48 protein-coding genes, 1 pseudogene and 1 riboswitch (1 of these 50 running past the window's edge) are annotated in these 57077 nt (G+C 72.5%); of the genes and pseudogenes, 15 read left to right on the forward strand and 34 right to left on the reverse strand.

Annotated features, from left to right (window positions below; genetic code table 11):
- The 5 genes and pseudogenes from PV342_RS32125 to PV342_RS32145 form a co-directional block, all read right to left on the reverse strand.
- Window positions 1–180, reverse strand: a pseudogene (locus tag PV342_RS32125) (ketol-acid reductoisomerase); the annotation flags it as partial.
- Window positions 181–256: 76 nt separating this feature from the next.
- Complete coding sequence (ilvN, locus tag PV342_RS32130; RefSeq protein WP_400802304.1) at window positions 257–784, reverse strand: acetolactate synthase small subunit; 528 nt, start codon at window positions 782–784, stop codon at window positions 257–259.
- A 32-nt stretch (window positions 785–816) separates the two neighbouring features.
- A complete protein-coding gene (locus PV342_RS32135; RefSeq protein WP_400802302.1) occupies window positions 817–2694 on the reverse strand; it encodes an acetolactate synthase large subunit in 1878 nt (625 codons plus the stop codon).
- Window positions 2695–2906: 212 nt separating this feature from the next.
- On the reverse strand, window positions 2907–5759 hold the full coding sequence (locus PV342_RS32140; RefSeq protein ID WP_500319749.1) for a putative bifunctional diguanylate cyclase/phosphodiesterase: 2853 nt from the start codon (window positions 5757–5759) through the stop codon (window positions 2907–2909).
- A gap of 272 nt (window positions 5760–6031) precedes the next feature.
- Window positions 6032–6985 carry a 2-hydroxyacid dehydrogenase gene (locus tag PV342_RS32145; RefSeq protein ID WP_500319750.1) on the reverse strand — a complete coding sequence of 318 codons (954 nt, stop codon included), beginning with the start codon at window positions 6983–6985 and terminating at the stop codon, window positions 6032–6034.
- 56 nt (window positions 6986–7041) lie between these two features.
- Here PV342_RS32145 and PV342_RS32150 point away from each other — a divergent pair, with 56 nt between their 5' ends.
- From PV342_RS32150 to PV342_RS32160, 3 genes are all read left to right on the forward strand, one after another.
- Window positions 7042–8034, forward strand: coding sequence for an aldo/keto reductase (locus tag PV342_RS32150; RefSeq protein WP_026251790.1), 993 nt, complete (start codon window positions 7042–7044; stop codon window positions 8032–8034).
- Window positions 8035–8192: 158 nt separating this feature from the next.
- Window positions 8193–9341, forward strand: coding sequence for a PQQ-dependent sugar dehydrogenase (locus PV342_RS32155; protein WP_400802504.1), 1149 nt, complete (start codon window positions 8193–8195; stop codon window positions 9339–9341).
- Window positions 9342–9364: 23 nt separating this feature from the next.
- On the forward strand, window positions 9365–9532 hold the full coding sequence (locus PV342_RS32160; RefSeq protein WP_018563403.1) for a DUF6191 domain-containing protein: 168 nt from the start codon (window positions 9365–9367) through the stop codon (window positions 9530–9532).
- Window positions 9533–9562: 30 nt separating this feature from the next.
- Here the strand turns inward: PV342_RS32160 and PV342_RS32165 are convergent, their stop codons facing one another.
- From PV342_RS32165 to PV342_RS32265, 21 genes are all read right to left on the reverse strand, one after another.
- On the reverse strand, window positions 9563–12640 hold the full coding sequence (locus tag PV342_RS32165) for a helix-turn-helix transcriptional regulator (protein ID WP_400802297.1): 3078 nt from the start codon (window positions 12638–12640) through the stop codon (window positions 9563–9565).
- A gap of 50 nt (window positions 12641–12690) precedes the next feature.
- Window positions 12691–12891, reverse strand: coding sequence for a hypothetical protein (locus tag PV342_RS32170; protein WP_361000333.1), 201 nt, complete (start codon window positions 12889–12891; stop codon window positions 12691–12693).
- Between the two features lie 179 nt (window positions 12892–13070).
- Complete coding sequence (locus tag PV342_RS32175) at window positions 13071–13709, reverse strand: hypothetical protein (protein ID WP_400802295.1); 639 nt, start codon at window positions 13707–13709, stop codon at window positions 13071–13073.
- A gap of 17 nt (window positions 13710–13726) precedes the next feature.
- A complete protein-coding gene (locus PV342_RS32180) occupies window positions 13727–15925 on the reverse strand; it encodes an MMPL family transporter (RefSeq protein WP_400802293.1) in 2199 nt (732 codons plus the stop codon).
- Window positions 15926–16169: 244 nt separating this feature from the next.
- Window positions 16170–17678, reverse strand: a complete 1509-nt coding sequence (gatB, locus tag PV342_RS32185; protein WP_329185584.1) for an Asp-tRNA(Asn)/Glu-tRNA(Gln) amidotransferase subunit GatB — start codon at window positions 17676–17678, stop codon at window positions 16170–16172.
- Between the two features lie 25 nt (window positions 17679–17703).
- On the reverse strand, window positions 17704–17943 hold the full coding sequence (locus PV342_RS32190) for a hypothetical protein (RefSeq protein WP_018563409.1): 240 nt from the start codon (window positions 17941–17943) through the stop codon (window positions 17704–17706).
- A complete protein-coding gene (gene gatA / locus PV342_RS32195; RefSeq protein WP_400802290.1) occupies window positions 17940–19433 on the reverse strand; it encodes an Asp-tRNA(Asn)/Glu-tRNA(Gln) amidotransferase subunit GatA in 1494 nt (497 codons plus the stop codon). Before gatA ends, PV342_RS32190 begins: the two co-directional genes overlap by 4 nt.
- A gap of 5 nt (window positions 19434–19438) precedes the next feature.
- On the reverse strand, window positions 19439–19735 hold the full coding sequence (gatC, locus tag PV342_RS32200) for an Asp-tRNA(Asn)/Glu-tRNA(Gln) amidotransferase subunit GatC (protein WP_018563411.1): 297 nt from the start codon (window positions 19733–19735) through the stop codon (window positions 19439–19441).
- 211 nt (window positions 19736–19946) lie between these two features.
- On the reverse strand, window positions 19947–22055 hold the full coding sequence (locus PV342_RS32205) for a putative bifunctional diguanylate cyclase/phosphodiesterase (protein WP_361000320.1): 2109 nt from the start codon (window positions 22053–22055) through the stop codon (window positions 19947–19949).
- A 216-nt stretch (window positions 22056–22271) separates the two neighbouring features.
- Entirely contained in the window at window positions 22272–24500 is a 2229-nt protein-coding gene (ligA, locus tag PV342_RS32210; protein ID WP_400802288.1) for an NAD-dependent DNA ligase LigA, read from the reverse strand.
- Between the two features lie 7 nt (window positions 24501–24507).
- Window positions 24508–25473, reverse strand: coding sequence for a methionine synthase (locus PV342_RS32215; protein ID WP_400802502.1), 966 nt, complete (start codon window positions 25471–25473; stop codon window positions 24508–24510).
- 92 nt (window positions 25474–25565) lie between these two features.
- Window positions 25566–26255, reverse strand: a complete 690-nt coding sequence (locus PV342_RS32220; RefSeq protein ID WP_018563415.1) for an SDR family oxidoreductase — start codon at window positions 26253–26255, stop codon at window positions 25566–25568.
- A 27-nt stretch (window positions 26256–26282) separates the two neighbouring features.
- Window positions 26283–26822: an LOG family protein gene (locus PV342_RS32225; protein ID WP_018563416.1), complete on the reverse strand. Its 540-nt coding sequence runs from the start codon at window positions 26820–26822 to the stop codon at window positions 26283–26285.
- 77 nt (window positions 26823–26899) lie between these two features.
- The gene (gene mnmA, locus PV342_RS32230; RefSeq protein WP_329185596.1) at window positions 26900–28063 is read right to left on the reverse strand and encodes a tRNA 2-thiouridine(34) synthase MnmA; all 1164 of its coding nucleotides are present in this window, start codon (window positions 28061–28063) and stop codon (window positions 26900–26902) included.
- 198 nt (window positions 28064–28261) lie between these two features.
- Window positions 28262–29431, reverse strand: coding sequence for a cysteine desulfurase family protein (locus PV342_RS32235; protein WP_400802281.1), 1170 nt, complete (start codon window positions 29429–29431; stop codon window positions 28262–28264).
- 71 nt (window positions 29432–29502) lie between these two features.
- Complete coding sequence (locus PV342_RS32240) at window positions 29503–30168, reverse strand: trimeric intracellular cation channel family protein (protein ID WP_086020780.1); 666 nt, start codon at window positions 30166–30168, stop codon at window positions 29503–29505.
- 26 nt (window positions 30169–30194) lie between these two features.
- A complete protein-coding gene (locus PV342_RS32245; RefSeq protein WP_433424091.1) occupies window positions 30195–31286 on the reverse strand; it encodes an ABC transporter ATP-binding protein in 1092 nt (363 codons plus the stop codon).
- Window positions 31287–31297: 11 nt separating this feature from the next.
- A complete protein-coding gene (locus PV342_RS32250; protein WP_018563421.1) occupies window positions 31298–32410 on the reverse strand; it encodes an ABC transporter ATP-binding protein in 1113 nt (370 codons plus the stop codon).
- Window positions 32407–33405, reverse strand: a complete 999-nt coding sequence (locus tag PV342_RS32255; RefSeq protein WP_018563422.1) for an ABC transporter permease — start codon at window positions 33403–33405, stop codon at window positions 32407–32409. The genes PV342_RS32250 and PV342_RS32255 overlap by 4 nt, the downstream gene beginning before the upstream one ends.
- A 106-nt stretch (window positions 33406–33511) precedes the next feature.
- Window positions 33512–35284: an ABC transporter substrate-binding protein gene (locus PV342_RS32260; protein WP_386995157.1), complete on the reverse strand. Its 1773-nt coding sequence runs from the start codon at window positions 35282–35284 to the stop codon at window positions 33512–33514.
- Window positions 35285–35388: 104 nt separating this feature from the next.
- The gene (locus PV342_RS32265; protein ID WP_329185606.1) at window positions 35389–36381 is read right to left on the reverse strand and encodes an ABC transporter permease; all 993 of its coding nucleotides are present in this window, start codon (window positions 36379–36381) and stop codon (window positions 35389–35391) included.
- 323 nt (window positions 36382–36704) lie between these two features.
- Between PV342_RS32265 and PV342_RS32270 the strand changes: the two genes are divergently transcribed.
- The gene (locus PV342_RS32270) at window positions 36705–38216 is read left to right on the forward strand and encodes a DUF885 family protein (protein ID WP_400802275.1); all 1512 of its coding nucleotides are present in this window, start codon (window positions 36705–36707) and stop codon (window positions 38214–38216) included.
- Between the two features lie 283 nt (window positions 38217–38499).
- Here PV342_RS32270 and PV342_RS32275 read toward each other — a convergent pair whose 3' ends face one another.
- Window positions 38500–39285 carry an enhanced serine sensitivity protein SseB C-terminal domain-containing protein gene (locus PV342_RS32275; protein ID WP_018563426.1) on the reverse strand — a complete coding sequence of 262 codons (786 nt, stop codon included), beginning with the start codon at window positions 39283–39285 and terminating at the stop codon, window positions 38500–38502.
- 77 nt (window positions 39286–39362) lie between these two features.
- Window positions 39363–40145 carry an enhanced serine sensitivity protein SseB gene (locus tag PV342_RS32280; protein WP_400802273.1) on the reverse strand — a complete coding sequence of 261 codons (783 nt, stop codon included), beginning with the start codon at window positions 40143–40145 and terminating at the stop codon, window positions 39363–39365.
- Window positions 40146–40328: 183 nt separating this feature from the next.
- Here PV342_RS32280 and PV342_RS32285 point away from each other — a divergent pair, with 183 nt between their 5' ends.
- On the forward strand, window positions 40329–41072 hold the full coding sequence (locus tag PV342_RS32285) for a hypothetical protein (protein ID WP_386995151.1): 744 nt from the start codon (window positions 40329–40331) through the stop codon (window positions 41070–41072).
- Window positions 41073–41106: 34 nt separating this feature from the next.
- On the opposite strand, the gene PV342_RS32290 is transcribed toward PV342_RS32285, so the two are convergent.
- A complete protein-coding gene (locus PV342_RS32290) occupies window positions 41107–41784 on the reverse strand; it encodes an AAA family ATPase (protein WP_400802271.1) in 678 nt (225 codons plus the stop codon).
- Between the two features lie 173 nt (window positions 41785–41957).
- Window positions 41958–42058: riboswitch (glycine riboswitch) on the forward strand.
- A 179-nt stretch (window positions 42059–42237) separates the two neighbouring features.
- On the opposite strand from PV342_RS32290, the gene gcvT reads away from it, so the two are divergent.
- The 4 genes from gcvT to PV342_RS32310 all read left to right on the forward strand — a co-directional run bounded on the left by gcvT (window position 42238) and on the right by PV342_RS32310 (window position 46686).
- Window positions 42238–43350 (forward strand): glycine cleavage system aminomethyltransferase GcvT, encoded by a 1113-nt coding sequence (gene gcvT, locus PV342_RS32295; RefSeq protein ID WP_018563430.1) that lies wholly within the window; start codon window positions 42238–42240, stop codon window positions 43348–43350.
- A gap of 85 nt (window positions 43351–43435) precedes the next feature.
- Complete coding sequence (gene gcvH, locus PV342_RS32300) at window positions 43436–43816, forward strand: glycine cleavage system protein GcvH (protein WP_018563431.1); 381 nt, start codon at window positions 43436–43438, stop codon at window positions 43814–43816.
- Window positions 43817–43877: 61 nt separating this feature from the next.
- A complete protein-coding gene (gene glyA / locus PV342_RS32305; protein WP_018563432.1) occupies window positions 43878–45149 on the forward strand; it encodes a serine hydroxymethyltransferase in 1272 nt (423 codons plus the stop codon).
- A 154-nt stretch (window positions 45150–45303) separates the two neighbouring features.
- Window positions 45304–46686: an L-serine ammonia-lyase gene (locus PV342_RS32310; RefSeq protein ID WP_018563433.1), complete on the forward strand. Its 1383-nt coding sequence runs from the start codon at window positions 45304–45306 to the stop codon at window positions 46684–46686.
- A gap of 33 nt (window positions 46687–46719) precedes the next feature.
- On the opposite strand, the gene PV342_RS32315 is transcribed toward PV342_RS32310, so the two are convergent.
- The gene (locus PV342_RS32315) at window positions 46720–47505 is read right to left on the reverse strand and encodes a hypothetical protein (RefSeq protein ID WP_400802269.1); all 786 of its coding nucleotides are present in this window, start codon (window positions 47503–47505) and stop codon (window positions 46720–46722) included.
- 85 nt (window positions 47506–47590) lie between these two features.
- A complete protein-coding gene (locus tag PV342_RS32320; RefSeq protein ID WP_391578690.1) occupies window positions 47591–48679 on the reverse strand; it encodes a YhgE/Pip domain-containing protein in 1089 nt (362 codons plus the stop codon).
- A gap of 67 nt (window positions 48680–48746) precedes the next feature.
- On the opposite strand from PV342_RS32320, the gene PV342_RS32325 reads away from it, so the two are divergent.
- The 6 genes from PV342_RS32325 to PV342_RS32350 all read left to right on the forward strand — a co-directional run bounded on the left by PV342_RS32325 (window position 48747) and on the right by PV342_RS32350 (window position 53489).
- Complete coding sequence (locus tag PV342_RS32325) at window positions 48747–49199, forward strand: MarR family winged helix-turn-helix transcriptional regulator (protein WP_018563436.1); 453 nt, start codon at window positions 48747–48749, stop codon at window positions 49197–49199.
- A gap of 120 nt (window positions 49200–49319) precedes the next feature.
- Entirely contained in the window at window positions 49320–49943 is a 624-nt protein-coding gene (locus PV342_RS32330; protein ID WP_400802266.1) for an FMN-dependent NADH-azoreductase, read from the forward strand.
- Window positions 49944–50208: 265 nt separating this feature from the next.
- Window positions 50209–50475 (forward strand): hypothetical protein, encoded by a 267-nt coding sequence (locus PV342_RS32335; protein WP_500319760.1) that lies wholly within the window; start codon window positions 50209–50211, stop codon window positions 50473–50475.
- Between the two features lie 5 nt (window positions 50476–50480).
- Window positions 50481–51254 (forward strand): hypothetical protein, encoded by a 774-nt coding sequence (locus PV342_RS32340; RefSeq protein WP_500319761.1) that lies wholly within the window; start codon window positions 50481–50483, stop codon window positions 51252–51254.
- Between the two features lie 91 nt (window positions 51255–51345).
- Window positions 51346–52416: a right-handed parallel beta-helix repeat-containing protein gene (locus PV342_RS32345; protein WP_400802261.1), complete on the forward strand. Its 1071-nt coding sequence runs from the start codon at window positions 51346–51348 to the stop codon at window positions 52414–52416.
- Window positions 52413–53489 (forward strand): methyltransferase, encoded by a 1077-nt coding sequence (locus PV342_RS32350; protein ID WP_329185624.1) that lies wholly within the window; start codon window positions 52413–52415, stop codon window positions 53487–53489. Before PV342_RS32345 ends, PV342_RS32350 begins: the two co-directional genes overlap by 4 nt.
- 4 nt (window positions 53490–53493) lie before the next feature.
- On the opposite strand, the gene PV342_RS32355 is transcribed toward PV342_RS32350, so the two are convergent.
- The 3 genes in view from PV342_RS32355 to accD are tightly spaced (at most 6 nt apart) and all read right to left on the reverse strand, a layout consistent with a single transcriptional unit that may run on beyond the window.
- A complete protein-coding gene (locus PV342_RS32355; protein ID WP_400802259.1) occupies window positions 53494–54840 on the reverse strand; it encodes an acetyl-CoA carboxylase biotin carboxylase subunit in 1347 nt (448 codons plus the stop codon).
- A gap of 6 nt (window positions 54841–54846) precedes the next feature.
- Complete coding sequence (locus PV342_RS32360) at window positions 54847–55467, reverse strand: acetyl-CoA carboxylase biotin carboxyl carrier protein (RefSeq protein ID WP_400802257.1); 621 nt, start codon at window positions 55465–55467, stop codon at window positions 54847–54849.
- Window positions 55464–57077, reverse strand: partial view of an acetyl-CoA carboxylase, carboxyltransferase subunit beta gene (gene accD / locus PV342_RS32365; RefSeq protein ID WP_500319764.1) — the 3' portion only. Its footprint extends 117 nt past the window's final position; 1614 of the gene's 1731 nt are visible here — the last part of the coding sequence; the start codon falls outside the window, past its right edge; it ends in the stop codon at window positions 55464–55466. Before accD ends, PV342_RS32360 begins: the two co-directional genes overlap by 4 nt.

Genomic DNA, 57077 nt, shown 5'->3' on the forward strand with positions numbered 1-57077 from the left:
CTGCTCCTCGGCCTTCGCCTTGGACTTGGAGCCCTCGTGCAGGCCGACGCGCACATCGACCCCCGAGTCGCGCAGCGACAGCGCGTGCGCGTGGCCCTGGCTCCCGTAGCCGATGACCGCGACCTTGCGGCCCTGGATGATGGACAGGTCGGCGTCGTCGTCGTAGAACAGCTCGGCCACTTCGGGTCTCTCCTTGGTGATCTGGGGGGTTGCCCACACACTACGTCCGCGGGCCGGGATCAAGTCTGGTGTCTCGCTATGCGGTCCGGTCGAGGGCGCGCAGAGAGCGGTCGGTGATCGAGCGTGCTCCCCGCCCGATCGCGATCGTGCCGGACTGGACGAGTTCCTTGATGCCGAAGGGCTCCAGCATCTTCAGCATGGCCTCGAGCTTGTCGGCGCCGCCGGTGGCCTCGATGGTGACCGCCTCGGGCGAGACGTCCACGGTCTTGGCGCGGAACAGCTGGACGATCTCCACGATCTGGGACCGGGACTCGTTGTCGGCGCGCACCTTCACCAGGACCAGCTCGCGCTGGACGGCGGCGGACGGCTCCAGCTCGACGATCTTCAGGACGTTCACCAGCTTGTTGAGCTGCTTGGTGACCTGCTCCAGCGGGAGTTCCTCGATCACGTTCACCACGATGGTGATGCGGGAGATGTCGGCGTGCTCGGTGGTGCCCACGGCGAGGGAGTCGATGTTGAAGCCGCGGCGGGAGAACAGGGCGGTGATCCTGGCCAGGACACCGGGCTTGTTCTCCACCAGGACGGAGAGCGTGTGCTTGGACATGTCGCGTCGTTCCTCTGCTTCTCTCTCGGTCCTCAGTCGTCCGCGGCGTCGCCGAAGTCGGGGCGGACGTCGCGGGCGGCCATGATCTCGTCGTTGGAGGTGCCGGCGGCGACCATCGGCCACACCATGGCGTCCTCGTGGACGATGAAGTCCACGACGACCGGGCGGTCGTTGATGGCGTTGGCCTTCTCGATGACCTCGTCCAGCTCGTCGGGGGACTCGCAGCGCAGGCCCACGCAGCCCATGGCCTCCGACAGCTTCACGAAGTCCGGGACGCGGGTGCCGACCGGCGGAGTCTCGCTGACGCCCTGGTGGGAACCGCGGCCCGCGTTGGTCTCACCGGCGTGCAGGACGGTGTTGGAGTAGCGCTCGTTGTAGAAGAGCGACTGCCACTGCCGGACCATGCCGAGGGCGCCGTTGTTGATGATGGCGACCTTGATCGGGATGTTGTTCAGCGCGCAGGTGACCAGCTCCTGGTTGGTCATCTGGAAGCAGCCGTCGCCGTCGATCGCCCACACGGTCGTACCGGGCCGGCCGGCCTTGGCGCCCATGGCGGCGGGGACGGCGTAGCCCATCGTCCCGGCGCCGCCGGAGTTGAACCAGGTGTTGGGCCGCTCGAAGGAGATGAACTGCGAGGCCCACATCTGGTGCTGCCCGACGCCCGCCGCGAAGAGGGTGCCCTCCGGGGCCAGCTCACCGATCCGCTGGATGACCTGCTGCGGGGACAGGCTGCCGTCCGCGGGCAGGTCGTAGCCGAGCGGGTAGGTGTCGCGCAGGCCGCCCAGCAGCTTCCACCAGTCGGTGTAGTCGCCGCGCCGGCCCGCGTCGTGGTCGGCCTGGACGGCGACGATCAGGTCGGCGATCACCTCACGGGCGTCGCCGACGATCGGCACGTCCGCCACGCGGTTCTTGGAGATCTCGGCCGGGTCGATGTCGGCGTGCACGATCTTGGCGAACGGGGCGAAGGAGTCGAGCTTGCCGGTGACGCGGTCGTCGAAGCGGGCGCCGAGGGCGACGATCAGGTCGGCCTTCTGCAGGGCCGCGACGGCGGAGACCGAGCCGTGCATGCCGGGCATGCCGACGTGCTGGGAGTGGCTGTCGGGGAAGGCGCCCAGCGCCATCAGGGTGGTGGTGACCGGGGCGCCCGTCAGCTCGGCCAGGATGCGCAGTTCCCCGGTGGCGCGGGCCTTGAGGACACCGCCGCCGACGTACAGCACGGGGCGCTTGGCCTCGTTGATCAGCCGGGCGGCCTCGCGGATCTGCTTGGCGTGCGGCTTGGTGACCGGGCGGTAGCCGGGCAGGTCGGTCGCGGGCGGCCAGGAGAACGTGGTCTGCGCCTGCAGGGCGTCCTTGGCGATGTCGACCAGGACCGGGCCGGGGCGGCCGGTGGACGCGATGTGGAAGGCCTCGGCGATGGTGCGGGGGATCTCGTCCGCGTCGGTGACGAGGAAGTTGTGCTTGGTGATCGGCATCGTGATGCCGCAGATGTCCGCCTCCTGGAAGGCGTCGGTGCCGATCGCCTTGGAGGCCACCTGACCGGTGATGGCGACGATGGGGACCGAGTCCATGTGGGCGTCGGCGATCGGGGTGACCAGGTTGGTCGCACCCGGGCCCGAGGTCGCCATGCAGACGCCGACCTTGCCCGTGGCCTGCGCGTAGCCGGTGGCGGCGTGACCGGCGCCCTGCTCGTGCCGGACCAGGACGTGGCGCACCTTGGAGGAGTCCATGAGCGGGTCGTACGCGGGGAGGATGGCACCACCCGGGATACCGAACACGGTGTCGGCCCCGACCGCCTCGAGAGAGCGGATGAGGGACTGGGCGCCCGTGACGCGCTCGGCGGGAGTGGGCTGCGGCGCGGCGCCGCGGGCCCGCGGCTGCGGGTGGTGGGCCCCGGTGGCCTGCTCGGTCATCTGGTTCTCATCTCTCAGGAGTTTGAGGGTGGAGAGGGCGGTATGTCTGGATCCCAGGCAACAAAAAACCCCTCGTGCCGGCAGGCAAGCGAGGGGAGCGCGTCGGTGCGTTCCACGAGGCGGTCAGGGGCCCCGGGTCAGCCGACGCGCTTTCCAAGTACGAGAATTCGGGTGCGCATGGGACTGACCTTCCTCCTCGCGAGCGGGGAGTGTCAAGCGGGTGGGACGGGCGTCTCATTATTTGAGCGTAGCTCGTCCGCCTTCCATGTGCCGCGTACGGAGATCCTGGGGCTGTCCGGCGGGACCGCCCCACCGGGCACGGGATAACTGCCGCGGGTCAGCGAGGAGCGCAGCCGGTGCTCGTCCAGCGGCCCGGAGAACGCCATGCCCTGGCCGTGGGTGCAGTTCATCTCGCGCAGGGCCAGCACCTGCTCGGGGCGGTCCACGCCCTCGGCCACCGAGCGGATCCCGAGGTCCTCGGCGATACGCAGCAGCCCCGCGGTGATCTTCCGCAGCCGCGGGGACTCCGCGACGCCCTCGGTGAGCCCCCGGTCCAGTTTGAGCACGTCGACGGGGAGCCGCCGCAGCGTGTCCATGGGCGCGTAACCGCTGCCGAAGCCCTCCAGGGCGATGCGCACCCCGAGCCGGCTCAGCGCGGTCAGCCGCCGCTCCAGTTCGTCCAGGGAGATCCGCGGGTCCTGGTCGGCGACCTGCAGGACGAGGGAGTCCGGCGGCAACCCGTGCCGTTCGAGCAGGGCCTCCACGTCCTTGGTGGGCAGCTCGCGGTGCATCAGGCGCCGGGTGGACAGCCGTACGGCGACGGGCACCGGACTGCCCGCGGCGTGGCGCAGCGCGGCCTGGCCGACCGCCTCCTCCAGCAGCCAGCGGGCCAGCTGCGCGGTCCGGTCGGTGTCCTCGGCCACCCGCAGGAACTCGGCGGGCGTGAAGAGGATGCCCTGGGCGGACCGCCAGCGGGCCTGCGCCTCGACCGCCGTCACCTCGCCGGTGCCGAGGTCGACCACCGGCTGGTGGAGCAGGGCGAACTCGCCGTCCCGCAGGGCCGTGCGCAGCCGTCCCGCGAGCTCGGCGCGGCGTACGACCTCGGCCTGCATGGCGGGCGCGTACATCTCGACCCGGCCCTTGCCCGCCTGCTTGGCCCGGTACATCGCCAGGTCGGCGTTGCGCAGGAGCTCGCCGGGGCTGACCCCGGGGTCGGCGAAGGCCACGCCGATGCTGGCGGCCACCCGGACCTCGGTGCCGTCCACCCGGTAGGGCTCGGAGAGGGCGGCGCGGAGCCGGTCGGCGACCTCGTGGACCTGGTACTCGCGCAGATGGGGATCGGCGCTGGTGCCGCAGATGAGGGCGGCGAACTCGTCGCCGCCCAGGCGTGCGGTGGTGTCGCCGGCACGCACCGAGTCCTGCAGGCGCCGCGCGGCCTGGACGAGCAGCTCGTCGCCGGCCTGGTGGCCCACGGTGTCGTTGACCGCCTTGAAGCCGTCCAGGTCGATGAAGAGCACCGCCGTGGTGCCGGTGTCGCCGTCGCCGGCCCGGCGGCCGCCGATCGCCTGGCGGATCCGTTCGGTGAACAGGGCCCGGTTGGGCAGGTCGGTGAGCGGGTCGTGCGAGGCGTTGTGCTGCAGCTGCGCTTGGAGCCGCACCCGCTCGGTGACGTCGCGGCTGTTGAAGATCAGGCCGCCCTGGTGGCGGTTGACACTGGACTCGACGTTGAGCCAGCTGCCGTCCCCGTGCCGTATGCGGCACTCGATGCGGGTGGCGGGTTCCTCGGCCGCGTGCGCGGCCAGGAAGCGCCGCACCTCGTGCACCACCCGTCCCAGGTCCTCGGGATGGATGTGGGTGGCGAACTCGGTGCCGACCCACTCCTCGGGGTCGCAGCCGTAGACGCCCTTGGCGGCGGGGCTGACGTAGCGCAGCGCGCCGGTCGGCGAGGCGATCATGATGACGTCGCTGGAGCCCTGCACGAGCGACCGGAAGTGGTTCTCCTTCTGGGCCAGCTCCTGGGTGAGGGCCATGTTGTCCAGCAGCATGATCCCCTGGCGCACCACCAGGGCGAGCACGACGGTGCAGCCGGTCAGGAGGACCACCCGGTCGCTCTTGCGGCCGTCGATGACGTTGTAGAGGATGCCGAGCACGCAGACCGCGGCGGCCAGGTACGGGGTCAGGGCCGCCAGCGACCCGCTCATGCGGCGGCCCTGCTCCTGCTCCCGTTCGGCGGTCCCCCGCTCGGCCGCGACCCGCTCGGCGGTGCCACGCTCGCCGACCCACGGGGCGTAGGCGAGCAGCATGCTGCCCGCGAACCATCCGGCGTCCAGGATCTGGCCGGAGTTGTAGTGCTCGCGCAGCAGGGGCGAGGTGAACAGCGCGTCGCACAGCACGGTGAGGGCCAGCGAGGCGATGGCGGTGTTCACCGCCGCCCGGTTGGCCGAGGACCGCCGGAAGTGCAGCGCCAGCACCATGCTCACCAGCATGATGTCCAGCAGCGGGTACGCCAGGGACAGGGCGATGCGCGCTGTGCTGTGGCCCTCCCACAGGGCCGTCTGGGCCAGGGCGAGGGTCCAGGAGAGGGTCAGCAGGGAGCCGCCGATGAGCCAGGCGTCCAGTCCGAGGCAGACCCAGCCGGCCCGGGTGACCGGCCGCTTGGCGAGCACGAGCAGCCCGATGATGGCGGGAGGGGCGAAGAGCAGGAAGCAGAAGTCGGCGACCGAGGTGCGCGGCACGTCGCCCCTCAGCACGACCTCGTACCAGCCCCAGATGCCGTTGCCGAGCGCCACCATGGCGGAGGAGACGGCGAACAGCGCCCAGGCGGGGCGGTACCGGTCGGTGGTGGCCCTGCGGACGTAGACCAGGCAGGAGACGGCGGCGGCCAGCGCCGCCACGGAGAGCCCGAAGTCGCCCATGACCAGGGCCAGCCCGGTGGAACCGCCCCACCCGAAGGCCGACCCGACGGCGTACCCGCCGCAGAGTACGGCCAGCAGCATCTGGGGCAGCAGGCCCGTCCGGTTGCCCGGCGCGGAGGCCTGCGAGAGGACCGCACCGGGCGCGCTCACGGTGTCGTCCCCTGGGACCGTGAACGTCCCCGGCACGGTGTGCCGTGGTCCAGCGTCGGATGCTTTCTCCATTGGCCGTGCATCGCCCGTCGCCCCCCATCAAGTCCTGAGTCGTCCCACGCCCGTTCGCGGCTCGCCGAGCCACGCCGGTCGTGTTCCCCCAGTGCGGGACGATACACCAGTTCAGTCACTCAGGGACATAGTTCCTCTACACAGCGTGACCACGCGTAGCGTCCTGCCCCACGCGTGCGGCACCAGGTGCCATGGCGTTCTCAGGTGGTCAGGACGACGTTGGCGAGGTCCTCGCCGGCCGCGAAACGGCGCAGTTGCTCGCGGAGCAGCCGCTTCGCCCTGGGCAGGAAGGCAGAGGTGCTGCCTCCGACGTGCGGGCTGATCAGGACGCCCGGCGCGTGCCACAGCGGGTGCCCCGGCGGCAGCGGCTCCGGATCGGTGACATCGAGTGCCGCCAGCAGCCGCCCGGCCTCCAGTTCCTCGAGGAGCGCCTTGGTGTCGACCACGGGTCCGCGCGCGACGTTCACCAGCAGGGCCCCGTCCTTCATCCCGGCCAGGAACCCGGCGTCGGCCAGATGGCGGGTGTCCGGGGTGAGCGGGGTCGACAGCACGACCACGTCCGCCTGCGGCAGGAGCGCGGGCAGGTCCTTCAGGGCGTGCACGGGGCCGCGCGGGGATCGCCGGGCCAGCCGGGCGACCCGTGTGACGTGGCATTCGAACGGCGTGAGCCGGTCCTCGATGGCGGCGCCGATCGATCCGTAGCCGACGATGAGCACCTGCTTGTCGGCGAGGGCCGGGTAGACGCCCGCGTGCCACTCCTCGGCGTCCTGACCGCGCACGAAGCGGGGGATGCCGCGCAGGGCCGCCAGGGTGAGCGCGACGGCCAGTTCCGCGGTGCTCGCCTCGTGCACCCCGCGGGCGTTGCACAGCCGCACCCCCGCGGGGAGCTGCTGGAGGAACGGCGTGACGTGGTCGACGCCCGCGGTGAGCGTCTGCACGACCCTCACCCCGGACATGCGCGGCAGCGGGCGGCCCGCGACCTCCGGCCCCTTCATGTAGGGCACCACGTAGAACGCGGCGTCGGCGGGGTCGGCCGGGAACTCCCCGTCGCCGTCCCAGTGGAGGTAGTCGAGTTCGGCGGGGAGCCCTTCGACGTCGTCTGCGGGAATCGGGAGCCAGACCGTGGGGCGGTGGTTCCGGGTGATGTCAGCCATGGTCAGGAGGCTATGGCACAGTGGGGCGGCGCGAGAGGTCAGCGGAGGTCAGCCAGGTGGAGCGCAGGACGGTCGGATCAGCGGCTCTGGAGGTGGGCGCCGTCGGCCTGGGATGCATGCCGATGAGCTGGGCCTACACGGCGTCCCGGCAGGACGGCGAATCGTCACTGCGGGCCGTGCACACGGCGGTCGACCACGGCACGACGCTGCTGGACACCGCCGACATGTACGGGCCGTTCACCAACGAGCTGCTGCTGGGGCGGGTGCTGAAGGAGCGTCGCCGGGAGGTCTTCGTCTCCACCAAGTGCGGACTGCTCGTCGGCGAGCAGCACCTGGTGGCCAACGGCCGCCCCTCGTACGTGAAGCGGGCCTGCGACGCGTCGCTGCGCCGGCTGCAGACCGACGTGATCGACCTCTACCAGCTGCACCGCGCCGACCCCGAGGTCCCGGTCGAGGAGACGTGGGGCGCGATGGCGGAACTGGTCGCGGCGGGCAAGGTGCGCGCCCTGGGGTGGTGCGCGGTGGGCGCCCGGGCGGCCCGGCGCGCGGGCGCGGGTATATACGACGAGACACTGCGGCAGCTGCGCCGCGCCCAGCAGGTCTTCCCGGTGAGCTGCGTGCAGGCGGAGCTGTCGGTGTGGTCGCCCGAGGCGCTGGCCGAGCTGCTGCCGTGGTGCACGCAGCGCGGGGTCGGCTTCATGGCCGCGATGCCCCTCGGCAACGGCTTCCTGACGGGCACGCTCACCCCCGGCCAGGGCTTCGAGCCCGACGACGTACGGGCCCGCCATCCCCGATTCACCGCCGAGATGATGGCCGCGAACCAGCCGATCGTCGCGGGGCTGCGGAGGGTCGCCGAGGTGCACGGCGCGACGCCCGCGCAGGTCGCGCTGGCATGGGTGCTGGCACAGGGGCGGCAGGTCGTGCCGATACCCGGGGCGAAGCAGCAACGCTGGACGGCGGAGAACGCCGGGGCCGCGGAACTGCGCCTGACCGAGGAGGACTTCGCGGAGATCGCGGCGCTGCCGCCGGCGCGGGGCTCCTGGGACTGAGGTGGCCACCGGGGCTGACGGGGCCGGTCGGCCGCGGGAGATCCACGGTCCGCGGTGGGAACCGCCAAGGGCCGGGCGGTGTAGTGATGGATGTGATGTTCTTGGAGTCCGAGCCGGAGAACCCCCGGGAGGGAAGCGTGGGACGCCGTGCCGCCGTCGTGACCGCCGCGCTGGCCAGTGCCGCGCTGCTCGCCACCGGATGTTCCCAGGACGGTGGTTCCGCCCCGGCTCCCCCGGCCTCCGCCTCCGCCTCCGCGTCGGCACCGGCGTCCGCACCGGCCTCCGGCGGCACCGACGAGCCCTCGGCCCCGGCGAAGGGCACGGCGGAGGTGACCGGCACGGTCGCCACCGGGCTCACGACCCCGTGGGGCGTGGTCGCGCTGGCGGAGGGCGATCTGCTCGTGGCCTCCCGCGACACCGGAAGCATCGTCCGGGTGGCCGCGGGCAGCGGCCGCACGAACACCGTCGGCACGGTGCCCGGGGTCTCCTCGGGAGGCGAGGGCGGGCTGCTCGGTCTCGCCGTCTCCCGGGACTTCGCCACCGACCACCTGGTGTACGCGTACTTCACGACCGACTCGGACAACCGCATCGCGCGCATGCTCTACGACCCGGCGAAGCCGGCCGGGGAACAACTGGGCGCGCCGGACACGATCCTGCGCGGCATCCCGCACGGCGCCATCCACAACGGCGGGCGGATCGCCTTCGGCCCCGACGGCATGCTCTACGCGGGCACGGGCGAGAGCGGCGAACGCGGTCTGGCGCAGGACAGGAAGTCCCTGGGCGGCAAGATCCTGCGGATGACGCCCGACGGTGAGCCCGTGCACGGCAATCCGGAGGCGGACTCCGTCGTCTACTCCTACGGCCACCGCAATGTGCAGGGCCTGGCCTGGGACAGCCGGGGAAGGCTGTGGGCCGCGGAGTTCGGGCAGGACACCTGGGACGAGCTCAATCTGATCGAGCCGGGGAAGAACTACGGATGGCCCGTCGTGGAAGGCCTCGCCCACCGTGACGGCTACGCCGACCCCGTCGCGCAATGGCGCACCGACGACGCCTCGCCCAGCGGCATCGCCTACGCGGACGGCTCGATCTGGATGGCCTCGCTGCGCGGCGCCCGCCTGTGGCGGATCCCGTTGGTCGGGACGAAGGCCGCGGCCGACCCGCAGGCCTTCCTCGTCGGCGAGTACGGCCGCCTCCGCACCGTCCTCGCCGATCCGGACGGCGGACTTCTGCTGACCACCAGCAACACCGACGGCCGCGGCGATCCCCGCAAGGGCGACGACCGCATCCTGCGGCTGCGGGTGAGCTGACCCGACGACACCCTGGGGGTGCGATGTTCAACGCGCTGGACGAGCTGTTCGCTCCGGGCCGCAGGCACGCCGAGGACGAACGCAACCGCCTGGAACTGGTGCGTGACGAGGAGGGGGACGCCGATCCCGGCCGGGGCCCGGTCGACCTGGACTCGGGCGCCGTCCTGATACGTCCGCCGCGGGCCGGCTAGCCCTGCCCCTGCCTGCCGCGGGGGCGGGACTCAGCCCGGCTGACCGGCGAACAGCCGCAGCCGGTGAGCGAGCGCGGCCGCCTCGCCGCGGCCCGAGACGCCGAGCTTGGCAAGGATGTTGGAGACGTGCACGCTGGCGGTCTTCGGCGAGATGAACAGTTCCTCGGCGATGCGGCGGTTGGTGTAGCCGGCGGCGACGCGGCGCAGCACCTCACGCTCGCGCGCCGTCAGGCCGAAGGGCTCCGGCTCCTCGGCGGCCTCGGGGGCGGCGGCCGCCTCCGGTTCCTCCAGCGCCAGCCGGCCCCGCCGGGCGAGCAGCCGGACGGCGTCGCGCAGCGGGACGGCGCCCAGGGAGTCGGCGACCTCGCCCGCCCGGCGCAGCAGGGCGGCCGCGCGGTCGCGGGCGCCGGGCTCGTGCAGGGCGAGCAGGGCCTCGGCGTGCCGGAGCCGTACCAGGGCGAGCGGGTAAGGGCGGTCGAGGGCGGTGTACGCCGCCTCGGCGGCCGCCCAGGGCTCGGGGCCCGTGCCCCCCTCGGCGCGCAGCAGTTCCGCCTCGACGAACAGGGCGTGGGCGGCCCACACCGGGGACAACCGGGGCAGCCGGCCCGCCGCCTTGCGTATCAGGGCGAGCATCTCGGCGCGTCCCGCCTCCGCGCCGGGCAGCCCCAGGGCGTCCGCCTCGACGGTCGCCGCGGTGTGCAGCATGGGCCAGACGTAGCGGTGGAACGCGGGCGGGAACCCGGCCTCCAGGGCGGCCCGTACCGCGGCCCTCGCCTCCAGGAAGCGTCCCCGCCCGGCGGCGACGGCGATGGTCAGATGGCGCAGCGGCAGGGTGTTCTGCGGCTGGTGGTCCTGGGGGCCCAGATGGTCCCGTGCGGCGGCGACCTCGGCCTCGGCGCGGTCGTACTCCCCGCGTCGCACGGCGACATGGGCCAGCAGGGTCGCGGCCCAGCCGAGGTACAGGGCGTGGTTCGTGTTCTCCCGGCCGCGGGCGGCGACCTCGACCGCCTCGTCCCAGCGGCCGAGGGCGAGCAGGGACTCGGCCTGGTTGGCGGAGGCGAAGGTGACGCCGTCGCGCAGCCCGTGGCGGGTGGCGCTCTCCACTCCCCTGCGGGCCACCGCGATCGCCTCCTCCGAGCGGCCCACGGCCTCCAGCAGGGCGGCGAGGTTGGCGTCGGTGTTCACCGTGAGGCTGCCGTACCGTGCGGCGGCGGCCCGTGCGCGGGCGGCCTCCAGTTCGGCGATGCCCGCGTCGGCGTCACCGGCGTCGGCGAGCAGGATGCCCAGGGTGACGCGGGCGTGCAGTTCGGTCTCCTCGGCGCCGACCAGCCGGGCCAGTTCGATGGCGCGCTCCGCCGTGGCGATGCTGTCCGGCCCCGGGTCGTGCATCATGTCCCAGCCGGCGGCGCTCTCCAGCACCTCGGCGTGGACCGCTGACGGCGGCAGCCCCCGGACGAGTTCCTGGGCCTCGGCGATCTCGGCCCAGCCGTCGCCGCGGCCCATGGCGACCATCAGCCGGGAGCGCTGGATCCAGAACCAGGCGGCGCGCAGCGGGTCGCCGGAGCGCTCCAGCAGCCGCAGCGCCCGCTTGGTGACCTCGTAGGCGCCCTCGCGGTCGGCGCTCAGGCGCGCGGCCACGGTCGTCTCGGCGAGCAGGTCCATGTACTGCAGGGGCGCGCCGTCCGGGTGGCAGCCGCCGGGGTCCCCGGTGCCGAAGGCCAGGGTCGCGGGCGGGAAGACCTCGACGTAGTCGACCGGCCGCAGTTCCTCGCGGACGTCCACGGGGGTGTCGTCCCACAGTTCCAGGGCGCGTTCGAGCAGCCGGTGCTGTTCGGCGTAGGCGTGACGGCGCCGCGCCTCGACGGAGGCGGCCAGCACGGCGGGCAGCGCCTTGGCGGGCTCGTGGGCGTGGTACCAGTAACTGGCCAGCCTGGCGGGGAGTTCGTCGGCGGGCACCAGAGCGGGGTCGGTCTCCAGGGCCCGCGCGTAGCGGCGGTTGATGCGGCTGCGCTCGCCGGGCAGCAGGTCGTCGCCGACGGCCTCGCGGACCAGCGAGTGCCGGAAGCGGTAGCCGTCGCCGTCGTCGGTGGGCAGCAGGATCTTGGCGCCCACGGCGGAGCGCAGGGCCTCGATGAGGTCGTCCTCGCCGAGCCCGGCGACGGCCTCCAGCAGCCGGTACTCGACGGCGGAGCCGCCCTCGGCGACGACGCGGGCGACGCGCTGCGCGGTCTCGGGCAGTGTCTCGACGCGGACGAGCAGCAGGTCGCGCAGGCTGTCGCTGAGTCCGGTGCGGCAGCCCTGGGTGATGCTGCAGGCCAGTTCCTCGACGAAGAAGGGGTTGCCGTCGGAGCGGCCGAAGACCCGGTCGACCAGGCTCGGGGAGGGCTCGGAGTCGAGGATGCCGGCGACCTGGGCGCGGACCTCGGCGCGGGTGAAGCGGGACAGTTCGAGGCGCGCGACGGAACGCATCCGGTCGAGTTCGGCGAGGAAGGGCCGCAGCGGGTGGCGCCGGTGGATGTCGTCGGAGCGGTAGGTCGCCAGGACGACGAGCCGGCCGCGGGAGAGCGAGCGCAGCAGGTAGCCGAGGAGTTCGCGGGTCGAGCGGTCGGCCCAGTGCAGGTCCTCCAGCGCGACGACGAGCGTGCGCTCCTCCGAGAGCCGTTCCAGCAGCCGCGAGGTGAGCTCGAAGAGCCGGGCGCGGCCGTGCTCGTCGCGCTGGTCCGCGAGCGGATCGGGACCGTCCGACCCGCCCAGCCCCGGGAGCAGGCGGGCGAGTTCGGTCTCGCTGCCGGCGGCCGCGGCGACGAGTTCGTCGCCGAGCCGGCGGTGCAGGGCGCGCAGGATCGTCGCGACGGGCGCGAACGGCAGCCCGTCCGCGCCGATCTCCACGCAGGCGCCGACGGCGGTGACGGTCGCCGGTCCGTCCTCGGCCGCGGCGAGGAACTCCTCGACGAGCCGGGTCTTGCCGACGCCGGCCTCGCCGCCGATCACCAGTGCCTGCGGCTCGCCCGCATGAGCGCGGGCGAGCGCGGTGGTGAGGCGGGTCAGTTCGCGGGTGCGTCCGATGAACACCGGGCTGACCGACTGGTTCTGCACGGTCCCGAGCATCGCACGGGGCCCTGACGGCGCGGTACCTGTTTCCACCGGCACCGCGGTGCTCATCCGGCGGCCCTCAGCCGCCGGATGAGCCGGCCGGCCCTCCTGGCGTGCCGCCTTCCCTCGTCGTGGCCGGCGGCGGTCGCACGGCGGCCGGCGGCGGCGCGGGCGGCCTCGCGTGCCTGACGGGCCAGGCGGTACCGGGCGGCCTCGCGCAGCAGTTGCTCCGCCTTTTCACGGCCCAGCAGTTCGTGGGTGTACATCCGTTGCTCCTCGGGTTCGGGACCGATGGTCCGGAGGTCTTCTCCGTGCCATCAGCCTCGTCCCCAAGGGGGGTGGGCCACATCGGGCAACCGCCCAGGCTTCGGGGGTGCGGACGCCTTAGTCCGCGCGGCGGACCGCTCAGGCCGCCGGGACCCGGGCGCCGCCCTCCTCCAAGGCCTCAGCCGCCGGACGAGACCGGGGTCCCGGCCACGCTCGGCAGCCCCCCGAAGAGGTCGAACCACGTCCCGGCGGCGACGCACAGGCCGAGCACGCCGAGGGCGAGACCGCCCCAGGCGACCGCGCGCACCCACGGCGCGGCGTTCCGGCCGGCGAGCAGCACGGCGCCGAGGACGACGAGGGCGGCCAGCGCGCAGACGCCGTTGACGGCGGCCGTGGTGTGCCAAGGCGCGCCGTATATCTGCTCGATCTGCTGGGCGGGGCTGCCCGAGGAGGTGTTGATCTGCCCGATCAGCTGTCGCCGCTCGGCCAGTACCGTGCCCAGCCAGGTTCCGGTGAGGGACGCGAGGCCGAGGGCGGCGCCGACGACGGCCGCCGCACCGGGGACGACCCCGGCGGGGGCGGCGGGGGCGTCCGCACTGCCGGGGGTCTCCGGTTCGTCGACGTCGTCGGGATCGTCGAGGTCCTGCGGCTCGCCGGTCGTGGCGGGCGCGGTGCCGGGCGACGCCGTTTCGGGTGCGGTCTCGGGCGCGGTCCCGGGCGCGGTCGCGTCCGTCGCGCCGTCGTCCCCGGTCCGGTCGGGCCCGCGGTCCGCGTCGAGTTCGCCGGCTTCCGGCCCGTGGGTCTTGGTGGTCTCCATGGGCGGCAACCGTACGGTCAGATTATGAGAGCCTTCTGAGAGTCGGCCTCGTCCGCGGCGGCCGGAGCGGGTTCCGCCGGGCCCTCGATGCAGATCCGCGGCAGCCGGCGCTCCAGCCACTTGGGCAGCCACCAGTTCCAGTCGCCCAGCGTGTGCATCAGCGCCGGTACGAGCAGCGTCCGCAGGATGAAGGCGTCGAGTGCGACGGCGGCCGCCAGCCCGATGCCGAACATCGCGATCACGCGGTCGCCGCTGAGCACGAAGGCCAGGAAGACGGAGATCATGATGACCGCGGCCGAGTTGATCACGCGGCTGGTCTCCGCGAGGCCGACCCGGACCGCGCGGCGGTTGTCACGGGTCTCGCGCCACTCCTCGTAGATGCGGCTGACGAGGAAGACCTGGTAGTCCATGGAGAGCCCGAAGAGCACCGAGACCATGATCACCGGCAGGAAGGGCTCGATGGGGCCGGCCGCCCCCAGCCCCAGCAGCTCGCTCCCCCAGCCCCACTGGAAGATCGCGACCACGATGCCGAAGGACGAGGCGACGGCGGCGATGTTCATGACCGCGGCCTTGAGCGGAATGCCGAAGCTGCGGAAGGCCAGCAGCAGCAGTACGCAGCCCAGGCCGATGACGGAGCCCACGAAGAGCGGCAACTTGCCGACGATCACCGAGGCGAAGTCCGCGTAGCCCGCGGTGACACCGCCGACGTACACCTGCAGGGAGGTGCCCTCGGTGGCCTCGGGGATGACGTCCTCGCGCAGGTGGGTGACGAGCCGGTCGGTGGCCTGGTCCTGCGGGGACGTGGTGGGGACGACGTCGATGACGTCCGGCCCGCTGCCGTGCTGCGGCTGCTCCATGTGCACCGCGGCGACGCCCTCGGTGCGCGCCAGGACGGCGGTGAGCTGCTCCAGCGCCGCGCGGTCGGCGGCGTCACCGGACGTGGCGACCAGTTGCAGCGGGCCGTTGAAGCCCGGCCCGAAGCCCTCGGAGAGCATGTCGTACGCCTGGCGGGTGGTGGTGCCCGCGGCGCTGTTGCCCTGGTCGGAGGCGCCCAGGTGCAGGGAGGTCGTGGGCAGGGCCAGCACGAGCATCACGACGGCGGCGACCGCTCCGAGCACCTTGGGGTGCCGTTCGACGAAGGCGGACCAGCGGGCCGCGAAACCGGTCGGCAGTTCGGGCGACGGCCCGTGCTCGACGAGCCGGCGCCGCTCCCGGCGGCTGAGCGCCTTCATCCCGATGGTGCCCAGCAGTGCGGGCAGCAGCGTCACCGATGCGGCGACGGTGAGGATCACGGTGAGGGAGGCGGCGATCGCGACGCCGTTGAGGAAGGACAGCCGCAGGATCAGCATGCCGAGCAGGGCCACACAGACCGTGCCGCCGGCGAAGACCACCGCCCGGCCGGTCGTGGCGACCGCCTGCTCGGCGGCCTCGCGTACGGGCAGTCCCTGCTTGAGGCCTCTGCGGTGGCGGGTGACGATGAACAGGGCGTAGTCGATGCCGACGCCCAGGCCGATGAGCATGCCGAGCATCGGCGCGAAGTCGGCGACCCTGATCAGGTGGCCGAGCAGCTCGATCGCCATGTACGCGGTGCCCACGCTGACCAGCGCGGTGATGATCGGCATGAACATCGCGAAGAGCGAGCCGAAGGCCACCAGCAGCACCACGGCCGCCACGGCGACGCCCACGGCCTCGCTCATGTGCCCGCCGCCGCCCTCGGTGAGCGCGATGGCGCCACCACCCAGGGCGACCTGGGTGTTGTCGTCGGCGGCGGCCCTCGCGGTGTCGACGACCTTGCGCACCTGGTCGGCGTGCAAGTCGTCCGTGGGCCTGTCGAACATCACGGTCGCGTAGGCGGTGTGCCCGTCCTGACTGATCTGCGCGGCGCCCTCGGTGCCGTAGGGGCTGGTCACCGAGGCGACCCCGGGGAGTTCGGTCACCTTGTCCAGCGTGCCCGTCAGCCGCTCCCTGACGGACGCGACGCCGACGGTTCCCTTGTCGGTGTGCCAGACGATCGTGTCGCTGTCGCCGGCCGAGCCCGGGAAGGCCTCCTTCAGCAGGGCGGTGGCCTTGCTGGAGTCGGTGCCCTTGATGTCGTAGTCGTTCGAGTAGGCGGACCCGGCGACCAGGGCGGCCGTGGACAGACCGAGCAGGGCGACGAGCCACAGCAGGACGACGGCGAGACGGCGGTCGAGGCACCAGCGGGCAAGGGCGGCCATGGCTCTCCCTGGGGTTGCGCGGATCTTTCAGGCCGGCGAAGAGCCCGCAAAGAACACAACTCGTACGTCCTCGACTGAACCAGGAAGAAAAGATCGTTGGCCGCGTTCGTGCGCCGAATCACACTCCGTGAGGGGAATTTATCTCGCCCTTACAAGCGGCGGACCCGCGACGACGCGGAAGGGGCGGGCCCCCGGCCGGGAGCCCGCCCCTTCAGTGCCGACCTGCTGTGACGGCCGCTTCGGATCAGCCCTGGACGCCCAGCTTCTCCAGCACGAGCTCGCGCACACGCTTGGCGTCGGCCTGGCCGCGGGTGATCTTCATGACCGCGCCGATGAGTGCGCCCGCCGCCGCGAGGTTGCCGCCGCGGATCTTGTCGGCGACGGCGGCGTTGGCCGCGATGGCCTCGTCGACGGCCGCGCCGAGCGCGCCCTCGTCCGAGACGACCTTCAGGCCGCGCTTGTCCACGACCTCGTCCGGCTCACCCTCGCCGGCCAGCACGCCCTCGATGACCTGGCGGGCCAGCTTGTCGTTGAGCGAGCCCTCGGCCACCAGCGCCGCCACCCGGGCCACCTGGGCCGGGGTGATGGGCAGGGCGCCCAGTTCCACGCCGTCCTCGTTGGAACGGCGGGCCAGCTCGCCCATCCACCACTTGCGTGCGGCGGCCGCGTCGGCGCCCGCCTCCATGGTGGCGACGATCAGGTCGATCGCGCCGGCGTTGAGCACCGACTGCATCTCGTGGTCGGAGATGCCCCAGTCCTTCTGCAGACGCCCGCGGCGTACCCGCGGGAGCTCGGGCAGACCGGCCCGCAGCTCCTCGACCCACTCGCGGGCCGGGGCGACGGGGACGAGGTCGGGCTCCGGGAAGTACCGGTAGTCCTCCGCCTCCTCCTTGATGCGGCCGGAGGTGGTGGAGCCGGTGTCCTCGTGGAAGTGCCGGGTCTCCTGGACGATCGTGCCGCCCGAGGAGAGCACGGCCGCGTGCCGCTGGATCTCGAAGCGGACGGCCCGCTCGACGCTGCGCAGCGAGTTCACGTTCTTGGTCTCGCTGCGGGTGCCGAACTTCTCCCGGCCGACGGGGCGCAGCGACAGGTTGACGTCGCAGCGCATCTGGCCCATCTCCATACGGGCCTCGGAGACGCCCAGCGCCTTGATCAGCTCGCGCAGCTCGGTCACGTACGCCTTGGCGACCTCGGGCGCGCGCTCACCGGCGCCCTCGATCGGCTTGGTGACGATCTCGATCAGCGGGATGCCGGCCCGGTTGTAGTCCAGCAGCGAGTGCGAGGCGCCGTGGATTCGGCCGGTGGCGCCGCCCACGTGCGTGGACTTGCCGGTGTCCTCCTCCATGTGGGCGCGCTCGATCTCCACACGGAAGACCTCGCCGTCCTCCAGCTGGACGTCCAGATAGCCGTTGAAGGCGATCGGCTCGTCGTACTGGGAGGTCTGGAAGTTCTTCGGCATGTCCGGATAGAAGTAGTTCTTCCGGGCGAAGCGGCACCACTGAGCGATCTCGCAGTTGAGCGCGAGGCCGATCTTGATGGCCGACTCGACGCCGGCCGCGTTGACGGCCGGCAGCGCGCCGGGCATGCCCAGGCACACCGGGCACACCTGGCTGTTGGGCTCGGCGCCGAGTGTCGTCGAGCAGCCGCAGAACATCTTTGTCTTGGTGCCGAGCTCGACGTGGACCTCGAGGCCCATCACCGGGTCATAGGACGCGAGCGCGTCCTCGTACGACACCAGGTCCGTGACGGTCACAGTCTTGATACCTCTCAGTTCCCCGTCAGGACGACAACACGTCGTCGTCGCCGAGCCGGCGCAGCTGGCGGAGCAGCAGGGCGACGCCGGTGGCGATCGCCGCGGCGCTGACCACCGCGTCGATCAGCAGCAGCGTGTCGCTCTCCGCGCGGCCCCGCTTCATCTGCCGTGCCACACCGACCGCGCCGAAGAGCGTCGTGCCGATCGACAGGTAGGTTCCGGACTTGCTCTTCTTGAAGCCCTTGGCCTTCTCGAGCTTGCTCACAGGATCGGTGCCTCCTCCAGCAGCGGGTGCCCCCAGCGTGCGGTGAACGCCGCCTCGACGGCCGCACCGACACGGTAGAGGCGGTCGTCGGCCATGGCCGGGGCGATGATCTGCAGACCGACCGGGAGCCCGTCCTCGGAAGCGAGGCCGCAGGGCACCGACATGGCGGCGTTGCCCGCCAGGTTGGCCGGGATGGTGCACAGGTCGGCGAGGTACATCGCCATCGGGTCGTCCACGCGCTCGCCGATCGGGAACGCGGTGGTGGGGGTGGTCGGCGAGATCACCACGTCGACCTGCTGGAAGGAGCGCTCGAAGTCCCTGGAGATCAGGGTGCGGACCTTCTGGGCGCTGCCGTAGTACGCGTCGTAGTAGCCGGAGCTGAGCGCGTACGTGCCGAGCATGATGCGGCGCTTGACCTCGGGGCCGAAGCCGGCCTCGCGGGTGAGGGCGGTGACGTCCTCGGCGCTGCGGGTGCCGTCGTCGCCGACCCGCAGGCCGTAGCGCAGGCCGTCGAACCGGGCCAGGTTGGACGAGCACTCGGACGGCGCGATCAGGTAGTACGCGGCGAGGGCGTACTCGAAGGACGGGCAGGACAGCTCGACGACCTCGGCGCCGAGCTCGCGCAGCAGCTCGACGGACTCGTTGAACCGCTCCATGACGCCGGGCTGGTAGCCCTCGCCCGCGAACTCCTTGATGACGCCGACCCGCAGGCCCTTGACGTCGGCGTTGCGCGCGGCCTCGACGACCGGCGGGACGGGGGCGTCGATGGAGGTGGAGTCCATCGGGTCGTAGCCCGCGATGACCTCGTGCAGCAGCGCCGCGTCCAGCACGGTGCGGGCGCAGGGGCCGCCCTGGTCCAGCGAGGAGCTGAAGGCGACCATGCCGTAGCGGGAGACGCCGCCGTAGGTGGGCTTGACGCCGACCGTGCCGGTGACGGCGGCCGGCTGGCGGATGGAGCCGCCGGTGTCGGTGCCGATGGCCAGCGGGGCCTGGAAGGAGGCCAGGGCGGCGGAGGAGCCGCCGCCGGAGCCGCCGGGGATGCGGGTGAGGTCCCACGGGTTGCCGGTGGGGCCGTAGGCGCTGTTCTCGGTGGAGGACCCCATGGCGAACTCGTCCATGTTGGTCTTGCCGAGGATGACGATGCCGGCCTGCTTGAGGCGGGCGGTCAGCGTCGCGTCGTACGGCGGGATCCAGCCCTCGAGGATCTTGGAGCCGACGGTCGTCGGGATGCCCTTGGTGGTGAAGATGTCCTTCAGCGCCAGCGGGACGCCCGCGAGCGGGCCGAGCTTCTCGCCCGCGGCACGCTTGTCGTCGACGGCCTTGGCGGCCTTCAGGGCGCCCTCGGTGTCGACGTGCAGGAAGGCGTGGACCTTCTCGTCGACCGCGCCGATGCGGTCGAGGTGGGCCTGGGCGACCTCGACGGCGGACGTCTCGCCGGAGGCGACGGCGGCCGCGGTCTGCGCGGCGGTGAGCCTGGTCAGATCGGTCATCGTGATCAGTCCTCCCCCAGGATCTGCGGCACCTTGAAGCGCTGCTGCTCCTGGGCGGGTGCGCCGGACAGCGCCTCCGCCGGGGTCAGGCTGGGCCTGACCTCGTCAGGGCGCATGACGTTCGTCAGCGGCAGCGGGTGGGAGGTCGGCGGTACGTCCTCGCCGGCCACCTCGGAGACGCGGGCGACCGCGCCGATGATGGCGTCGAGCTGTCCGGCGAAGTGGTCGAGCTCTTCGTCCTTCAGCTCCAGACGCGACAGCCGGCCGAGGTGGGCGACCTCCTCGCGCGTGATGCCTGGCATGCAGCGATCCTCTGGGGGTGAGTTTGGTCTTTTCGCGCCCAATCCTATGGGCGCGGGCGCCCCGGGGGCGAAACGGTTTGCACTTCGCCCGGCCGGGGTGCGCCGGGACGGGGCCGGCCGGGCCCACGGTGCCGCCGGGCGGGTGGGCTCCACGGGGCGCCCGCGACACCGCGCGGCGGGTGCGGGCCCGCAGGTCGCAGGCCCACAAACGTTACTGCGCGTCGGGGACGGCGGCCCGCTCCTTCGCGGCCTCCAGCTCCGCCGGCCGGCGCCAACCGGAACGGCCGCGCAGCCGCAGCCAGGCCGTGGTCTCCTCCGGGGGCATCGCGGCGGCGACGAGCCAGCCCTGGATGGCGTCGCAGCCCAGGTCCCGCAGGCGCTCCCACGTCTCGTCGTCCTCGACGCCCTCCGCCACGACGAGGAGGCCGAGGGAGTGGGCGAGGTCGACCGTGCAGCGCACGATCTCCGCGTCCTCGGCGTCGACGGACAGCCGTGCCACGAACGAGCGGTCGATCTTCAGCTCGCTGACCGGCAGCCGCCGCAGATGCACCAGGGAGGAGTAGCCGGTGCCGAAGTCGTCCAGCGACATCTTCACCCCGTGCCCGGTCAGCCCGGCCATGGTGTCGGCGGCGCGCTGCGGGTCCTCCAGCAGCACGTGCTCGGTGATCTCCAGCTGCAGTGCCCCCGGCGGGACCCCGTGCCGGGCCAGGCGTGCGGCGACGGCCCCGGCGAAGCCGGGCGAGTGGACGTCGCGGGGCGAGACGTTGACGGCGACGGGGACGTCGAGCCCCATCGCCCGCCACCGGGCGACCTGCCCGAGTGCGGTCTCCAGGACGTACTCGGTGAGCTGCGGCATGAGCCCGGAGGTCTCGGCGATCGCGATGAACTCCTCGGGGCTGACCCGGCCGCGCTCGGGGTGCACCCAGCGGACCAGCGCCTCCAGCCCGGCGACCTGCCCGTCGAAGCGGACCTTCGGCTGGTAGTGCAGCTCGACCTCGCCGCGGTCCAGCGCGCGGCGCAGGTCGCCGAGGAGGCCCAGGCGGTCGGGGGTGTTGCCGTCGCGGGAGGACTCGTAGACCTCGACGCCGCTGCGGTCACGTTTCGCCTGGTACATCGCGACGTCGGCGCGGCGCAGCAGGCCCTCGGCGTCGTCGGCGTGATCGGGGTAGACGGCGACCCCGGCGCTGGCCTCGAGGACCAGGGTCAGGCCGTCGAGACTTAACGGCGAACTCAGGGCGGCGACCAGGGCCCTGGCGATGCGCTGGGCGCGGGTCGGCGCGTCGCAGGTGGGGAGCAGGACGGCGAACTCGTCGCCGCCGAGCCGGGCGACCTCGGCGCCGCGCGGCAGGGCGAGCCGCAGGCGGTCGGCGATCTGCAGCAGCAGCCGGTCGCCGGCCATGTGGCCGAGGGTGTCGTTGACGGAGCGGAACTTGTCGAGGTCGATCAGGACCAGCGCGGCGCGCTCGCCGCTGCGGGCGGCGTCGTCCAGCGCGGTCCAGGTGCGCTCCAGCAGCCACTGACGGTTGGGCAGTCCGGTGAGCGGGTCGCGCAGTTGCTCCTCGGCGCGGGCGTGCGCGATCCAGAGCGTGGAGTCGAGTGCGATCAGGGGGACGGCGAACAGCGGCAGCAGCAGGGGCAGATCGGCCGCGACGATGATGATCAGCGGGGAGATGCCGAGCAGTGCGACGCCGACGAAGCCCTGGCGTATCAGCGCGGTGCGGGCCACGGTGGGCAGTGCTCCGGCACGCGGCACGATCGCGTACCACAGGAGGGTGCGGGTCGCGGCCAGGTAGCCGAGTGCGGCGGCGAGCACCGCGGGGACGGCGGCCACCCCCCACGTGGCGGGTTGCCAGGGCTGCTCGACGGACGGGTGGGTGCCGAAGACCGAGAGCGCGAGCGAGGCCGCGCCGATGCCGAGGATGTCCACGGCGCCGTGCAGCAGCGCCTCGCGCCAGCGGTGCCGGCGGGCCGCGCCGACCAGGACGACGACGGCCAGGCTGACCAGTACCGCGGGCACCCAGCCGTAGAGCAGCAGCACGGCGAGGGTCAGCGCGGCGCCGGAGCCCGTGCCGCCCCACCAGCGGTCCCGGCCCATGGCGACCAGATGCCCGACGATGATGCCGGTGAGCACGGCGAACGCCCAGCCGGCGTCGCCGCCGGGGAAGAAGGCGTTGCCGTCCACGAGTATCCGGACGACGCCCACCGCCAGGGCCGCCGCGGCGGCGCCCACGACCGAGTACCTGAGTGCCGCCGCGGGCAGCACCGGCGCGGCCGGCCCGAGCAGCCGCTGCGCCGGTCCGGCGCTGTCCGTCGGTTCCATGCCCGTACCCTCTCGCAGCCGCGTGTGCCGTTCCACCACACGCCCGTGCCCGCGGGATTGACCACCGGGCTGCTGGAGGGCCCATGCCCGGAAGGCGCGCCTCTCAACAGTAGGCCGATAAAGGCTGTCACGGGCACCGATCGGCTGCTGTTGCCCGGAATGGATCCCACCCTCCCGGATCGTTCCCCTATGGGCCGAAAGGGTGATGATGAGGTGTCAGCCCTCCGGGTTCACGGCCGCCTCCCGGGCCGCGTCCGCGCCCTGCCCGAGCAGCACGGCGAACCCGTCCTCGTCCAGGATCGGCACCTTCAGCTGCACCGCCTTGTCGTACTTGGAGCCCGGGCTGTCGCCGACGACCACGAAGTCGGTCTTCTTGGAGACCGATCCGGTGACCTTGGCGCCGCGGCTCACGAGCGCCTCCTTCGCGCCGTCCCGGGTGTGGGTGGCGAGGGTGCCGGTGACGACGACGGTGAGGCCCTCCAGCGGACGCGGCCCCTCGTCGGAGCCCTCCTCGGTGAAGCGGACCCCGGCCGCCTTCCACTTGCGGAGGATCTCGCGGTGCCACTCCTCCTCGTACCACTGCTTGAGGGAGGCGGCGATGATCCCGCCGACGCCGTCGACGCCCGCCAGGCGCTGCTCGTCGGCGGCGAAGACGGCGTCCAGGTCGCGGAACTCACGGGCCAGGGCCTCGGCGGCGACCGGGCCCACGTGACGGATCGACAGGCCCGCGATGATCCGGGCGAGCGGCTGCTCCTTGGCCTTCTGGATGTTCTCCAGCATGGCCGCCGCGTTCTTCTTCAGCTCGCCCTGCTGGTTGGCGAAGACCGAGACGACCTTCTCCTGACCCGTCTCCGGGTCGCGCTTGGGCAGGCCGGTGTTCTGGTCGAGGACATGGGCGCGGATCGGCAGCAGTTCCTCGGAGGTGAGGTCGAACAGGTCGCCCTCGTCGCGCAGCGGCGGCTCGGCGGGCTCCAGCGGCCGGGTGAGCGCGGCCGCGGCGACATAGCCGAAGTTCTCGATGTCCAGGCACTTGCGGCCGGTCAGATAGAAGACCCGCTCCCGGATCTGCGCCGGGCAGCCCCGCGCGTTGGGGCAGCGCAGGTCGATGTCCCCCTCCTTCATCGGCCGCAGCGGGGTGCCGCACTCGGGGCACTGGGCGGGCATCACGAACGCGCGCTCGCCGCCGTCCCGCAGGTCGACGACCGGGCCGAGGATCTCCGGGATGACGTCACCGGCCTTGCGCAGCACGACGGTGTCGCCGATGAGCACGCCCTTGGCCTTGACCACGTCCTGGTTGTGCAGGGTGGCGAACTCGACCTCCGAGCCGGCCACCGTGACCGGCTCGACCACCGCGTACGGCGTCACACGGCCCGTGCGGCCCACGCCGACCCGGATGTCGACCAGCTTGGTGTTGACCTCCTCCGGCGCGTACTTCCACGCGATGGCCCAGCGCGGCGCGCGGGCGGTGGAGCCGAGCCGGCCCTGCAGCGGGATCTCGTCGACCTTGACGACGATGCCGTCGATCTCGTGCTCGACGTCGTGGCGGTGCTCGCCGTAGTAGGCGATGGCCTCCTTGACCTCGGCGAGCGTGCCGACCACGCGGGCGTACCTGGTGGTGGGCAGGCCCCACTCGTGCAGCAGCTCGTAGGCGTGCGACTGGCAGTCGATGGTGAAGCCCTCGCGGGCGCCGATGCCGTGCACCACCATGTGCAGCGGGCGGCTCGCGGTGACCCGGGGGTCCTTCTGCCGCAGGCTGCCGGCGGCGGCGTTGCGCGGGTTGGCGAAGGGCTTGTCGCCCGCCTCGACCAGGCGCGCGTTGAGCTCCTCGAACTTCTCCATGGGGAAGAAGACCTCGCCGCGGATCTCGACCAGCGCGGGGACGCGCTCCCCCGCCAGCCGGTCCGGGATCTCGGCGATCGTGCGGACGTTGGGCGTGATGTCCTCGCCGGTGCGGCCGTCGCCGCGCGTGGCGCCGCGTACCAGGCGGCCGTTCTCGTACGTGAGGTTGACGGCGAGGCCGTCGACCTTCAGCTCGCACAGGAAGTGGTAGGTGCCGCCCTCTCCCGCCGGGGGGCCCAGCTCCGCGGCGAGGCGGTCGGCCCAGGCGTTCAGCTCCTCCTCGGTGAAGGCGTTGTCGAGGGAGAGCATGCGCTCGCGGTGCTCGACGGAGGTGAACTCCGTCGCGTAGGCGCCGGACACCTTCTGGGTCGGCGAGTCCGGCGTGCGCAGCGACGGGTGCTCGTTCTCCAGCTCCTCCAGCCGCCGCAGCAGCTTGTCGAAGTCGGCGTCGCTGATGACCGGCTGGTCCTTGACGTAGTAGCGGAAGCGGTGCTCCTCGACCTGCTCGGCCAGGGAGGCGTGCAGCTCGCGCGCCTGCGCCGGCACGTCCTCGTTCCTGGCGCCCTCGGGGATCACGGAGTCCTCCACGTCCACGTCCTTCCTCATCCCATCCTCACTCAGGGTTGTCGACGAGCGAGCGTGCCGCCTTCGCGCAGTGCACGAGCGCGGCACGGGCATAGGCCGGCGAGGCCCCCGCCAGTCCGCAGGACGGGGTCACCGCCACGGAGGTGCCCAGATCCCCCGGGGACAGCCCCAGCCTGCGCCACAGCGCCCGAACACCACTGACGCTACCCGCAGGGTCCGACAATGGGGCGTCGGTACCCGGGACGACACCGGTGAAGAGCGCGGTTCCCGCCTCGGCCGCCTCACCGAAGGCGTCCCAGTCACTCTCCGTGAGTAGCGAGAAATCGAACGACACTCCCGCCACCCCGGCCCTGCGCAGCAGCGCGAAGGGCACCTCCGGGGCGCAGGAGTGCGCGATCACGGGCACGCCGTCCCCGCCGCCGACGGCCGCCATGACGTCCCGCAGCGAGCCCTCGACGACGCCCCGGTCCACCGCGCGGTGCGTGCGGTAGCCGCTGGCGGACCTGACCCGGCCCTGGAGCACGGCGGTCAGCGAGGGCTCGTCCAGCTGCAGCACGGGCTGTGCGCCGGGCACGCGCCGACGCACGTCCTCCAGGTGCAGCCGCAGTCCCTCGCCGAGCGAGGCGGCCAGGTCGCGGCAGGCGCCGGGATCGGAGAGCGCCGCCTCGCCGTTCTTCAGCTCGACGGAGGCCGCGAGCGTCCACGGCCCGACGGCCTGGAGCTTGAGGGGGCCCTCGTAGCCCTGGGTGAACTCCTCCAGGGCGTCCAAGTCCTCCCCCAGCCACGCACCGGCCCGGCGGGTGTCCCGGCCCGGGCGGTCGCCGAACCGCCATCCGCTGGGCTCCACCCGCGCGTACAGCTCGACCAGCATCCCGAGGGTGCGGCCGATCATGTCGGCGCCCGGGCCGCGCGCGGGCAGTTCCGGCAGGAACGGCAGCGCCTCGAGCGCCCCGGTCGCCGTCCGCGCCGCCTCGCGCGCGTCACCTCCCGGCATCGACCCCACACCGGTGGCCGCCCCTTCGGGCAGCCGGAACTTCGCTTCGGTACCTTCCGTGCTCACCGGTGCAGCCTACGACGGCGGGCCGGTCAGGCTCCCGGCCGGATCGTCAGGTCGTTGATCTCGGCGTCCCGCGGCAGGTCGAGCGCCGTCAGGATCGCCGTCGCGACCGACTCGGGGGCGATCCAGCGCGAGGGGTCGTACGCCTTGCCCTCCTGCTGGTGCACCTTGGCCTGCATGGGCGTGGCGGTACGGCCCGGGTAGACGGAGGTGACCCGCACCCCGTTGGCGTGCTCCTCCTGGCGCAGGGAGTCGGCGAGCGCCTTGAGGCCGTGCTTGCTGGCCGCGTAGGCGCCCCACTCGGCGTGCGCGTTCAGCCCGGCGCCGGAGTTGACGAAGACCACGTGACCGCGGGAGAGCCGCAGTTGGGGAAGGACGAGGCGGGTCAGTTCGGCGGGGGCGACGAGGTTGGCGGCGAGCGTCCGGTTCCAGGTCTTCGGGGTGAGCTCGCCCACCTGCCCCAGGTCCACGACGCCCGCGATGTGCAGCAGGGAGTCCAGCCGGTCCGGCGGCGACTGGTGGCCCAGCGCCCAGGAGAGCCGCTCCGGCTCCGCGAGGTCGCCGACGAGGGTGCGCGCGCCCGGGAAGCGGCCGGCCAGTTCCTTGGCGCGTCCGGCGTCGCGGGCCAGCAGCCACAGTTCGTCGCCGCGTTCGAGGAGGCGCTGCGCCACGACGGCGCCGATGCCGGAGCCCGCGCCGGTGATCAGGTGAATCGACATGGGCCCCATGCTGTCATCCCCGCCGGCTCACACGATGCCGGCGCTCTCCTCCAGGTAGGCGAGCGCCGAGACCCCGTCCTCGGCGAAGAACACCAGGTCGGTGAGGGGCAGCGGCAGGAAGCCCTCCGCGTCCATGCGCTGGAACTGCTCCTTGAGCCCGTTGTAGAAGCCCGCCGTGTTGAGCAGGACGACCGGCTTGGTGTGCAGCCCGTGCTTCTTCAGCTCCAGGATCTCCGTCGCCTCGTCCAGAGTGCCGGTGCCGCCCACCATGACCACCACGGCGTCCGCGCGGGCCAGCAGCTCCGCCTTGCGCTCGGCGAGGTCGGCCGCGATCACCATCTCGTCGGCGCCCTTGCGGGCCTTGGCCGCCAGGAACTCCACCGAGACCCCGACCAGGCGCCCGCCGTGCTCCTGCACCCCGTCCGCCATCACCTTCATCAGGCCCACGTCCGAGCCGCCCCACACCAGGGTGTGGCCGCCCTTGCCGATCAACTCGGCGAACTCGCGGGCCGGTTCGGTGTAGCGGGGCTCGAGGTCGGCGGCGGAGAGGAAGACGCAGATGTTCATGCGGGCCAGTCTCGCGCATGCCGCCGGGAGCCGGGTGGGGGGGCGCCCGGCCCGTTCCGTGGCCCGCGTACGGAAGGTCAGGCGCTCGCGGCGGCGCGCGGGCTGCGCTCCGTCGCGGCGATCGTCGCCGAGCCGACGACACGGGTGCCGTCGTAGAGCACGACCGCCTGGCCCGGCGCGACCCCGCGGACGGCTCCGCCGGTGAAACGGACGCGCAGTTCCCCGTCGGCCAGCTCGGCCGTGACAGGCACGTCGTCGCCGTGGGCGCGCAGCTGGGCGGTGTACGTACGCGGCCCGGCGCCGTCGGGCGCGGTGCCGCACCAGCGCGGGCGGATGGCGGTCAGGGCCGTGACGTCCAGCGCCTCGGCCGGGCCGACGGTGACCGTGTTGTTCACCGGCGAGATGTCGAGCACGTAGCGCGGCTTGCCGTCGGCGGCGGGCACGCCCAGGCGCAGGCCCTTGCGCTGGCCCACGGTGTAGCCGTAGGCGCCGGAGTGGGTGCCCAGGCGCTTGCCGTCCTCGTCGAGGATGTCGCCCTCGGCGGTTCCCAGGCGCCGCGCGAGGAAGCCCTGGGTGTCGCCGTCCGCGATGAAGCAGATGTCGTGGCTGTCGGGCTTCTTGGCGACGGACAGACCGCGGCGTGCCGCCTCCGCCCGGATCTCGCCCTTGGTGGTGAGGGTGTCGCCGAGCGGGAACATCGCGTGCGCCAGCTGCCGCTCGTCGAGGACGCCGAGCACGTAGGACTGGTCCTTGGCGGCGTCGGAGGCGCGGTGCAGCTCGCGGGAGCCGTCGGGGTTGACGACGACGGTGGCGTAGTGGCCGGTGCACACGGCGTCGAAGCCGAGGGCGATCGCCTTGTCGAGCAGCGCGGCGAACTTGATCTTCTCGTTGCAGCGCAGGCAGGGGTTGGGGGTGCGGCCGGCGGCGTACTCGGCGACGAAGTCGTCGACGACGTCGGCGCGGAAGCGGTCGGCCAGGTCCCAGACGTAGAAGGGGATGCCGATCACGTCCGCGGCGCGGCGGGCGTCGTGGCTGTCCTCGATCGTGCAGCAGCCGCGGGCTCCGGTGCGGAAGGACTGCGGGTTCGCGGACAGGGCGAGGTGCACGCCCGTGACGTCGTGCCCCGCTTCGGCGGCGCGGGCGGCCGCCACGGCCGAGTCGACGCCACCGCTCATCGCGGCGAGCACGCGGAGGCGACGGCCGTCGCCAGGGCCTGTGGGTGCACCGGGGAAGTCAGTCATAGCGCCTCCTAGAGTACGGCGCCCCGACGGGGTCTTGCGGGGCCGGTCACCGCGGGGCCCTTGCGGGCGGGTGCGGGTGCCGGTGCGTGGGCGGGTGCGGGTGCGTCGCGCCCGCGGCGCCGCTCTGCGGCGCGCACGTCACCGCTGCGGGTACGGGTGCGTCGCGCCCGCGGCGCGAGGGCGCCGCGGGCGAGGGCGTCACATCAGGCCCGCGCTGCGGGCGCGGGCCACCGCGGGGCCGATGGCCTCGCCGAGGGCCACGACGTCCTGGGTCGTCGAGGTGTGCCCGAGGGAGAACCGCAGGGAGCCCCGCGCGAGGTCGGGGTCGGCGCCCATGGCCAGGAGGACGTGGCTGGGCTGGGGGACGCCCGCGGTGCACGCGGACCCGGTGGAGCACTCGATGCCCTGGGCGTCGAGCAGCATCAGCAAGGAGTCGCCCTCGCACCCGGGGAAGGAGAAGTGGGCGCCGGCCGGGAGGCGGCCTCCGGAGGTGGGGTCGCCGTTGAGGATGGCCTCGGGGACGGCCTCGCGGACCCGGACGACCAGGTCGTCGCGGAGGGCGCCGATCTCCCGCGCGAAGTCCTCGTGCCGTTCCGCGGCCAGCGCCGCGGCGACGGCGAACGCGGCGACCGCGGGCACGTCCAGCGTGCCGGAGCGTACGCCGCGCTCCTGGCCCCCGCCGTGGAGGATGGGGACCGGTCCGATCTCGCGCCGGAGCACCAGCGCGCCGACCCCGTACGGGCCGCCGACCTTGTGCCCGGTGACGGTCATCGCGTCGAGCCCGGACGCCGCGAAGTCGACCTCGACCTGGCCGAGGGCCTGGACGGCGTCGGAGTGCAGCGGGACCTCGAACTCCCGTGCCACCTCGCTGAGTTCCGCGACCGGGAAAATCGTGCCGACCTCGTTGTTGGCCCACATCACCGTGGCGAGGGCCACATCGCCGGGGTCGCGGGCGATGGCCTCGCGCAGGGCCTCGGGGTGGACGCGCCCGTAGGCGTCGACCGGGAGCCATTCGACCCGGGCGCCCTCGTGCGTGGCGAGCCAGTCGACGGCGTCGAGGACGGCGTGGTGCTCGACGGGGCTGGCGAGGACCCGGGTGCGTCGGGGGTCGGCGTCGCGGCGGGCCCAGTACAGACCCTTGACCGCGAGGTTGTCGGCCTCGGTGCCGCCCGCGGTGAAGACGATCTCGCTGGGGCGGGCGCCGAGCGCGGCGGCGAGGGACTCGCGGGACTCCTCCACCGTGCGCCTGGCCCGGCGGCCGGCCGCGTGGAGGGAGGATGCGTTGCCCGTGACGGCGAGGTGCGCGGTCATCGCCTCGACCGCCTCCGGCAGCATCGGGGTCGTGGCGGCGTGGTCGAGGTAGGCCATGATGAGCGTGATTCTACGGCCGCCGCGGCGCTCTCCAGGACCGAGGCCCGCCCTCCCGGGGCGGTGCCCCGCTACCGGTGGAGTTCCTCCGCCGCGGTGGTGCGCCGGTGCCAGGCGCGGGGCGCGCGCCAGTGGTAGCGCATGGCCAGCAGTCTGAGGGCGAAGGCGCTGACGACGGCGAGCACCCCGGTGGCGGGGGTCAGGGCCTGGAACTTGATGAGCGCCACCACGACGGTGGCCCCCACGATGGCCGGTACCGCGTACAGGTCGCGGTCCCAGCGCAGCAGGGAGGGGACCTCGTTGCCGAGCAGGTCGCGCAGCACGCCCCCGCCGACGGCGGTGGCGAGGCCGAGAGTGGCCGAGGCGGTGAGGTTGAGGCCGTAGTCGTAGGCCTTGGTGGTGCCGGCGACGCAGAAGAGCCCGAGGCCGGCGGCGTCGAAGACGTTGATGGTGGTGTTGATCCGCTCGACCTGGGGGTGCAGGAAGAACACCACCGTGGTGGCGATCAGCGGGGTGAGGAAGTACCCGAGGTCGGTGAAGGCGGCCGGTGGGACCGCTCCGATGATCAGATCCCTGATCAGCCCTCCGCCCAGCGCGGTGACCTCGGCGAGCACCGCCATGCCGAAGACGTCGTAGTTCTTGCGTACGGCGAGCAGCGCGCCGGAGATCGCGAAGACGAAGATTCCGACGAGGTCGAGCACGTGCTGGACGGAGTGGCTGAACAGTTCGGTTTGCACCGGTCCCATTGTGCCGGGGGCCGGGGTTATGCCTTTTCGGCCGTCTTCCCGGCCGTACCGCCGCCGGAGTCGCCCGAGTCACCGGAGTCACCCGAGTCACCCGAGTCACCGGTGTTCTCCGGGTGGTGGCAGGCGACCTCGTGTCCGGTGGCCAGGGTGACCAGCGGGGGCTCCGTGGTCTTGCAGACCTCGGTCGCCTTCCAGCAGCGGGTGTGGAAGCGGCAGCCGGACGGCGGGGAGATCGGCGACGGGACGTCGCCGGTCAGCAGGATCCGCTCGCGCTTGGCGCGCCGCTTGGGGTCCGGCACCGGCACCGCGGAGAGCAGCGCGTTGGTGTACGGGTGCATCGGCTTGGTGTACAGGTCCTCGCGGTCGGCGACCTCGACGATCTTGCCGAGGTACATGACCGCGATGCGGTCCGACACGTGCCGGATGACCGACAGGTCGTGCGCGATGATCACGTAGGTCAGGCCGAGCTCGCTCTGCAGGTCGTCCAGGAGGTTGACCACCTGGGCCTGGATGGAGACGTCGAGCGCCGACACCGGCTCGTCCGCGACCACGAGCTTGGGCTTGAGCGCCAGCGCGCGGGCGATGCCGATGCGCTGCCGCTGGCCGCCGGAGAACTCGTGCGGGTAGCGGTTGTAGTGCTCGGGGTTGAGGCCGACCAGCTCCAGGAGGTTCTGGACCTCCCGCTTCACCCCGTTCTCCGTCTGCACCTTCTGCAGCCGGAACGGCGCGCCGACAATGGTGCCGACGGTGTGCCGCGGGTTGAGGGAGGAGTACGGGTCCTGGAAGATCATCTGCACGTCGCGGCGGAGCGGGCGCATGCCCGCGGTGCCCAGGTGCGTGATGTCCCGGCCCTCGAACTCGATCTTCCCGCCGGTCGGTTCGAGCAGCCGGGTGATCAGCCGGCCCATGGTGGACTTGCCGCACCCGGACTCGCCGACCACGCCGAGGGTCTCCCCCGGGTTGACGTGGAAGTCGATGCCGTCGACGGCCTTGACCGCGCCGACCTGACGGCGCAGCAGGCCCTTGGTGATCGGGAAGTGCTTGACCAGGCCGCTCACCTTGAGCAGCGCATCCGACCCGTCGGCGGTCGACTGCTGGGGGATCGTCATCTCCTGGCCTTTCACAGCTTCGGCGCAATCTCTTCGGTCCAGATGCGCTCCCGGTCCGCCGCGCCCAGATGGCAGGCGGCGTGGTGCCGGCTGCCGACCTCGCGCAGTTCCGGAACGACGGTGGTGCTCGCGCCGCCGGTGAGCTCCGCGTACGGGCAGCGCGGGTGGAAGGCGCAGCCGGACGGCACGTTGATCAGGCTCGGCGGGGAGCCCTTGACCGGGTTGAGCCGTTCGGTGCGCTCACGGTCCAGGCGGGGCATCGAGCCCAGCAGGCCCCAGGTGTAGGGGTGCTGCGGCTCGTAGAAGACCTTCTCGGCCGGGCCGCGCTCCACGCAGCGACCGCCGTACATCACCAGGATGTCGTCCGCGAGCTCGGCGACGACGCCGAGGTCGTGGGTGATGATGATGACCGCGGAGCCGAACTCCTTCTGCAGGTCCCGGATCAGGTCCAGGATCTGCGCCTGCACGGTCACGTCGAGCGCGGTGGTCGGCTCGTCCGCGATGAGCAGATCGGGGTTGTTGGACAGCGCCATGGCGATCATGGCGCGCTGCCGCATGCCGCCGGAGAACTGGTGCGGGTAGTCGTCGACGCGCTTGTCGGGCTGCGGGATGCCGACGCGGTCGAGCATCTCGATCGCGCGCTTGCGGGCCACGGCCTTGGACACGTCGTGGTGCACCCGGTACGCCTCGACGATCTGCGCGCCGACGGTGAAGTAGGGGTGCATCGCCGACAGCGGGTCCTGGAAGATCATCGCGACGTCCTTGCCGCGCAGCCTCCGGACCTCGTCCGGGTCGGCCGAGATCAGTTCCCTGCCCTCGAGCCAGATCTCGCCGGACATCCGGGCCTTGCTGCGGCCGTACTGGCCGGCCCGGTGCAGACCCATGATCGCCAGCGACGTGACGGACTTGCCGGAGCCGGACTCGCCGACGATGCCGAGGGTCTTGCCCTTCTCCAGCTGGAAGGAGAGGCCGTCGACGGACTTCACCAGGCCGTCGTCGGTCGGGAAGTGCACCTTGAGGTCGCGGACCTCCAGGAACGCCGTGGGCTGCGCCTTCCCGGCCACCGGCTCGTTCGGGGCCGAATCCGCCCCGGTGCCGGACTTCTGGATGGGGAGGTCGGTCATGACAGCCTCACGCGCGGGTCGACGACGGCGTACAGCAGGTCTACGAGAAGGTTCGCCACCACCACGGCGACGGCCGCGATCAGCGTGACGCCGAGGATCAGCGGGAAGTCCTTGTCCGAGATCGCCTTCACCGCCGCCTGGCCGATGCCGGGCAGGCTGAACGTCGTCTCGGTGAGGATCGCGCCGCCGACGAGGGCGCCGAGGTCCATGCCGAGGATGGTCAGCACCGGCGTCATGGTCGAGCGCATGGCGTGCTTGCCGATGACGACCGGCTCACGCAGGCCCTTGGCCCGCGCGGTGCGGATGTAGTCCTCGCCCATGATCTCGAGCATGGTGGCCCGGGTCATCCGGGCGTACATGGCCGCGTAGAGGAAGGCGAGTGTGACCCATGGCAGCAGCATGCCGCCGAACCAGCCGGAGGCCGATTCGCCGAACGGCACATATTGGCCGTCGATCCATCCCAGGCCGTAGACGACCACCGCCAGGGCGATCATGCCGGTGAAGTAGATGGGGAGCGAGACGCCGGCGAGCGCGACCGTCATCAGGGAGCGGTCGAGCGCCGAGCCGCGCTTGAGAGCGGAGACGACACCGGTGCCGACACCGACGATGACCCAGATGACGCAGGCGCCGGCGGCCAGCTGCATCGTCACGGGGAGACGGTCGGTCAGGACCGGCCAGATCGCCTGCTCGTTGCGGAAGGAGTAGCCGAAGCAGGGGGCGGAGCAGTGGGTGACGTCCGTGCCGTTGGCGTAGTCACGCCCGGCGACCAGCCCCCACAGGAACTTGCCGAACTGCACGAGGATGGGGTCGTCGAGGCCCATCTTCTTCCGAATGCCCTCAAGCGAGGCCGGGTCCGCCTGCTTCCCGATGAAGTAGGTGGCGGGGTCGACACCGACCCATTTGGGGATCAGGAAGAAGATCCCGAAGGTCACCAATGTGATGACCAGCAACATGACGACGACAGCGAACAGTCGCCGGATGATGTATGCAAGCACTGTGCTCGGCCCGGCGGCGGCCCGGGGGGTTCCCCGGGCCGCCGCACGCGGCCATCACCTGCCCTTCGTGCCTAGCGGGTGTGGCACTCGATCGATTCGAGAGTTGTTACTGCACGCCCAGCGAGGCGTAGTCGTAGCGGCCGTTGTACGCGTCGGCCGTGTAGACGTTGGTCAGGCGCGAGCTGCGCCAGATGATGTTCTTCTCGAAGGTGAAGGGCAGGTAGTACGCGCCCTCGGAGACCTTCTGGTTGATCTGCTTGTAGACCTCGGCCGCAGCGTTCGCGTCGGTCTGCTGCAGCGCCTGGTCGAACAGGCCGTCGATGGCCTTGTCCTTGATCTCGGCGAAGTTGTTGTTGCCGCTCTCGAGGATGAACCGGCTGTCGACCAGCGGCTGCAGGAAGCCCTGGCCCGACGGGAAGTCGGCGCCCCAGCCCATGATGATGATGCCGTAGCCCTTGGACTTGACGGTCTTCGGGGCACCGATGATGCCGGAGGTCTGCGCACCGTCGAACTCGTCGAGCTCGGTGGTGATGCCGACCTTCTTCAGCGACTCCTGCAGCGACTCGGCCGTGGCGATCTCGATCGGCTTGTTGTTGCGGACCGCGATCGTGGTCTTGAAGCCGTTGGGCTGGCCGCAGGCCTTGAGCTCCTTCTTGGCCTCTTCGACGTTGCCCGTGGTGTCCTTCAGGACGTTGTACGGGTCGTACTTGCCGTCGGCGCCCTTGATGCCCAGCGGGAGCATGTTCGGGGCGATCGCGCCACCGGCCTGCGGGCCGCCGCGGGCGGTCTGCAGCGACTTGTGGTCGGCGGCGAGGATGACCGCCTTGCGGCAGTGGATGTTGTCCATCGGCTTGACCGTGGTCGGGAAGACCGCGTAGCGGATGAAGCCGGTGTCCGGGTTGTCGGCGTTGGCCTTGTTCTTGCCGAGCACCTCGGCGCGCGCGGCCTGGCCGACGCCGGTGGCGTTGAGGTCCAGGTCGTAGTCGCCGTTGATCAGGCGCTTGTCCATGTCGTCGGCGTTGGTGGTCAGGGTGACCGTGATCTTGTCCGGCAGCGCCTTGCGGAGGTCGTCGGTGGACGCGCTCCAGTTGGTGTTGCGGACCAGCACCATCGACTTGTTCGGCGTGTACGACTGGAACTTGTACGGGCCGCTGGAGAACGGCTTGAGGCCGTACTTCGCGCCGGTGTCCTTGGCCGCCGGGACCGGGGAGCCGGACGGCATCGCCAGCATCTGCTCGAAGTCGCTGTTGGGCTTCGGCAGGCGGAAGACGATGGTCTTGTCGTCCGGGGTCTCGATGGACTTCAGACCGAGCTTGTCGGCCGAGGTGTCCTTGTACGGGCCCTTGTACTCACCCTTGGGGTCGAGCACCTGCTGCAGGTAGATCGGGCCACCGGAGATGACGTCCTGGGCCCAGATGCGCTCGATGCCGTACTTGACGTCCTTGGAGGTCAGCGGGGAGCCGTCCTCCCACTTCAGGCCGTCCTTCAGGGTGTACGTGTAGGTCTTGCCGCCGTCCTCGACCTTCGCGAGGCCGGTCGCGAGGTCCGGCTTCAGTGTGGTGCTGGCGAGACCCGGCTCCGGGGAGAAGGAGACCAGCTGGCGCGTGTAGTACCGCGCGAAGTCCCACATGAAGCCGTAGTAACCGCGCTGCGGGTCCCAGGAGTCGGCGTCCTGCGTGCCGATGAACTTGAGCGTGCCGCCCTTCTTGTCGGACGCGTTCGCCACCTTGTTGACGGCGGCGTTGAATCCGGGGGCCTTGGCGTTGCCGTCGGACTTGCCACCGCCGCCTCCGCCGCAAGCGGCGGTGGACAGCAGCGCGACGACCACGACGGCCGTCCCTGCGGCCAGCCTGCGCCTCGATGAGCGTGGGGATGTCACTTTTTCGTAACCTCCGTGATTCGCGGTCCGCGACTTTCCGCGGACCTGCGGTCCTTCTCGGTGAGAAGCCACCTGACGGGAATGGCAGGGGCGGTGTGCGAGGGCTAGCGGGAGCCCTTCGGGTCCAGCGCATCCCGTACGCCGTCACCGAAGAGGTTGAAGGCGAGCACGGTGATGAAGATGGCCAGACCCGGGATCAGCATGAAGATCGGGTCCGTCTCGTAGAAGGACAGCGCCTTGAAGAGCATCTGTCCCCACGACGAGGTGGGCGGCTTCACGCCGACCCCGAGGAAGCTCAGGGCGGCCTCGGTGAGGATGTTCGTCGGGATCATCAGCGTCGCGTAGACGGTGATCGGGGCGACGAGGTTGGGCAGCAGTTCCCGGAAGAGGATGTAGCCGCGGCCGGCACCGAGGCTGCGGGCCGCGTCGACGTACTCGCGTTCCCTCAGGCTCAGCGTCTGGCCGCGGACGATGCGCCCGACGTAGGGCCAGCCGAAGAACCCGATCACGACCACCAGGACGCCCATGCGTACGCCGGTGCCGCTGAAGCCCAGCAGCGAGTTCGGCATGACCGAGACCAGGGACATGATGAAGAGCAGCTGGGGGAAGGCCAGGAGGACGTCCATGACACGGCCGATGGCGGCGTCGACCCAGCCGCCGAAGTAACCGGCCATGATGCCGAAGAAGGTGCCGAGGACGACCGCGACGATCGCCGACAGGAAGGCCACCAGCAGGGAGATCCGCGTGCCGTAGACGATGCGGCTGAAGACGTCGCGGCCGTTGACCGGCTCCACGCCGAAGAGGTAATCCCCGCTGATGCCGCCCCACTTGCCGGTGGGGGTGCCGAAGAGCGGGTCGATCTTGTCCTCGTGGAAGTCGTTCGGCGGGTGACCGAGGGCGCTGACGATGAGGGGGGCGAAGATCGCGACCAGGATGAGGAAGACGACGATCACGCCGCCCGCCAGCGCCACCTTGTCGCGCTTGAGGCGCATCCATGCGATGCGCCCGGGCGAACGCCCCTCGATCGCCTTCGCGGGTATGTCGGCGGTGACGTCGGCGACGGTCGTCTCAGCGGTGTCGTGCAGCGGTGCTGTCATGTCTCCTCGTGCATCCCCCTGCCGGCGGTGGCCGGCTTCGCCTGGCCGTCCGCCCGGGTCGACGGAGCGGACCGACCATGTCGGGCGCAGCTCTTGATGGTGGTGCGGTGGCGCTGGGCTGTGTGTTTGGCTTGTGATGAATCGTTAAGGCGACGTATGCAGCGCCTTGGTGCGCGAGTCTTCATGGGGCTTGGATCACGCGCCAGACCCCACAGGGAAGCGATGCGCAACCGTGATGTGGTGAACCTTCGTCCGTTATTACCGCAGTGTTACGCGCGTTGACAGATCGCCGCGGGGCAACGGAAGTCGCTACCTTCGATGCCATGAATGATCGGCTTCGCTCCGTGTGCGACCTGATGGTCCCGGTGGTCAGGGAGATGGCGGGACTCCACGAGTACGACGGCCAGGTGCAGGACCTGTCGCCCGACGGCGTCCGCCGCGGACTGTCCTCGCTCGCCCACGCCCGGCTCCGCGAACCGGCCCTTCCCGACCCTCACGACGAACGGCACCTTTCGGTCTTCGAGGACACCCTCAAGGTCCAGTACGGCGAGCTTGAGCTGCACCGCCGCGACCCGTATCCGCATTTGTCCAACCTTGAACTCACCGCCTACGACCGCGAGTACGCGCCCCGCGAGGAACTCTCCGAGGCCCGCAGACGCCACCTCCAGCAGTGGCCGGACGCCGTCGACGCGGCCATCGCATCGCTCGACAGGGTGAGCGCGCCGGTCGCCGGGGCACTCCTCGGGGCGGTCCGCGGTCTCGCCGCCGACCTCGACCCGGAGACCGAGCCGGAGGCAGGCCCCGCGCTCGCCGCGCACGCCCGCCTGGTCGACCACATCGCCCGCGCGGCCGAGACGGGCGACCCCGACCCCCGGCTCGGCGGGGAGGCGCTCGCACTGCTGATGGGCAGTCAGGAAGGTCTGCGCGTCGACCTGTCGGCGCTCGCCGACGAGGCCGAGCGCGAACGGGACCGGCTGACCGCGCTCCTGACCGAGTCCTGCGGACGGCTGGACCCGAAGGCCACCGTGGACGAGCTCATCCCGCGACTGCTGGCCGACCACCCGGACGCCGACGGGGTCATCCCCGAGGCGGCCCGGCTCACCGAGGAGGTCATCGACTTCACCCGCCGGCGGGGGCTCGTGCCCTGGCTCGACGGCGACTGCCTCGTGGGTCCGGCGCCGCCGTCGCGCCGCTGGTCCATGGCGATGATGACCTGGGCCGCACCGGAGGAGGCCGACTCCGCCTCCTGGTACCACGTCACCCCGCCGGAGCCGGACTGGCCGGAGGAGGAGCGCGAGGAGTGGCTCTCGGTCTTCAGCCGCACGAGCCTGCCGGCCATCACCGTCCACGAGGTGGCACCCGGCCATTTCGCCCACGGAAGGGCACTGCGGCACGCACCCACACAGGTACGGCGTGTGCTGCACTCGCTGTCCTTCTGCGAGGGCTGGGCGCACTACGTCGAGGAGGTCTGCCTCGAGGAGGGCTTCCGCTCCCGCGACCCCCGCTTCGCGATCGGCGTGGCCCTGGAGGCGCTCGTACGCGTCACCCGGCTCGCGTGCGCGATCGGGCTGCACACAGGGGCGATGACGCTGGAGGAGGCGACGCAGCGGTTCATGCGGGACGCCCACCTCGCACGGGCCGGTGCTGCCTCCGAGGCCCGGCGCGGCACCTTCGACGCGGCGTACGGCCGCTACACCTGGGGCAAGTTGGAGATCATGCGGCTGCGCGAGCGCGCCCGGGACGCCTGGGGGCAGGAGTTCTCGCTGCAGCGGTTCCACGGGGCGCTGCTGGAGTTGGGGAGCCCGCCGCTGGGGCTCATCGACGCGGTCCTGTGACGGGCGGCCCCTCGCGGGGCCCTCGCCGCGGTGCGTGGACGAGTGCAGGTCCGCCGCACCTGCGGCGGGCTGTCTCCCACCCTCCCGCCGGTTACCGCCCGCGCTGCGTGAACGCGGGGCGAGAACCGGCCGCAGCCGCCGACGCGCCGGCACCACCCACGGGGGCCACCCGCACCCGCGGACGGCGCCGCACGGGCGGGCGGGAAAAGTCGGCCGCAGGCGCAACGGACCCGCACCCGCCCACACACCGGCGCCACGGCATCCGGAACTCCCGCCGCAGGCCTCAGTAGGGCTGCGGGGCCCAGCCGTACGTCGCCCCGGGCACGCCCGGCGCACCCGGCGCGCCATGGGCGTCGCGGGAGTAGAAGGGCTGCGCCGAGGCCCGCATCCACATGCCGACCGGGTCGTACTCGTCGTTGAGCGCGACCGTGGCGACCGGCAGCCCCTGCGGCACCGCGCCGAGGGCGGACTGCATCATCAGGCGCACCGTCTCCACGGCCTGGGGCCCGGCCTCGTAGAGGTCGACGCCGATCGCCAGGTACGGCTCGCCCAGCGCGGGCTGCACCCAGGCGCGCCGCAGCGAGCGGACGGCCGGGTTGCGATGGGCCTGCTGGGTCAACAGGGCGTAGTACTGGGGGATCTGCAGCGCGGGCTCGCCGATCCGCAGCGGTCCGGCCGGGGACCGGTCGAGGCCGAGGCAGACGCGGCGCAGGTCGAGCCAGGGGATGCCGATGCCGCCGCCGGGGGCGTGCGGATTGAGCCACAGGCCCCAGCGGTCGGGGAAGAGCGAGGCCGCGATCTCGCGACCGGACACCACCTCGTGGGCCCGGTTCCAGCCGCAGGCGGTGAACTCCTGCGGCGAGGTCACGCAGGGCGCGTAGCCGTGGCCGGCGACCTCCATGTTGCCGTACTGCGCGTCCGCCCCGCCGGGGGTGCCCTGCCAGAGCAGCATCCACACCTGGCTGTCGGCGAGGGCCCGCAGCACCTCCTCGTAGGCGTCGTACCTACCGGGCGTCACCTGCCGGAGCGCATGCTCCAGCCCCCCGCCCCCTCCCACGCCGGCGCTCACGTGTCCCGCCCTTCCGCGTCTGCCTTGTCCGCGTCGTCTGCTTCGCCGAATGCCTCGGGTGTCGTGCCGGACCCAGGTTATGCGCCCGTGCCGACATAGAAGGGTCGCACGCGCTCCAGCATCCAGTCGCCGATGGGGTCCTGTGCGACGTCCAGCAGCACCAGATTGACCTGCCAGGGAAGCGGTACGGCGCCGAGCGCGCGCCCGAGGGCGGCCATGGCGGCGGCCCGGTCCTCCTCCTGCCAGCGGTCGAGTTCGACGCCGACGAAGAGCGTGGCGGGGTCGCCCTCGACGCTGGCCAGGGCGCGGCGGGCGGAGAGCACGACGGGGGTGACGGCGAACTCGCCCGCCGCGGCGGCCAGGAAGTCGACCGGCTCCTCGTGCGGCGAGGGCTCCCACAGCCGGACCCGGGCGCCGCTCGGGGTGCCGGGCTCGCGGTCGGTGCGGCACAGCTCCATCACCGCGGCGGGCGGCAGCGGAAGACCCACCGCGCCCCCGGGGTTCACGGCGATCCCGAGCTGCGGGGGCAGCCCGCGGGCGAACTCGCGGGCGGGCGCGACGGCGAAGTCCATGCCGGAACCGGCGGCCAGGAACTGCTGTTCGGAGCTGAAGACCGGAACGTAGACGCCGCCTTCGAGTTCGAGGGTCGGCAGGTCGAGGTCGGTGCTCTCGGGACCGCCGCCGTTCGGCAGCGGGATCCACACCTGCGAACGCCCGAGCACCTCCAGGACACGGGCCGTGGCACCCGGATCGCCGAGTGCCGCGGACAGCACTTCCTCCAGCTCGTTGGCGGGCCAGCCGCCGGCACCGTGCCCCGACGGGGCGAAGCCGTCCGGTATCCGCTGCCCCGGGATGTTCACTGCGTCTCGCCTCGCAATTTGCCGTGGTGGTGCGCTCCGTGGAAACCCTATCCGGCGGCGGGCGCGAGCGACCCCCGCACCTCATATACGTCACATAAAGCTATCGTCCGGTTGCGAAGCGTCACTACGGCTCCGAAGGTAGGACGAGCAAGGAGAAAACCCTCAACCGGGAGATATCTCGACATGCGCATCACCAGGATCAACTCCACCCTCATAGCGGCGGCCGTGTGCGCCGCGCTGACGATGGGCCTCACCGGCGGTGTCGCGAGTGCCCAGGCCCCCACCCGGAGCACGGCCGTCGAGGTCGAGCACCTCGCCGCCCGGGCGGCGGAGACGGGCAACGCCGAACTCATCGCCAAGTTGGGTGACACGTTGTCCCTCGGGGCCAAGCTCACCCAGGAAGCCCAGATCGAAAGCCCGGACTCGGCGAAGCTGGACGAACTCCGCAGGGGTCTGGAGGAGGCGAGCCGTCAGCTGGCCTCGGTCCTCGACCAGTCTGGTGCGGTATCTCCCGGCGTCACCGACCCGTCGGCCTTCGATCCGGGCGCGCCACAACCGGGCCTGGAGCCAGGCGATCTCGGCCAGCCGGGTGACCAGGGCGCCATCGACCAGGTCGGCGGGCCGGGCGACCAGAGCGCCGCGGACGCCGTCACCGACGTCAAGAACGCGCTCACCAAGCTGGTCCAGGACGTCACGGACCTGCTGGCCAAGGTGGTCGCCAAGGACCTCGCGGGTGTGACGGCCGGTGTCGCCACCGTCGTCGCCGACCTGCAGGCCCTGCTGCTGGCGGTGCCGAAGCTGCTCACCGGCGCACTGCCGCTGCCGCTTCCGCTCCCGCTGCCGCTCCCCCTGAACGACCAGGGAGAGCAGCTGCCGCCGGAGGCGCAGATCGCGCCGCAGGCCGAAATGGACCTCCAGGGTCAGTAGCGGTACCGCCCCTCACGCGACGCGGCCCGGCCGCTCAGCCGTCGAAGTCGATGGCCTCGAGCTCCCGGGCCGCTTCGCGGTCCAGCAGCACCACCGAGGCGCACGCCCCGGGGAGCCGACCGGCCTCCGCCTCGGCGAGCAGCCGGCGGGAGGCGCTGCGGTGCCGGGCCATGGCGTACGCCGACACCCCCCTGCCGCGTTCGCGCTGACCGTCCAGAGCGGTCATCACGGGGACGTCCAGCAGCACCAGGTGCATACCCCGCCCCCGGCGCCGCGCCCGGCGGGCGACCCAGGCGCGCACCCAGCGCAGGGTGCCGCAGTCGTGCACGACGACGCTGTCGCCCGAGCGCAGCGCCCGCCACAGCCCGGCATAGTGCGCGATCCGCACCAGGGGGCGGTAGAGGGCGTACGGCAGCAGCCGCGGCAGCCGGGCCTGCCAGCGCTCCCTCACGTCCTGCGAGTCGATCAGGCGGGCACCGCCCTTCGCGCGCCGCATGAGGGTGCTCTTGCCGCCGCCGGGAAGGCCGGAGACGACCAGGACGTCACCCGGCGGATAGCGCAGTGTGCGCACGGGCCGGCGCCCCCGCCGCAGATCGAGCAGCCGGCGCGGCCGCACGGAGCGGCCCCCGCGGCGCGCCTCCCCGGCCCGCGCCGGTACCGGCCGGGACACGGCCGGGCCCCCGGCCGTCGCATACGCACTCTGCCACCGCACAGTTCGCCCTCCGGGTCCGACGTTCAAGAAATGGTAAATCCTGAGTCTTTGCCTACCCAGAGAAACGGCGGCGTTACAACCGGATCGGGACCGGACCGGGACATCCGGGACTCGATCGCGACAACGGCGGGCACCCGTGCAATGATGGCGGCCTCAATCACATATAGGCCGTTCGAGGCCGCGCGGGAGAGCTTCCGCACCGCTGCGGCGGGCGGGACGCCGAAGGAGCAAGTCCTCCCTTGAATCTCTCAGGCACAGATACCGCGCGTTCGAGGCACATCTGAAAAGCGGGCGAGCCCTCCCGGCGACGGGGGCGCCGCCCCACCCAAGGTGCAAACCGGGACTCCTCCGACCGGAGGGTCCAGGTGAACCTCTCAGGTTCCGATGACAGATGGGGAGGACCTGCCCCGTCATCGCCCTACCTGTCCCTTCCTCGCCTTGGGAGCCCGCCCGATGAGTGAACCCCGCCGTACCGCACTGGACGCGCTGCACCGCGCCCTCGGCGCCACCATGACCGACTTCGCGGGCTGGGACATGCCGCTGCGGTACGCCAGCGAGCGCGACGAGCACACCGCCGTGCGGACCCGGGCAGGTCTCTTCGACCTGTCCCACATGGGCGAGATCACGGTCACCGGTCCGGCCGCGGGCGAGGCGCTGGACCACGCGCTGGTCGGCCACATCTCGGCGCTGGCCGTGGGACGCGCCCGCTACACGATGATCTGCGCGCCCGACGGCGGCATCCTCGACGACCTGATCGTCTACCGCCTCGGCGACGAGGAGTACATGGTCGTCGCCAACGCCTCCAACGCCCAGGTCGTCCTCGACGCGGTCACCGAACGCGCCGCCGGCTTCGACGCCGTGGTCCGCGACGACCGGGACGCCTACGCGCTGATCGCCGTCCAGGGCCCGAACTCCCCCGCCATCCTGAAGTCGGTCACCGACGCCGACCTGGACGGGCTGAAGTACTACGCGGGCCTGCCGGGGACCGTGGCCGGCGTCCCCGCGCTGATCGCCCGCACGGGCTACACCGGCGAGGACGGCTTCGAGCTCTTCGTCGCCCCGGCCGACGCGGAGAAGCTGTGGCAGGCACTGACCGAGGCGGGCGCGGACGCCGGCCTGGTGCCCTGCGGCCTGTCCTGCCGGGACACGCTGCGCCTGGAGGCGGGCATGCCGCTGTACGGGCACGAGCTGACGACCGCGCTCACCCCCTTCGACGCCGGCCTCGGCCGGGTCGTGAAGTTCGACAAGCCGGGTGACTTCGTGGGCCGCGAGGCGCTGACCGCGGCCGCCGCCAAGGCCGAGGCCACGCCGCCGCGCAAGCTGGTCGGCCTGGTCGCCGAGGGCCGCCGGGTCCCCCGGGCGGGCTACCCCGTCGTGGCGGGCGGCGAGGTGGTCGGCGAGGTCACCTCCGGCGCCCCGTCCCCGACCCTGGGCAAGCCGATCGCCATGGCGTACGTGGACGCCGCGCACGCGACGCCGGGCGCCCTTGGTGTGGGCGTGGACATCCGCGGTACGCATGAGCCGTACGAGGTGGTGGCCCTGCCGTTCTACAAGCGGCAGCGCTGAGGTCCCGGTCACATCCGGCACAGCCGTCCCATCTGTCAAGACAGCCGTTCACCAGCACATACCGTCATCCAGGAGAATTCACGCCATGAGCAACCCCCAGCAGCTGCGGTACAGCAAGGAGCACGAGTGGGTCTCGGCCGCCGACGCGGACGGCGTGTCCTCGGTGGGCATCACCGAGCACGCGGCGAACGCCCTCGGCGACGTCGTCTACGTCCAGCTCCCGGCGGTGGGCGACACGGTCGCCGCGGGTGAGACCTGCGGAGAGCTGGAGTCGACCAAGTCGGTCAGCGACCTGTACGCCCCGGTCTCCGGCGAGGTCACCGAGGTCAACGAGGACGTCGTCAACGACCCCTCGCTGGTGAACTCGGCGGCGTTCGAGGGCGGCTGGCTGTTCAAGGTGAAGATCTCCGAGGAGCCGGGCGACCTGCTCTCCGCGGACGAGTACACCGCCTTCACCGGCAGCTGACCGCCCGAGACCTCCACCGCTGCGCCCTGTCCACTCCGACCTCCGGACGGATGACCCCCTGATGTCGCTTCTCAACAGCTCACTGCATGAGCTCGACCCCGACGTCGCCGCCGCCGTCGACGCCGAACTGCACCGTCAGCAGTCCACCCTTGAGATGATCGCCTCGGAGAACTTCGCTCCGGTCGCGGTGCTCCAGGCCCAGGGCTCGGTGCTGACCAACAAGTACGCCGAGGGTTACCCCGGCCGCCGCTACTACGGCGGTTGCGAGCACGTCGACGTCGTCGAGCAGCTCGCGATCGACCGGATCAAGGCGCTCTTCGGCGCCGAGCACGCCAACGTCCAGCCGCACTCGGGCGCGCAGGCCAACGCGGCCGCGATGTTCGCGCTGCTGAACCCCGGCGACACGATCCTGGGTCTGAACCTCGCCCACGGCGGGCACCTGACCCACGGCATGAAGATCAACTTCTCCGGCAAGCTCTACAACGTGGCCGCCTACCACGTGGACGCCGAGACCGGGCAGGTCGACATGGCCGAGGTCGAGCGCCTGGCCAAGGAGTCCCGCCCGAAGCTGATCATCGCCGGCTGGTCGGCGTACCCGCGGCAGCTGGACTTCGCGGCCTTCCGGCGGATCGCCGACGAGGTCGGCGCGTACCTGATGGTCGACATGGCGCACTTCGCCGGTCTGGTGGCGGCGGGGCTGCACCCCTCCCCCGTGCCGTACGCGGACGTCGTCACCACGACCACGCACAAGACGCTGGGCGGCCCGCGCGGCGGCGTCATCCTGTGCAAGGCGGAACTCGCCAAGAAGATCAACTCGGCGGTCTTCCCCGGCCAGCAGGGCGGCCCGCTGGAGCACGTCATCGCGGCGAAGGCGGTCGCCTTCAAGGTGGCGGCGAGCGAGGAGTTCAAGGACCGCCAGGTCCGCACCCTGGAGGGCGCGCGGATCCTCGCGGAGCGGCTGACGCAGGACGACGTCACCGCGGCCGGGGTCTCGGTGCTGTCCGGCGGCACCGACGTCCACCTGGTCCTGGTGGACCTGCGCGACAGCGAGCTCGACGGGCAGCAGGCCGAGGACCGGCTGCACGAGATCGGGATCACGGTCAACCGCAACGCGGTCCCGAACGACCCTCGTCCGCCGATGGTCACCTCCGGCCTGCGCATCGGCACCCCGGCGCTGGCCACCCGCGGCTTCGGCACCGAGGACTTCCGCGAGGTCGCCGACGTCATCGCCGAGGCCCTCAAGCCGGGCTTCGACGCGGAGACCGCCAAGGCGCTCGGCGCCCGGGTCACCGCCCTGGCCGGCAAGCACCCGCTGTACCCCGGCCTGAAGTAGCGAGCATCACCCGGTGTGCGGGGCCGTCCGCGAGGACGGTCCCGCACACTGGAGCAAGTGCGGCGCACCCACGCCGCCCACGTACCACTCCGGCGGCGACCCCGCCGGCCGCCCGCGGACAACGGGGTCCGCGAATCCGAGGAGTCATCGCACCGTGGCCATCTCCGTCTTCGACCTCTTCTCGATCGGCATAGGCCCGTCCAGCTCCCACACGGTGGGCCCGATGCGCGCCGCGCGGATGTTCGCCCAGCGGCTGAAGAACGACGACCTGCTGGCGGGTGTCGCCTCCGTGCGCGCCGAACTCTTCGGCTCGCTCGGCGCGACCGGCCACGGTCACGGCACCCCCAAGGCGGTGCTGCTGGGCCTGGAGGGGCACTCCCCCCGCACCGTCGACGTCGACACCGCCGACGAGCGGGTCGAGCACATCCGCAGCAGCGGCCGCATCAGCCTGCTCGGCGCCCACGACATCCCGTTCTCCGCCGCCGACGACCTGGTCCTGCACCGGCGCCGCTCGCTGCCGTACCACGCCAACGGCATGACGCTCTTCGCGTACGACGAGACCGGCGCGCCCGTGCTGGAGAAGACCTACTACTCGGTGGGCGGCGGCTTCGTCGTCGACGAGGACGCGGTCGGCGAGGACCGCATCAAGCTCGACGACACCGTGCTGAAGTACCCCTTCCGCACCGGCGACGAGCTGCTCCGGCTCACCCGGGAGACCGGGCTGTCCATCTCCGGCCTGATGCTGGAGAACGAGAAGGCCTGGCGCACCGAGGCCGAGATCCGCACGGGCCTGCTGGAGATCTGGCGCGTCATGCAGGACTGCGTGCGGGCCGGGCTGACCCGCGAGGGCATCCTCCCCGGCGGCCTCAAGGTCCGCCGCCGCGCCTCGGCGACCGCCCGCCAGCTGCGCGCCGAGGGCAACCTGGCGGCGCACGCCATGGAGTGGGTCACCCTGTACGCCATGGCCGTCAACGAGGAGAACGCCGCGGGCGGCCGCGTCGTCACCGCCCCCACCAACGGCGCCGCCGGCATCATCCCGGCCGTCCTGCACTACTACGTGAACTTCGTGGCCGGGCAGTCGTCGGAGGCGGAGAGGGAGGACGGCGTCGTCCGCTTCCTGCTCGCGGCGGGCGCGATCGGCATGCTCTTCAAGGAGAACGCCTCCATCTCGGGCGCCGAGGTCGGCTGCCAGGGCGAGGTCGGCTCCGCCTGCTCCATGGCCGCGGGCGGCCTCGCCGAGGTCCTCGGCGGCGGCCCGGAGAAGGTCGAGAACGCCGCGGAGATCGGCATGGAGCACAACCTCGGCCTCACCTGCGACCCGGTCGGCGGGCTCGTCCAGATCCCCTGCATCGAGCGCAACGGGATGGCCGCGGTCAAGGCCGTCACCGCCGCGCGCATGGCGATGCGCGGGGACGGGCGGCACCACGTCTCCCTCGACAAGGTCATCAAGACCATGAAGGAGACCGGGGCCGACATGAAGGTCAAGTACAAGGAGACGGCGCGGGGCGGGCTCGCGGTCAACGTCATCGAGTGCTGACGCCGCGGACCCCCAGCCGGGGCGGACTGCGCGTCAGCGGTACGTGAGCACCGCCCACACGGCTGTCGCGGCGACCGCGAGGGCGTAACAGGCGGTGGCGGCGCGGAGGATGCGCGCGTTCGCCCGGTCGCTCCACGGCGTGCGGGACAGCAGCAGGGCGAGGGCGGGCAGGACGAGGACGGCGTGCAGGCTCACGCCGTGCAGCGGCTTGAGGGGGGCCGTGGAGGCGTAGGCGGCGGCCTGGTGGCCGGTGCGGGTGAGGTAGACGCCGCGGGCGATCATGGCGGCGCCGGAGAGCAGGGCGACGAGCAGGATCGCGAAGCCGGCGCGCAGGGCGAGGGGCATGCCGGCGGGGCCGTTGGGACGGCGCCGGAAGGACGCGAGGGCGAAGGCCGACAGGACCGCGACGAGTACGCCGCCGCCGACCGCGAGGGTCATGGAGACCGCGGTGTCGAAGCCGGTCTCCATGTCGAGGTGCGACGGCACGCGCCGCCACGCCTGCAGGGTGATGCCGGCGACCTCGACGACGCAGTCGGCGGCGAACACGACCAGCAGCGGGGTGCGCAGGCGCGCGCGGACGTCCAGATACGAGGTGACCCAGGTGATCGCGACGAGGGTCACGCCGAAGGAGAGCCCGAAGGTCACGGGCTTGCGCCAGGACACCGGGCCGTCCCAGGGACCGCCGTCCACCGCGAGGACGGCGAGGTGGAACAGGCCCGACAGGATCAGCACGGCGCCGGTCGCGTGGCACAGGCGGTCTGCCGTGCGGAGGCCGCCGAGGGTGCGTCCCGGGGCCGTGGGTTCGGTGGTCGTTGCCATGGCCCCAGCCTGCCGGGGGGCGGCGCGGCCGGTCGTCGTCCGGGAGGAGGCCGGCCGGCTGCGCCCCCGGGAGCAGCCGTTCCCGTCAGCGGGTGGCCGCGTGCACGATCCCCGAGGTCGCCGCGATGCGGTCGAGCAGGAACATGGTGCCCACGCTCGCCGCGATCCAGCTGCAGAGGATGACGATCCCGCGGGTCAGGCCGTCGTGGTGGAAGTAGGCGATTCCGTCCATGGCACGGACGCCCACGCCGGCCGGCATGACGGAGGCCAGTGGCTCCAGCCAGCCCGGCAGGAAGTACGGCGGGAGGACGCCGCCACTGGTGGCGTTCCCGATGATGAGCATGAAGATGGAGCCCAGGAGGACCCCGGCCGGGCCGAAGACGCGGATGAGCGCGACGGTGGCGGCGGCGACCGCCCCGGCCATGAGCGTGACGACTGCGAAGATCCCCAGGAAGGAACCGGGTATCGCGCCGAAGGCCGTGGAGGCGATGAGGGTGGTGGCCAGGCCGCCGACGACGGCGAAGAGGCCGATGCTCAGGACCCGCTGGCTGAAGGAGAGCCGTGGCGCGACCTGGTAGGTCAGCTGGCCGAACAGGAACCCTGCCAGGATCAGCCCGAAGGAGGCGTAGAAGACCGACAGCCCTCTGCTGTCACCGGACGACAGCGGCAGGATGTCGACCACGGGGATCTTGTGGCCCTCGCCGTGCGGAACGGACGCCAGGGGGGTGAGCAGGGCGGACACGGCGGGGCCGTTCGCGCCGGCGTAGACGACCCTTTGCTCGCCGCCCTCGGACAGGTAGGCCGCGTAGGCCTCCCGGTGCTCCACCGCGTCCCGGGCCGACGCCGCGTCGGGGTACCGGTCGACCTGGAAGGCCTCGGGCGCGATGCGCTGGAGGCGGACATCGAACAGGGCCGCCGAGTGGTCCGAGGCCACGACGGCCACCGGCAGCCGGTGCGCCGTGGGCGTGTGGAAGGCGGCGAGGAAGACGCTGACGAAGGAGAGCCCCACGACGAGCACCGTGATCACCGGGGTGATCACGGCCTTCGGGCCGGTCAGTCCCGGCCGGGCGGGCGGTGCGTCGGTCTGCGGTCCCGGGACGTGCCGGTGCCGGTGGCGCGGTGGAGGCTGATCCGCCGGCGGTTGTGCGTCCGTGATGAGCACGCTGTCGGCCACGAATAGGCTCCTCCCAAACATGTAAGCTGACTTATATAAGTTAACAGACAAAAGGAAGGCACCCGGCATGCCCCTGCGCGAACCCCGCGAGCACATCGGCTATCTGATCTGGCAGCTCTCGCAGGCTTACGCGATCCGCATCGAGCACGCCATGCGCCCGCTGCGACTGACCCAGGCGCAGTTCAGCGCCCTCATGCAACTGAGCGTCCACGGGGCCATGTCGAGCGCCGAACTGGCGCGCCGGTGCGGGGTCACACCACAGTCCATGGGCACCGCCGTACAGGGACTGACCGAGCGCGGACTGGTGGAGCGGCGGGCACACCCGACGCACGGCCGGATCATCGAGATCAGCGTCACCCCCGAGGGCGAGGAGCTCGCGGCCCACGCCGAGCGGGCCATCGCGCCGGCGGAGGAGGAGGCCCTCTCCCCCTTCGCCCCGCACGAGCGCGAGCGGGTCCGGGCCGACCTGCAGCGGATGCTGGCCACCCTCAACCCGCACGCACTGGCCGAGAGTGATTGAACTCTCACTAGTTTATCTTTCAAGCAAATTTCCCCTACCGTGGCAGCACGACCGACCACCCGATCGCGCTCCGCCCACCCGGGATATGGATTGTGCGATCCAGTATTTTTGGGGAATCCCATGGCTCACCTGCTGCACATCGACTCCAGCGCCCGCACCGAGGGCTCCGCGAGCCGTCGGCTGTCCGCCGCGTACGTCGACGCCTGGAAGAACGACGACCCGCACGGCACCGTCACCTACCGCGATCTCACCCTCGACACCCCGGCGTTCGTCTCGCCCGAGTGGATCACCGGGGTCTTCGGCCCCGCCGAGGCCGCCGACGCCGCCACCGAGGCCGCGGTGGCCGCCTCCGAGCGGCTGATCCGCGAGATGGAGGAGGCCGACGTCCTGGTGCTGGGCGTGCCGATGTACAACTTCGGCGTGCCCGCCGCCTTCAAGGCGTGGATCGACCAGGTGATGATGGCGGGCCGCACCTTCGCCTTCGGCGAGGACGGCCCGGAGGGCCTGCTGCAGGGCAAGAGGGCGGTCGTCCTGCGGGCGTCCGGCAGCGACTTCGACGACCCGGCCCTGGCGCCCATGGACTTCCACGCCCCCTATGTCCGCGGCGTCCTCGGCTGGATGGGCATCACCGACGTGGAGATCATCGCCGTCAACGGGTACACCCCCGAGCAGCTCGACTCCTCGGTCCGCGCGGCGGGGAACGCGATCAGCGCCTCGCTCGGCACGCCCGCACGGGCGGCCTGAGGCCCGCGCAGGGCACTCCCCGCGCGTGGTCAGGGCCCGGCCGACACGTACGCCGTGCCGTCGGCGGTCTCCACGACGACCGCGGCGATTCCGTCCGCCCACCGACCGCGCCGCGGTGCATCGACGCAGACACGGCCTCCGTCCGGGGCGGGTTCTGGCGAGCCGCCTCACACCGCGCGGCCCGGGATTGAACCGCCGGACGGCGCGGGCCGTGTCTGGTCACACGTCCCCGCGTGCCCGGCCGGTCCACAGGAGGAGAGGAACGATGCGGTACCGCCCCGTGACGAGGACGATCCGCCTGCCGGCGGCGGTCGCCGTCCTGTTGGCCGTCGCCCCGTCCCCCGGCTCCGCCGCGGACCGCTCCCCCGCCGACCGCGTACGGCTGGTGCCGAGGGAACCGGGGACGGCCACCGGTGAGCCCCGGCCGCCCCGCGACGGGGCCGGCCGGCCGCCGTACAGCATGACGGCGGCGGGGATCGGGGCGGTGGTGCTGCCGGCCGGTCTCGCCGCGGGGGCCGGCGTCCGCTGCTGAGGGCGGTGCGGCGGCGCCGGCGGGCTGCGCTCGGCCGGCGGCTCGCCGCGGACACCCGCACCCCGCTGGTGGTCCGGCACGCGCTGCGCGAACTGGCCCTGGCGGGACGGCCCGACAGCCCGGTCCGGGTGCGGGGCGTGCTCGCCGAGCCCGGCCGCGTGCCGGCCGCGGTCTCGGCGGGCGGGCCGGCCCCGGCGCCGTGGACGGCGCTGACCCCGACCCGCTGGGAGCGCACGGGTCTGGTACCGGTCGGCACACCCGCCCCCGGTCCGGGGCCGCTTCCCCAACTGACCAGGCTCGGCGCGGTCGGCCGGGGCCAGGAGCTGGTGAACCTCGCGCGGATCGGCGGCGTCCGCAGTGTGCTCGGGGATCCGGCCGTCGCGCGGGACGCGGTGCTCGCCCTGGTGGACGGGGTGTTGGAGGCGGCGCCCGCCGCCCGTACCGTGCCGGTCGCCGTGGAACCCGGTGCCGGCGACCTGCCCGGCCCGCCCGCCGTGCTCCGGGTCCGGACCGTCCGTCAGATCCCCGCGCTGCGCCGGCCGGGGACGCCGCAGACCGCGGCGGGGCTGGTCGTGCCGCTGCAGCGGCCGGACGCCGGGGAGGCCCGCCTGCGGGCGGCGCTGGCGGGCGCGAAGGGCGGCGGCTGGACGGTCCTGACGGTCGGCCAGGTCCCGGACGCCCATTGGCTCTGGTACCCGGCGGCCGACGGAACGGTCGACGCGGGGGTGCTCGGTCACCCGGTGGTGGTGCCCGTGCGGTCCGCCGCGCGCCGCCTCTGATGCCCCGGCAGAGTGGCGATCCGCCAGAACCACTCATAGCGTCAGATTTCGGGTGACTCAGGACGTTGCCCGGAAAGCAGGTACGGCAGTCATGACACTTCGTCGGCCCCGCGCGGCCGCCGTGGCCGCGGTCGTCAGTGTGCTGGGGCTGTGCGCCTTTCCCCGGGCCGAGGCGGCGTCGCCGGGCGCGCTCGTCGTCCGGCCCGGGGAGTCCGTCCAGGCCGCGGTGGACCGGGCCCGGCCGGGCGACGTCATCAAGATCCTCCCCGGGACCTACCCGGGCAGCGTCAACGTGACCAAGCCCCGGCTCACGCTGGTCGGCCACGGCGCCGACACCGTCCTCACCCCGGACGCGAGGCCCGACGGGAACGCCTGCGCCCAGGCGGGCCACGGGCTGTGCGTCACCGGAACGGAGCAGAGCGGCCTGGACGGCGTCCGGCTGCTGTCGCTCTCGGTCTCCGGCTTCCGCAAGAACGGCGTCGACGCCTCCTGGACCGACGGTCTGGAGGTCAGTGACATGACCGCCGAGCACAACGGGCACCAGGGCATCGGTGTCCAGCACTCGGTGCGCACCCTCCTGCGCGACAACGTCTCCCGGCAGAACGGCGAGTCGGGGATCTTCCTGGCCAACACCGCCGACGCCGAGGGCGGTGCGCTGGACACCCGGCGCACCCGCGTCAGCGGCAACGAGCTGACGGGCAACCGGATCGGGGTCGTGCTGCGCCGGGTGCGCAACCTGGGGGTCGTGGACAACCACATCACCGCCAACTGCGGCGGCGTCTTCGTCGTCGGCGACGAGGGCGTCCCGCGGGCCGGGGGCCTGACCGTCTCCGACAACCTCGTGGCGGCGAACAACAAGTACTGCCCGCCCAACGCCCGGCTCCCGTTCATCCAGGGTGCCGGGATCGTGCTGACGGGGGCGGAGCGGACCCTGGTGGTCCGCAACCGGGTCGTGGACAACCACGGCACCTCACCGATGTCCGGCGGGATCGTGCTCTTCCGCAGTGTGGTGGGCGCCCCCGACACCGGCAACACCGTCCGGGGCAACACGACCCTGGGCAACCGCCCGGCCGATCTGGCCGACCGTGACCGGGGCACCGCGAATGTCCTCCGTGACAACACGTGCCGCGTCTCCGAACCGAAGGGGTTGTGCGAGGAATGACCTTGACAGAAACCACCAGCGCGGACGGCACCGCGAACGCGGCGCGCGCCGAGGCCGCCACTCCGCCGGCGATGCGGCTGCGCGAGCTCGTCTTCGGCGCCGCCTGTGCCGCCGCAGTACGGGCCGCGGTCAGGCTCGGCGTGCCGGACGCTCTCGGCAAGGACCCGTCGCCCGTCGACGAGCTCGCCGCCATGGTCGGCACCGCGCCGCGCCAGCTGCGCCGGCTGCTGCTCGCCCTGGCCTCGTACGGGGTCTTCGAGGAGCAGGCGGACGGCCGCTTCGCCCACACCGAGATGTCGCGGATGCTCCGCAAGGACAGCCCGAACACCCTGCACTACATCGCGCTGTGGTGCACCGAGCCGTGGACGTGGGAGGTCTGGCCGCGGCTGGACGAGGCGGTGCGCGGCGGCCGCAACATCTTCCCGGAGGTCTTCGGAAAGGAGTTCTTCGAGTACCTCCACGACGACGCCCGCGAGAGCGCCCGCGTCTTCGACCGCGCCATGACCGCCTCCAGCCGGCAGTCCGCCGAGGACATCGCCGCGCTGCTCGACCTGTCCGGTGTCGGCTCGGTCGCCGACATCGGCGGCGGCCAGGGACACGTGCTGGCCGCGCTGCTGGAGAAGCACCCCGAGCTCCAGGGCACGCTGCTGGACCTGCCGAAGGTCGTGGCCGGCGCCGACCCGCGGCTGCGCGAGGGCGGTCCGCTCGCCGCGCGGGCCCGGCTGGTGCCCGGGGACTGCCGGGTGGACATCCCGGTGGCCGCCGACATGTACATCATCAAGAACATCCTGGAGTGGGACGACGACAGCACACGGCGCACGTTGCGCAACGTCGTCGCGGCGGGCGGCGCCGGCACGAAGGTGATCGTCATCGAGAACCTCATCGACGACACGCCGTCCATGCGCTTCACCACCGCCATGGACCTGCTCCTGCTGCTGAACGTCGGCGGCCAGAAGCACACGCGGGACAGCATGGTGAAGCTGATGACGGAGGCCGGGCTGCAGGTCGGCGAGGTGACCCCGGTCAACGCCTACCTGCACGCCCTGCACAGCACCGTCGGCGGGGGGCGGTGACCGGCTAGCCGGTCATCTCCCCCACCAGACCGGTGGTGTGCCGGCCCGCCCGGAACTCCGGGCGGGCCAGCACCTTCCGCAGGAAGCCGGCCGTGGTGCACACGCCCTCGCCGCGCACCCGCAGTTCCTCCAGGACGCGGTCCATCCGGGCCAGCGCCCGCTCCCGGTCCGGGGCCCAGACGACGGCCTTGGCGAGCAGCGAGTCGTAGTCGGGCCCGATCCGCCAGCCGGGGAAGGCGTGGGTGTCCACCCGTACGAAGGGGCCGCCGGGGGCCTCGAACTCGGTGAGCAGGCCCGGGGTCGGGGCGAAGTCGCGTGAGGGGTCCTCGGCGTTGACGCGGCACTCCACGGCGACCCCGCGGTGCACGACGTCCTCCTGGCGCAGGGTCAGCGGATGACCGGCGGCGACCAGGATCTGCTCCCGGACCAGGTCGACCCCGGTGACCATCTCGGTGACCGGGTGCTCCACCTGGAGCCGGCAGTTGACCTCCATCAGGTGGAAGTCGCGTTCGGGGGTGAGCACGAACTCGAAGGTGCCCACGCCCGTGTAGCCGACCGCCCGGGCGCCGCGGACGGCCGCGTCGCACATCGCCGACCTCAGCCGGGCCGGCAGGTCGGGGGCGGGGGTCTCCTCGACCAGTTTCTGGTGGTGCCGCTGCACCGAGCAGTCGCGCTCGCCGAGGTGGACGACGGCGCCGTGCCGGTCGCAGAGCACCTGCACCTCCACATGGCGGGCCCGCTCGACGTACCGCTCCAGGTAGAGCCGGTCGTCGCCGAAGACGGACCGGGCGTGCGCCGCGGTGCGCCGGTAGCTGTCGAGCAGCCGGTCCGGGTCGGTGACCACCGCCATGCCGCGTCCCCCGCCGCCCGCGACGGCCTTGAGGATCACCGGGTAACCGGTCTGCTGCGCCGCTTCCTTCGCGTCGGCGGCCCCGGCCAGCGGACCCGTGCTGCCGGGCAGCACGGGCAGTCCGGCCTCGGCCATCAGCGCGCGGCAGGCGGCCTTGTCGCCCAGCCGGGAGAGCACGTCCGGGGAGGGCCCGATGAAGGTGAGGCCGTTGGCCTCGCAGACCTCGGCGAAGTCGGGGTCTTCGGACAGGAAGCCGTAACCGGGGTGGACGGCCTGCGCGCCGGTGCGGCGGGCGGCCTCGACGACGGCGGGGATGTTGAGGTAGCTCGCCCTCGCCGGGGGCGGTCCGATGTGCACGGCCTCGTCGGCGAAGCGGACGACGGCCGAGTCGCGGTCGGCGGTGGAGTACACCGCGACGGTCCGGATGCCGAGTTCACGGCAGGCGCGCGCGACCCGCAGCGCGATCTCGCCACGGTTGGCGACCAGGACGGTGGAGAACACGGTCCCTCACTCCCCCACCGGTATCGGCTCCAGTGCGATCAACGGCTGCTGGAACTCGACGGGCTGCCCGTCCGGGACGACGACCTCCACGACCCGGCCGGCCACGTCCGCCTCGACGACGCTCATCATCTTCATGACCTCCAGGACGCCCACGGGCTGGCCGGGGCGGACGAGGTCGCCGACGGAGACGCAGGGGCGCTCGCCCGGCTCGGGGGCGTGGTAGAAGGTGCCCACCGTGGGGGCGCAGACGTAGTGAAGTGAGGTGGAATCGTGCGCTCCGTGCGCCCTTTGCGCCTCCGGTGCGCCCTGACTCGGTCCTCCGGCGGCGGGCGCGGGAGCCGGTGCGGAGGCGGGTGCCGCCTCGGGTGCCGGTGCGGGGGCGGGCCCGGTGGTGTCCGCCGGGTGCTGTGCCCGCGCCTGCGGCCATTCGATCTCGACCGCCGTCTGCCCGTGCCGCAGCCTGATCCGCCGCGGCGGGGTGGGCATGGAGCGGGCCAGCTCGGTGGCGCTGCGGCAGACCGCCTCCAGCGCCGGGAGCCCGGCCGGCGCACCGCCGGGAGACGTGCCGTTGAGGGCCTTGCCCGCGCCAGGGGGGCGGGCCGTCCTGTCATCGCCGTGGAGTGTCACGGTGCTGCCTCCTCCTCCAGTCGGCCGAAACGGTGGAACCGGTCGCGGCGCTCGGCCAGCAGCCGGTCGGGGTCCCAGGGACGCAGTTCGTCCAGGGCGGCCGAGAGCGCGCCGCCGACGAGGGCGGCCGCGTGGGCGTGGTCCCCGTGGGCGCCGTCGGGCGGCTCGGGGACCACGCCGTCGACGATGCCCAGCCGGAGCAGATCGCGGGCGTGCAGCCGCAGGGCGGCCGCCGCGGCGGGGGCGGCGCCGGGGTCCTTCCACAGGATCGCGGCGCAGCCCTCGGGGCTGATCACGGAGTAGATGCCGTTGGCGCTGACCAGGACCCGGTCGGCGACGGCGAAGGCCAGTGCCCCGCCGCTGCCGCCCTCGCCGGTGATCACGGCGACGACCGGTACGGGCAGCCGGGCCATCAACCGCAGGTTCTCCGCGATGGCGAGGGCCTGGCCGCCGCTCTCCGCGTCCGGACCCGGGTTGGCGCCCGGGGTGTCGATGAGGGTCACCACCGGGATACCCAGCTTGGCGGCGGTCCGCATCAGGCGTGCCGCCTTGCGGTAGCCGGCCGGGGTGGCCATGCCGAAGTGCCGCCGCCGGCGCTCCTCCAGCCCCGGGCCGCCCTTGTGATGGCCGATCAGCATGACGGGGCTGCCGTGCAGCAGGCCCGGCCCGCCGATGACGGCCGGGCAGTCGGCGGCCAGCCGGTCGCCGTGCAGCTCGTGGAAGTCCTGCAGCAGATGGGTCGCGTAGTCGGCGGCCGTGGGCCGCATCGGGTGCCGGGCCAGGCGCACCGCCTCCCAGGCGTCCCGCTCCGGCAGCTCGTCCGCCGTGCGGACGACCCGTACGGCGGGCCCGCGCGGCACGGTCGCCGGCCGGGGCCGCTCGGCGGGACGGCGCCCACCCGGCCGCGCGAGCCCCTCCCCGGAGCGCAGCCGCAGCAGCCGGGCCAGCGTCGGACGGAGCGCGGCACGCGGGACGACGTCGTCGATGAGGCCGCGCGAGAGGAGGAACTCCGCGGTCTGGAAGCCCTCGGGCAGCCGCTGGCCGGTGGTCTGCTGGATGACGCGCGGTCCGGCGAAGCCCAGCCGGGCGCCGGGCTCGGCGATGATGACGTCGGCGAGGGTGGCGTAGGACGCGGCGACGCCGCCGTAGGTGGGGTCGGTGACCAGGGACACCACGAGGACGCCCGCCTCGTCGAGCTCGGCGAGCGCCTGGGCGGTCCTGGCCATCTGCATCAGCGAGAGGGCGCCCTCCTGCATACGGGCGCCGCCGGAGGCGGTCACCAGCAGCAGGGGGACGCGCCGTCGCAGACTCGTCCGGGCGGCCCGGGTGATCTGCGTACCGACCCCCAGACCGAGGCTGCCGCCGAGGAAGCGGAAGTCCATCGCGGCGACCACGACCGGCTGCCCCTCGACGGTTCCGCGCACGCAGACGACGGCCTCGTCCATCCCGGTCTCCGCCCGGGCCTCGCGCAGCCGTTCGACGTACGGGCGGGTGTCGGTGAAGCCCAGCGGGTCCTGTCCCGCGGGCCGCTCGCCGCGCTCCGCGGCGAGCGGCCTGCAGGAGCCGGCGTCCAGCAGCAGGTCGAGCCGCTGCCGGGCGGTGAGCCGGCC

The organism is Streptomyces sp. PA03-3a, from assembly GCF_033792735.1.
Taxonomy (GTDB): Bacteria; Actinomycetota; Actinomycetes; order Streptomycetales; family Streptomycetaceae; genus Actinacidiphila.

Excerpts from the sequence above, each read along its gene's own strand:
- PV342_RS32345 (WP_400802261.1), top strand. The coding sequence starts at position 51,346 with ATGACACTTCGTCGGCCCCGCGCGGCCGCCGTGGCCGCGGTCGTCAGT.
- PV342_RS32315 (WP_400802269.1), bottom strand. The coding sequence starts at position 47,505 with ATGGCAACGACCACCGAACCCACGGCCCCGGGACGCACCCTCGGCGGC.
- ilvN (WP_400802304.1), bottom strand. The coding sequence starts at position 784 with ATGTCCAAGCACACGCTCTCCGTCCTGGTGGAGAACAAGCCCGGTGTC.
- PV342_RS32265 (WP_329185606.1), bottom strand. The coding sequence starts at position 36,381 with ATGACAGCACCGCTGCACGACACCGCTGAGACGACCGTCGCCGACGTC.
- PV342_RS32175 (WP_400802295.1), bottom strand. The coding sequence starts at position 13,709 with ATGGAGACCACCAAGACCCACGGGCCGGAAGCCGGCGAACTCGACGCG.
- PV342_RS32225 (WP_018563416.1), bottom strand. The coding sequence starts at position 26,822 with ATGAACATCTGCGTCTTCCTCTCCGCCGCCGACCTCGAGCCCCGCTAC.
- PV342_RS32170 (WP_361000333.1), bottom strand. The coding sequence starts at position 12,891 with ATGTACACCCACGAACTGCTGGGCCGTGAAAAGGCGGAGCAACTGCTG.
- PV342_RS32165 (WP_400802297.1), bottom strand. The coding sequence starts at position 12,640 with ATGCTCGGGACCGTGCAGAACCAGTCGGTCAGCCCGGTGTTCATCGGA.
- PV342_RS32205 (WP_361000320.1), bottom strand. The coding sequence starts at position 22,055 with ATGGAACCGACGGACAGCGCCGGACCGGCGCAGCGGCTGCTCGGGCCG.
- gcvT (WP_018563430.1), top strand. The coding sequence starts at position 42,238 with ATGAGTGAACCCCGCCGTACCGCACTGGACGCGCTGCACCGCGCCCTC.
- gcvH (WP_018563431.1), top strand. The coding sequence starts at position 43,436 with ATGAGCAACCCCCAGCAGCTGCGGTACAGCAAGGAGCACGAGTGGGTC.
- PV342_RS32145 (WP_500319750.1), bottom strand. The coding sequence starts at position 6,985 with ATGGCTGACATCACCCGGAACCACCGCCCCACGGTCTGGCTCCCGATT.
- PV342_RS32335 (WP_500319760.1), top strand. The coding sequence starts at position 50,209 with ATGCGGTACCGCCCCGTGACGAGGACGATCCGCCTGCCGGCGGCGGTC.
- PV342_RS32330 (WP_400802266.1), top strand. The coding sequence starts at position 49,320 with ATGGCTCACCTGCTGCACATCGACTCCAGCGCCCGCACCGAGGGCTCC.
- PV342_RS32160 (WP_018563403.1), top strand. The coding sequence starts at position 9,365 with ATGTTCAACGCGCTGGACGAGCTGTTCGCTCCGGGCCGCAGGCACGCC.
- PV342_RS32270 (WP_400802275.1), top strand. The coding sequence starts at position 36,705 with ATGAATGATCGGCTTCGCTCCGTGTGCGACCTGATGGTCCCGGTGGTC.
- PV342_RS32285 (WP_386995151.1), top strand. The coding sequence starts at position 40,329 with ATGCGCATCACCAGGATCAACTCCACCCTCATAGCGGCGGCCGTGTGC.
- ligA (WP_400802288.1), bottom strand. The coding sequence starts at position 24,500 with ATGAGGAAGGACGTGGACGTGGAGGACTCCGTGATCCCCGAGGGCGCC.
- PV342_RS32180 (WP_400802293.1), bottom strand. The coding sequence starts at position 15,925 with ATGGCCGCCCTTGCCCGCTGGTGCCTCGACCGCCGTCTCGCCGTCGTC.
- gatC (WP_018563411.1), bottom strand. The coding sequence starts at position 19,735 with ATGCCAGGCATCACGCGCGAGGAGGTCGCCCACCTCGGCCGGCTGTCG.
- PV342_RS32220 (WP_018563415.1), bottom strand. The coding sequence starts at position 26,255 with ATGTCGATTCACCTGATCACCGGCGCGGGCTCCGGCATCGGCGCCGTC.
- PV342_RS32215 (WP_400802502.1), bottom strand. The coding sequence starts at position 25,473 with ATGCCGGGAGGTGACGCGCGCGAGGCGGCGCGGACGGCGACCGGGGCG.
- gatA (WP_400802290.1), bottom strand. The coding sequence starts at position 19,433 with ATGACCGATCTGACCAGGCTCACCGCCGCGCAGACCGCGGCCGCCGTC.
- PV342_RS32135 (WP_400802302.1), bottom strand. The coding sequence starts at position 2,694 with ATGACCGAGCAGGCCACCGGGGCCCACCACCCGCAGCCGCGGGCCCGC.
- PV342_RS32235 (WP_400802281.1), bottom strand. The coding sequence starts at position 29,431 with ATGGCCTACCTCGACCACGCCGCCACGACCCCGATGCTGCCGGAGGCG.
- PV342_RS32250 (WP_018563421.1), bottom strand. The coding sequence starts at position 32,410 with ATGACCGACCTCCCCATCCAGAAGTCCGGCACCGGGGCGGATTCGGCC.
- mnmA (WP_329185596.1), bottom strand. The coding sequence starts at position 28,063 with ATGACTGACTTCCCCGGTGCACCCACAGGCCCTGGCGACGGCCGTCGC.
- PV342_RS32350 (WP_329185624.1), top strand. The coding sequence starts at position 52,413 with ATGACCTTGACAGAAACCACCAGCGCGGACGGCACCGCGAACGCGGCG.
- glyA (WP_018563432.1), top strand. The coding sequence starts at position 43,878 with ATGTCGCTTCTCAACAGCTCACTGCATGAGCTCGACCCCGACGTCGCC.
- PV342_RS32325 (WP_018563436.1), top strand. The coding sequence starts at position 48,747 with ATGCCCCTGCGCGAACCCCGCGAGCACATCGGCTATCTGATCTGGCAG.
- PV342_RS32245 (WP_433424091.1), bottom strand. The coding sequence starts at position 31,286 with ATGACGATCCCCCAGCAGTCGACCGCCGACGGGTCGGATGCGCTGCTC.